We start from the raw sequence: 53,031 nt of genomic DNA, 5'->3' as shown, positions 1-53,031 counted from the left end.
AGGACCCCGAAGCCCCCATCTTCGAACTCGTCGACTACGGCGTCGTCGGCGACCTCTTCACCGTCCTCCCCCAACTCACCGACGAGGTCAAGGCCCGCAAGGCCTGAGCCGTCCGGTGAGCGGGTGAAGGGCGCGTCCCCCGCGGGGGGCGCGCCCTTCGTCGTTCCGGTGCGGGGCACTGCTGCGCCCGGCGCGCCGAACTCGTAGAGTCGGGCGGCATGGGACTGCTGACAGCACTCGACGGCGGGTACGGGGACCGGGCGGACGCGGTGACGGTGGCCGGTACCGCGTTGTCCTGGGAGCAACTGCTGGGCGCCGCCGGAGCGGTGGCCGAACGCGCGGCCGGCGCGCCCGCGCTCGCCGTGCTGGCCCGGCCGACCGCCGAGACGGTCGCCGCCGTGGTCGGCGGCCTGCTCGCGGGCGTGCCCGTGGTGCCGCTGCCGCCCGACTCCGGGCCGGTCGAACGCGCGCACATCCTGCGCGACAGCGGCGCCACGCTGCTGGCGGGCACCGGGCTGCCGGAGGACGCCGAAGGGCTGACCGCCCTCCCGGTCGACCTGGCCGACCGGCCGGGCGGCGGCTGGCGGCCGGCCGCCGAGGACGGTGACCGGACGGCGTTCGTGCTGTACACCTCCGGCACCACCGGCGCCCCCAAGGGCGCGCTGATCCCGCACCGGGCGGTCGCCGCCGGACTCGACGGACTCGCCGACGCCTGGCGGTGGGACGCCGGGGACACCCTCGTCCACGGCCTGCCGCTGTTCCACGTGCACGGCCTGCTGCTCGGCGTGCTCGGCGCGCTGCGCACCGGCAGCCGGCTCGTCCACACCGGGAAGCCCACTCCCGCCGGGTACGCCGCCGCCCGGGGCAGCCTGTACTTCGGCGTCCCCACCGTGTGGTCGCGGATCGCCGCCGAACCGGACGCCGCCCGCGCACTGGCCGGCGCCCGGCTGCTCGTCTCCGGCAGCGCGCCGCTGCCCGTCCCGGTCTTCGAGCGGCTGCGCGCCCTCACCGGGCAGGCCCCCGCCGAGCGGTACGGCATGACCGAGACGCTGATCACCGTCGCCACCCGGGCCGACGGCGAACGCCGACCCGGCGCGGTCGGCGTGCCGCTGCCCGGCACCCGCACCCGGCTGGTCGGCGAGGACGGGCGGCCGGTGCCCGCCGACGGCGAGAGCGTCGGCGAACTCCAGGTCCAGGGGCCGACGCTGTTCGACGGCTACCTCGGCCGGGCCGAGGCCACCGCCGCCGCCCGGACCGCCGACGGCTGGTTCCGCACCGGCGACGTCGCCGTGATCGGACCCGACGGCTTCCACCGGATCGTCGGCCGCGCCTCCGTCGACCTGATCAAGAGCGGCGGCTACCGGATCGGCGCCGGCGAGGTCGAGGCCGCCCTGCGCGACCACCCCGGCGTCGCCGACGCGGCGGTGGTCGGCGCGCCCGATCCCGACCTCGGGCAGGCCGTGGTGGCGTACGTGGTGGCGAACGGCGAACGCACGTTCGGGGAGCGGGAGTTGATCGACTTCGTGGCGGGACGGCTGTCCGTGCACAAGCGGCCCCGGCGGGTCGTGCTGGTCGACGACCTGCCGCGCAACGCGATGGGCAAGGTGCTCAAGAAGCAGCTGCTGGAGGACGTCCGGTAGGCGTCGCGGGGACGCCCTTTCAGGAGGGCGGGGAGTGGGTACCACTGGGGTGGCGCGGGGCCGGTGCCCCGGGCTGCCCGGCGAGCGGCCGGGCCGGTACCAGGAGGGGCAGGGGATGCTGTGATCGTCTGGGTCAACGGGGCGTTCGGGGCGGGCAAGACGAGTGCCTGCCGTGAACTGGTCCGACTGCTGCCGGGAAGCCTGCTGTTCGACCCGGACACCCTCGGGCCGGTCCTGCGGGCCGCCCGGCCGGACGCCGAACCGGCCGACTTCCCCGAATCGCCCGCCTGGCGGCGGCTCGCCGCCGAGAGCGCCGCCGTGCTCGCCGCCGAAGCCGACGGACCCGTCCTCGTCCCCGCGACCCTGCTGCGGCAGGAGCACCGCGACGAGATCTTCGGCTCGCTCGCCGGACGCGGCATCCCCGTCCACCACGTCGTCCTCGACCCCGTCGAAACGATCCTGCGCGCCCGGATCGCCACCCGCGAGGACGTCCCCGGCGACCCCGAGGCCACCGCGCGGCTGCGCCGGCGCGCCCGCGAGGCCCTGCCCGCGTACTTCACCGCCCGGGGCTGGCTGGCCGGCGACGCCCGGATGGTCGACAACGGCGTCCTCACCCCCCGGCAGAGCGCCGAACGGATCGCCGACCTCGTCCGCAGCGGCGCCGCCCGCTGCCCCATCGTGCGCAGCGAGGGCGGCGACGGCGACACCGTCGCGGCCGCCGTCCTGCTCTTCGACGACCACGACCGGGTGCTGCTGGTCGACCCCGCGTACAAACCCGACTGGGAGTTCCCCGGCGGCGTCGTCGAACGCGGCGAGGCCCCCACCGCCGCCGGCATCCGGGAGGTCGCGGAGGAACTGGGCCTGCGGCTGCGCCCCGAGGAGCTGCGCCTGCTCGCCGTCGACTGGGAACCCCGCGCCGGCGGCCGCGGCGGCCTGCGACTCGTCTACGACGGCGGACGGCTCGGGCCCTCCCAGGTGCTGCGGCTGCGGCTGCCCGCCGGCGAACTGCGCGACTGGCACTTCGCGACGCTCCGCGAAGCCGCGGAGATGCTGCCGCCCGCCCGGATGCGACGGCTGCTCGCCGCGCTGGAGGCCCGGGCGGACGGCGGACTCCGCTACCTGGAGGCCGGCCGGCCGGCGGCGCGCGGGGCGGCGTCGGCGCGGTAGCCCTCCGGACGGGACGGGACGGCCCGCGGCGCGGGGGCGGGGGGTGGGCGGGCAGGATGGGGGGATGCCGTTCACGTTGAGTCATGCCGCCGCCGTGCTGCCCGGGTTGCGGGCCGCGCGGCGGAAGGGTGCGTTGGTCGCGGCCGGTCTGGTCGCCGGGTCGTTGGCGCCGGACGTGCCGTTCTTCGCGGAGTCGCTCGTCCGGGGGGTGTACCGGCACGGCGGGTTGACCCACCGCTGGTGGGCGGCGCCGAGCGTCGACGTGGTGGTCGGGGCCGGGCTGGTGGCGGGCTGGTACGGGCTGTGGCGGGAGCCGTTGCGGGCGGCCGTGCCCGGGCGGTGGAACGCGGTGGTGCCCGGCGGGCGGCCAAGCGGCGGTGAACTCGCCTTCACGGCGGGCGCGTTGGCGGCCGGTGCGGCCACCCACCTGGTCTGGGACTCCTTCACCCACCACGGTCGGGCCGGCGTCCGCGCGCTGCCCGTCCTGGACCGGCGGGTCGGCGGCGTCCCGCTGCACACCGTCCTGCAGTACGGGACGTCGCTGGCCGGGCTGGCCGTCCTGGCGCGGTACGCCGGGCCCTGGCGGGAGAGCCGGAGGGGCACGGCGGCGCTGCTGGCGGCGGCCGCCGCGCTCGGGGCGGGCGAGCGGGTGCTGCGCGGCGAGCGGGGCGTCGTCGACGAGGCGTGCTTCGGCGCGGGCGCCGGGCTGGCGGTGGGGGCGGCGGTGCTCGGGCTGGTGGGCGGGGAGCGTCCCGGAACGGGCTGAACCCCCGTCCGGCGGGGCGTGGTCGGCCACCGGTGCGGTTCGTGCCGGGAGGTGCGCTAGGGTCTGCCGCGCCGCGTCCGGGTGGACGCGGCGGGGAGGGAGAACCCATGGCGGCGTTGCAGGCGGCGGACCGGAAGCTGGCACTGGCCTCGGAGGCGAGGAGGGCCGTGCTGCGGGTCGACCAGGCCGAGCGGCCCCGGCTGGTCGTGATCGGCATCGGCGAGGTGTCCCCGTTCCTGGACGCCTACCTGGGGCCCGCCCGGGAGCTGTTCACGTACACCTACTACCTGGCGGTGACCGACCGGACGGTGTTCGTGCTGCGCGGCTCGCGGTCGACCGGCGAGGTCAAGGAGGTCGTGGGGGCGGTGCCGCTGGAGCGGATCGGCGAGCTGGTGGCCAAGGTCGAGCACGGCCGGAGCTGGAGCGCGGTGTGGCTGGACCTGCCGCAGCGGAAGCGGCCGGTGCGGATGAGCGTGTCGTTCCACTCGCGGCCGGAGCTGGACCGGTTCCTGGCGAAGCTCTGAGGCGGCGGGCCGGGGAACGGCGCGGGCCCGCGCCGTTCCCCGGGCCGTCAGAGGTAGCCGTTGGCGGCGAGGTGGGCGCCGATGGCGCGGTAGGCGGCGGGGTCGTCGGGGGTGACGGCGGCGAGGCCGTCGACGTAGCGGTTGTACATGCAGAAGGCGGCGGCGACCAGCACGGTGTCGTGGATGGTCTCGTCGTCGGCGCCGGCGGCCCTCGCGGCGGCGACGTCCTCGGGGGTGACGGCGAGTCCGCTCTCGGCGACCTTGCCGGCGAGCCGGAGCAGGGCGCGCTGGAGGTCGGTGACGGGGGCGGTGGCGAGGTCGGTCTGGACGGCTTCGACGAGGGCGAAGTCGCCGTCGAGGCGGTGGGCGGCGGTGGCGCCGTGGGCGCCGGCGCAGTAGCGGGTGCGGTTGAGGGAGGAGACGTAGGCGGCGATCAGTTCGCGTTCGCCGGGGCTCAGCGGGGAGTCGCCGCGCAGGAGTTGCTCGGCGAGTTCGCTCAGGCGCAGGCCGGAGGCGGGCTTGGCGGCGAGCAGTCCCCGGATGCCGGGCGCGTCGGTGGGGAGCGTGATGTGGGGCATGGGGGTCACTGAAGCGCCTGGGGGCGGGCTTGGCAAGCGCCTGACCTGGGGGAGGCGGACGCGGTGGGTGCGCGGCGCGGTGGCGGGCGGGCAGATTAGGATGGGCGACCGTGACTGACACCGGTAGCACCCAGGACCTGGACCCCGTCGAGCCGGTCGCGGCCTCCGCCGACGACGCCGGTGACGAGGCGTCGGAGGAGTTCGCCCGCCCGGAGCCGCAGGACGCCGAGACGGCGGCGCTGCTGGACGGCGTGTGGGACGTGGTGGTGGTCGGCGCGGGCCCGGCGGGGTCCTCGGCGGCGTACGCGGCGGCCCGGAGGGGACGGCGGGTGCTGCTGCTCGACAAGGCCGAGCACCCCCGGTACAAGACCTGCGGCGGCGGCATCATCGGCCCGTCCCGGGACTCGCTGCCGGAGGACTTCAAGCTGCCGCTGCAGGACCGGATCTCGGCGGTGACGTTCGCGCTGAACGGGAAGTGGACCCGGACCCGGCGCTCGAAGCGGATGCTGTTCGGCCTGGTCAACCGGGACGAGTTCGACCTGCGCCTGGTGCAGGCCGCCGAGCAGGCGGGCGCGGTGCTGGTGACCGGCGTGACCGCGACCGGCGTGGAGCAGCAGGGCGGCGACAGCCGCACGGTGTTCGTGACGCTGGCGGGCGGCCGGAAGGTGGAGGCGCGAGCGGTGGTCGGCGCGGACGGCTCGGCGAGCCGGATCGGCCGGCACGTGGGCGTCAGCTTCGACCAGATCGACCTGGGCCTGGAGGCGGAGATCCCCGTCCCCGAGTCGGTGTCGCGGTACTGGGCGGGCCGGATCCACCTGGACTGGGGCCCGCTGCCGGGCAGTTACGGCTGGGTGTTCCCGAAGACCGACTCCGGGACGCTGACGGTCGGGGTGATCTCGGCGCGCGGCGAGGGCGAGCGGACCAAGGAGTACCTGGCGGACTACGTCCGCCGGCTGGGCCTGTCCGGGTTCGAACCGCTGGTGGAGTCCGGGCACCTGACGCGCTGCCGGGCCGAGGACTCGCCGCTGTCGCGCGGACGGGTGCTGGTCGCGGGCGACGCGGCCGGGCTGCTGGAGCCGTGGACCCGGGAGGGCATCTCGTACGCGCTGCGCTCGGGCCGGCTGGCCGGCGAGTGGGCGGTGCAGGTCGCGGAGGCGTCCGGCGCGGCGGACGTGCGGCGGCAGGCGCTGAACTACGCGTTCGCGATCAAGGCCGGGCTGGGGGTGGAGATGCGGGCCGGCAAGGTCATGCTGGCCTCGTTCGAGAAGCGCCCGTACCTGTTCCACCTGGCGGTCTCGCTGATCAACCCGGCGTGGCGGGCGTTCGCCCGGACCACCCAGGGGCACACCACGTTCGCGCAGCTGATGCGGGACCACCGGGCGGCGCGGAAGCTGGCGTCGACCGCCGGGCGGTAGCCGGTACGGGCGGGGAACGGGTGGAGCCGCCCGGCGGGGGAGGAGAGTCCTCGCCGGGCGGCTCCGTTCGCCCGGCGCCGGGGCGGCCGGGCTGGGCGCGGGGGTTGGGAGTCGGGGGGCTGCCCCGCGCCCCGATCGGGGCCGGCCCCGGGGGTTACTTGAGGCCGGCGTCCAGGGCGTTCATCAGGGTGCCGGACGGGGTGTCGCCGGACATCTCCCAGACCATCACGCCGAGCAGGTTCTTGGACTTCACCCAGGCGGTCTTCTGGCCGATCGACCAGGTGTCGTCGAAGGACCACCACTGGCCGCCGTTGCCGGTGTAGCCGTAGGTGGAGACCGACACCGGGTCGTGGTAGACGGTCAGGTTGGGCACCGAGGTGATCAGGTTGTTGTAGCCGCGGGTGCCGGCCTCCTCGGCGAACTGGCCGGGCGCGGCGCCGCCCGCGGCCTGCCAGGCGCCGTGCGCGCCGCCGTCGGTGACGTTCTGCCAGCCGCGGCCGTAGAACGGGAAGCCGATGGTGAGCTTGCGCGGGTTGACGCCGGCGTCCAGGTAGGCCTTGACGGCGTTCTCGATCGAGAAGTGGAACGGGTACGGGTCGGCCGGGTCGGTGTACAGGTTGCCCTGCTGGCCGGTGCGGTTCGGCTCCCACGAGTTGTCGCTGCCGGAGCCGTGGAAGTCGTAGCCCTGCACGTTGGCGATGTCCAGGTACTGGAAGATCTGCGAGAGGTCCCAGCCCTGGCCGATCTTGGCCGGGTCGGCGGGGGTGAACGCGGTGAGCAGCTTGTGCGAGCCGCCGAGGGCGTCGAGCTGGCGGCGGAACTCGGCCAGCAGCAGGGTCAGGTTCTGCTTGTCGTTCGCCGAGTAGTGGTTGCCGGCGTGGCCGTCGGGCGAGCCGGGCCACTCCCAGTCGAGGTCGATGCCGTCGAAGATCCCGGCGCCGGTGCCCGGGCCGCCCGCGCCGTTGTAGGCGGGCAGGTTGCCCTTGATCCAGATGTCGATGCAGGACGAGACCAGCTTCTTGCGGGAGGCGTCGGTGGCGGCCGCGTCGGAGAAGTACTTGGAGTAGGTCCAGCCGCCGAGCGAGACCACGACCTTCAGGTTCGGGTGCTTCGCCTTGAGCTTCTTCAGCTGGTTGAGGTTGCCGCGCAGCGGCGACCAGCCGTCGTCGGCGACGCCGTCCACGGACTGGGCGGCGCTCATCGGGCGGGCGTAGTCGGCGTCGGCGTCACCGGCGCCGGTGCCCTGGTCGGGGTCCTGCGGGTTGGCGGTGGTGCCCTTGGTGACGCCCGCCAGGCAGGTCAGGTTGACCGGGTCGATGTTCTCGAAGGCGTAGTTGATGACGTCGAGCTTGGCGGCGCTGCCGGAGGTGTCGAGGTTCTTGACGAAGTACTGGCGGCCGTAGATGCCCCACTGCACGAAGTAGCCGACCCGGGAGTACTTGCCGGGCCCGGCCAGGTCGCCGGTGGTGACGTTCAGCGTGTTGGAGGCGGGCGAGTTGTTGTCCGCCGCGTCCCGGGCCTTCACCGTGAAGGCGTACGCGGTGGCGGGGGAGAGCTGGCCGACCGTGGCGCTGGTGGTGGTGCCGCCGACGGTCTGCACCAGGTTGGCGCCCTGGTAGACGTCGTAGGCGGCGACCCGCTTGTTGTCGGTGGCGGGGTTCCAGGCCAGCGTGACGCTGGTGCTGGTCACCCCGGTGGAGCGCAGGCCGCCGGGCGCGGTCGGCGGCACGGTGTCACTGGCCGGGTCGACGGTGGCGGCGCTCAGCGCGGCGCTGACCGGGCCGGTGTTGCCGCGGGTGTCCTTGGCCCGGACGGTCAGGGCGTACGTGGTGGCCGGGGTCAGGCCGGTCAGCGTGGTGGAGGTGCCGGTCGCCGACCCGAGCACCACCGAGCCGTTCAGCACGTCGTACGAGGCGACCGGGAAGTCGCCCTTGGACGCGGCCGTCCAGCTCAGCGAGAGGCTGTGCGCGGTCGCGTCGACCAGCGTCGGCGCGCCCGGCGCGGTCGGCGGGACGTCCGGGGTGCCGTCGCACTTGTCGCCGTTGACGCGGCAGTTGAGCGGGGCGGTGATCGGGCCGTTGCCGATGAACCAGAAGCTGTACGGCTCGGTCGAACCGTTCGCCGGCACCGTCGCGTTGTAGTACGCGTTGGTGGCGACCACGTGGCTGCCGGTGGTGGTCGAGGTGCCGTTGTAGGTGCCGGTCATCGTGACGCCGGACGGCAGGTCGAACTCCAGCGTCCAGCCGGTGACGGCGGTGGCGTTGGGGTTCTTGACGATGAACGTGCCCTTCCACCAGGACCCGTAGTTGTCGCTGGTGAAGGTGGCGGTCAGTTTGGCCGCGGCGTGCGCGGGGGTGGCGGCGAGCAGGGCGAGCGGCAGTGCGAGCGCGGCGAGCAGGGCCAGGAGGCGGGCCCTGAGCCAATGCCTGGTGCGGACGTGCATCGGTACTCCCTGTCTGGTGTGGGGGATTCCGTACAGGGGTGCCGGGAGCGGCACTCAGGAGGGTAAGTGGACTGGACCAACTCGTCAACAGGTCTATACCGGAAGGGAGTTGACGATCATCGGCGGCGGTGGCGGGCGGGGTTGTCCGGGGTCGGTGGCAGGATCGCCGGCATGGGACTCGACGTGATGGTGGGCGCGCTGGTCGGCGCCGACGAGGAGACGGCCGCGTGGTTCCGTGCCGAGTGCGCGGAGATGCGGGAGCTGATGGCCGCGGAGGGCGTACCGCCCTGGGAGGAGCCGACCGGCGGCGGGCAGTACGGCGAACGCGTCTGGGGCTACTCCGGCCTGCACGCGCTGCGCCGCCTCGCCGCGCACCTGCGGGAGCACGGGCGGCTGCCCGAACCGCTCGGCGAGGACGAACGGGCCGCCGACGACCCGGTGCTCGCGGACGTGTACGCGTGCTGGCCGGAGGGCGACCCGGAGCCGTACGACCACCTGATCCACCACTCCGACTGCGAGGGCTACTACGTCCCCGTGGACTTCCCGCGGGTCCTGGTCGAGGAGACCCTCACCGGCCTCTACCTCGGCTCCGCGCACCGGCTGCTGGCCGAACTGCGGCTGCTCGCCGCGGAACTGGGGCTGCCGGAGGACCTCGACCCGGACTCCGCGGAGGTCGAGGACGCGATGGGGGCGGCCGAGCCGGCGCGGGCGCGGGGGTGGCGGCGCTACCCGGGGGAGTCGTTCGTCTGCCTGCGGATGCTCCAGGCGGCGCGGGCGTCGGTGGAGCGGGGGGCGGTGCTGGTGTTCTGTTGAGGGCGCCCGGGCCCCGGGGGAGTGTCCGTCGTCCGCGGGGCCCCCGCCGGGGCCCTTCACGGGGTGCCCAGGAGCCGGTCGGCGAGGGGGCTGCGGGCGTAGAGGACCAGGCGGCCGTGGCGGGCCCGGGTGACCAGGCGGGTGGCGTGCAGGACGGCCAGGTGCTGGCTGACGGCGCCGGGGGTCACGCCGAGGCGGCGGGCGAGCTCGGTGGTGGCGGTGGGTTCCTGGAGGAGGGCGAGGAGACGGGCCTTGGGGGCGCCGAGGAGCTGTTCCAGGGCGTGCGGAGCGGGCGGGGGGTCGGGCGGGCCGGCCAGGGTGGCCTGACCGCGGGCCAGGTAGGTGACGGACGGGGTGAGGTCCGGGCCGATCGCGGTGAGCGCACCGCGGGCGAAGCAGGTCGGCAGCAGGGTCAGGCCGCGCCGGTCGACCGTGACGTCGTGGTCGCCGTCGCCCCAGTCCCGGTCGATCGTCAGCACCCCGTCCGACCAGCTCAGCCGCTGGTCGAGGTCGGCGAACAGCCCGGCCGCGCCGCGTTCGGCCAGCGTCCGGGCGCGGTGCACGATGTCCGCGTGCAGCACCGAGCGGGCCCGGGGCCACCAGGCGGGCTCCAGGACGTGCGCCCAGTAGGCCTGGAGGGCGTCGGCGATCTCGGCGACCAGGGCGGCGGGCCGGTCGGCGCGGGCGGCGAGCGGCGGGGGCAGGACCCGGTCGTGCGGGAGGAAGGCGGCGGCGAGTTCGGCGGCCAGCAGGGCCGGGTCGAAGGCGCGGACCACGGCGAGTTCGGCCCGGAACTCGGGGAACGGGACGGTCGGACGGGGCGTCAGGAAGTCCGGCACGTACTTGTTGCCCGCGACCAGGGCGCGCAGCAGCGGGGCCTGCGGGAGGGCCTCGAAGGCGGGGCGCATCGCCTCGAACGCGGCGCCGTGCGGGTAGTGGCCGGGGTGGGTCCACATCCGCAGGCTGAGCACCGCCTCCTGGAGCGGCGAGCAGGCGAAGGAGGTGGCGGCCAGGTCGGCCAGGTCGAGCCGGAACCGCAGCACCACGACCGTCCCCCCGGTCCGTCCCGGCCCGCGGATTCAGGTCGGGGCTAAATCAATACCACGGGCGCTCCGGACCCGGTCTGATCGGGGCATGACCTCCACCGCTCCCGCGGCCGACCAGGCCGTGTCGCCGCCCCCTGCCCGCCACCGTGTCCGGGGCCGGTTCGCCCGGCTGCTGCCCGAGGACCGGGTGCTGCGCCGGCTGACCGTGATCACGCTGGTCAACACCGTCGGCAACGGCCTCGGGATGACGCTCGGGGTGGTGTACTTCACCCGGATCACCGGCTTCGGCGTCGGCACGGTCGGCCTGGTGCTGACGCTCGCGGGGGCGTGCGGGGTGGCGGCGGGCGTCCCGGCGGGGCGGCTGTCCGACCGGTACGGGCCGAAGCCGGTGCTGGTGGCGCTGCTGGCCGGGCAGGCGGTGTGCGCGGCGGCGTACGTGCTGGTGGACCGGCTGGCGGTGTTCGCGGTGCTGGCCTGCCTGGTGGCGGTCGCGGACCGGGGCGGCGCGGCGGTGCGCGGGGCGCTGTTCGCCGAGGTGCTGCCGGCCGACGGGCGGGTGACCGGCCGAGCGTACCTGCGCTCGGTCACCAACATCGGCCTGGCGGTGGGCACGCTGGCCGCGGCGGCCGTCCTGCAACTGGACACCCGGGGCGCGTACCTGGCGGCGATGCTGGTGGACGCGGCCTCGTACGCGGTGATCGCGGTGCTGTACGCGGTGCTGGTGCCGGTCGCGGCGCGGACCGCCGAGCAGGCCGGGCGGGCGGCGGGCGGGCCGAACCCGGCGCTGCGCGACCGGGTGTTCCTGCTGGTGACCGGCCTGAACGGGGTGATCACCCTGCAGTTCGTGATGATCGAGGTCGCGGTGCCGCTGTGGGTGGTGCGCGACACCGACGCGCCGCGCTGGATGGTGGCCGGCGGGCTGCTGGTGAACACCGCGCTGGTGATCGGGCTGCAGGTGCGGGCGACCCGGGGCACCGAGCGGCCGGCGGCGGCGGCCCGGGTCTTCCGGCGCGGGGCGCTGCTGGTGGCGGCGTCCTGCCTGGTGCTGGCCCTGGCCGCCGGGGTCCCGGGCTGGGCGGCGGCGCTGCTGGTCGCGGGCGGGGTGGCCTGCCAGGCGTTGGGCGAGGTGTACAGCCAGGCGGGCGCGTGGGCGCTCAGCTACGACCTGGCGAAGGACGACGCGCACGGCGCGTACCAGGGCGTGTTCAACACCGGCATGTCGGGCGCGCTGATGCTCGGTCCGGCGCTGATGACCTCGGTGGTGATCGCGCACGGCGGGTACGGCTGGGCGCTGCTGGCGGCGCTGTTCGCCTCGGCGGGCTGGGGGATGACGGCGCTGGTGCGGCGCTGAACGCGGGTGGCCCCCGACCGACGGGGCGTCGGTCGGGGGCCGTGCGTCAGGGCCTCAGGGCGTCGACCGGCCCGTCAGCAGCTGAGGTTGCTGCCGGTGGGCACGCCCAGGATCGAGGTGAAGCTGGTGTACGCGTTGATCCGGCTCTGCACCTGGGCGGGGTTGCCGCCGTTGCACTCCAGCGAGCCGTTGATGGAGCGGATGGTCTCGCCGAAGCCGGCACCGTTGACCATGGCGTTGTGCGGGGTCATGGTGCCGGGGCCGTTCTGGGTCATCCAGTACCAGATGCCGGTCTTCCAGGCGACGGCCGCGTCGGTCTGCACCAGGTTCGGGTTGTGCAGCAGGTCGATGCCCAGCGCGTCGCCGGCCGCCTTGTAGTTGAAGTTCCAGCTGAGCTGGATCGGCCCGCGACCGTAGTACGCGGCCTGCCCGGCCGGGCAGCCGTACGGCTGGGTGGTGTCGCAGTAGTGCGGGTAGTTCGCGGTGTTCTGCTCGACCACGTACACCAGGCCACCGGTCTCGTGGTTGATGTTGGCGAGGAAGGCCGCGGCCTCCTGCTTCTTCACGGTGTCCGAGCCGGTGCCCGCGAACGCCGGGTAGGCGCTCAGCGCGTTGACCAGGCCGGAGTACGTGTAGAACGGGTTCCGGTTCGGGAACATCTGGTTGAACTGGGCCTCGGAGACCACGAAGCCGCCCGGGTTGGGGGTGGTGATCGACGGGCTCGGGCTGGTGGTGCCGCCACCGCCGGTGCAGGTGTACGGGCTCCAGTACCAGGTGGAGACCGTCGGGTCGTAGCCCGGGTTGTCGTGGGTGGCGACGTAGTACTGGCCGTTGGGCGCGTACTTCACCACGGTGCCGGTGGTGTACTGCGTGCCGGCCACCCAGACGGGGTGGTTGCAGGTGGCCGTGGAGTTGCTCGGGCTCGGGCTGGTGGTGCCGCCACCGCCGCCGCAGACGCCCTGGTCGGCCCAGACGCCGGAGCCCCCGGTGCTGGGGGTCTCGCCCTGGGTCCACCACTTGGCGTTCCAGTTGTGCCCGTTGTACGAGGCGGACATGCCGCCGGTGTACACCTGGGACGCCGAGTAGGGGGTGGTGCAGGCGGCCGCCGCGGTCGAGGTGGTGGGCACCATGACGGCCAGGCCGGTCGCGGCCAGCGCGCCGGTCAGCAGCGCGGCGACCTTGCCGCGGCGGGAGCCGGCGCGGTGCGCCGGACGGGAGGTGGTACGGGTGTGGGTCATGCGGCCACTCCTTGTGGGGGAACGAGCGGTGTACCCAGCACTCAAGCGACCTTGTCCGTTAACTGTCAATAGGTCTAGACCTTAAGGAAGTTGAGGACGTGTACGGAACTCCGTCCGGCGCGGCGGCGGGCCGGCCCCCCGGAAGATCGGGTACTGGTCAGTAGGGCCGGGGTGTGCCAGGGTGCACACGACGCCCCTCCGACCCACCCTCAGCCGGAAAGGCCAGGCCACCGATGACCAGCGAAGCGCCACTCGTCCGCACCACCACCGCCGACGCCGTCACCACCCTCGTGCTCGACTCCCCGCACAACCGCAACGCCCTCTCCACCCGCCTGATGGCCGAACTCACCGCCGGCCTCGCCGCGGCCGCCGCCGACCCCGGGGTCCGCGCCGTCGTCCTCGGCCACACCGGCCGGGTCTTCTGCGCCGGCGCCGACCTCTCCGAGGCCACCGGCGACGACCCCACCGTCGGCCCGCGCGGCCTGGTCGCCCTGCAACGCGCCATCGTCGACTGCCCCAAGCCCGTCATCGCCCTGGTCGACGGCCACGTCCGGGCCGGCGGCCTCGGCCTGGTCGGCTCCTGCGACCTCGCCGTGTCCGGACCCGACTCCACCTTCGCCTTCACCGAGTCCCGGCTCGGCCTCGCCCCCGCCGTCATCTCGCTGCCGCTGCGCCCCAAGCTCGACCCGCGCGCCGCCGCCCGCTACTACCTCACCGGCGAGACCTTCGACTCCGCCGAGGCCGCCCGGATCGGCCTGGTCACCGAGGCTGCCGACGACGCCGCCGCCGCGCTGCGCACCGTCCTGGACGCGATCCGGCTCTGCTCGCCGCAGGGCCTCGCCGAGTCCAAGCTGCTCGCCACCGCGGCCGTCCGGGAGTCCTTCGAGCGGCACACCGAGGAGCTGGTCGCGCTCTCGGCGAAGCTGTTCGGCTCCGAGGAGGCCCAGGAGGGCATGCGGGCCTTCCTGGAGAAGCGGCCCGCCCGCTGGGTGCGCTGACCCCGCGCCCCCGACGGCGTCGGGGCGCCGGGGCAACCAGGGCGGCCGGGGCGGTCAGGGCCGTCGGGGCCTAAGTTACCGGCCGGTGTGAGTTTGGTCCCGTTGCGGGCCGACCGGGCGCACCGGCCGCTACGGTGAGCGCATGTCGATCGTCCGCAGGCTGCTCGGACCCGTCCGCGAGAGGTCGCGCCGGGCGGCCGGGCGCGCCGTGCACCTCGGCTGGCGGTGGGTGCGGGACGCGGGCGCGGTCAGCAACCGCAACCCCGGCCCGTACCGGTTCGGGGAGCTCGGCGACGGCACCACGCTGTCCTTCCCGCTCGGCACCGTCTTCAACGAACGCTGGATCACCATCGGCCCGTTCTCCATCATCGGCGAACGGGTCACCCTCTCCGCCGGGTTCCTGCCCGGGCTCGACCTCGGCCCCGAGCCGATCGTCCGGATCGGCGGCGGCTGCGTGATCGGCCGCGGCAGCCACATCGTCGGCCACCAGCGGATCGAACTCGGCGACGACGTGTGGACCGGGCCCGACGTCTACATCACCGACCAGGCCCACGAGTACCGCGACACCGACCTGCCGATCGGCAAGCAGTGGCCCCGCAACGAGCCGGTCTCGATCGGCGCCGGCTCCTGGATCGGCACCGGCGCGGTGATCCTCCCCGGCGCCCGGATCGGCCGCAACGTCGTGGTCGCCGCCAACTCCGTGGTCGCCGGCGAGGTCCCCGACTACGCCGTGGTGGCCGGCGCCCCCGCCCGCCAGGTCCGCACCTGGAGCCCCGAGGACGGCTGGCAGCCCCCCATCCGCCACGACCCGCCGCGTCCCGTCCCCGACGGCGTCACCGCCGAGCAGCTCCGCGCCCTGGTCGGCTGGGACCTCCGCCTCCCCGGCGAGCAGCCGCCCGCGCCGTAGGGCGTGTCGGCGCCGCCTGCGATCATCCGCCGTACGCGGACGGCGGAGGGAACGTGACGGTGGAGCGGCTGGAGCAGGACGTGCGGGAGTTCGTCGCCGGGCTGGCGGCGTGGGCGCCCGAGGGGTGGACGGGGTTCGAGCTGACCGTCGCGCTGGAACCGTCCGGGTGGGAGTGCGACGGATGGTGGCTCCTGCCCGGCCGGGTGCCCCGACCGATGGGGGCGGTGCCGGGGGCGGCCGTCCTCGCCACGGCGGCCGCCGCCGGGCACGGCTGGCGCGGCGCCCGCCTGGCGCTGCGCGGACGGCGCGGCGGGGCGTTCGAGTTCACCGCGCGGCCCGCGGCCGCGCTGGACGGGAACCTGCTCCTCCTCGACCCCGGGTACGTCCACCCCGCCCCCGGGGCCACCCGGCCCGGCTCCGCGCTGCCGCCCGCCGGGGACGCCGGACGGGCCGTCGCGCTGCTGGCCGAGTACCGGCGGCGGGTCGCCGAACTCACCGGCCACGAGCGGCCGCTGGGCCCGCCCCTGACGCCCGGGCGGATCGCCGAGGCCGAGCGCCGCCTCGGCCACCGGCTGCCCGACGACCTGCGGGCGCTCTACCTGGTCGCGAACGGCAGCGACGTCGCGGCGGAGGGGCTGTGGCTCGGCCACCTGCGCTGGCTGCCGCTCGACGAGGTGGTCCGGGTCCACGCCGACTGGGCGCGCTACCCGCACCGGCCCGGCCTGGACCGGCCGACCGAGGTCCGCGCCACGGACGAACCCGGGCCGCTCGACACCGTCCGCCGCTGCCTGAACCACCCCGGCTGGCTCCCCTTCGCCACCGCCGACGACGGCAACCACCACGCGGTCGACCTCGCCCCGGCCGAGCGCGGCCGCCCCGGCCAGGTCATCGAGGCCGGCCGGGACTTCCACGACGGCCCGCTGTACGTCACCGACTCCGTCACCTCGCTGCTCGCCGCCTGGGTCGAGCAACTCGACCGGGGCGACTACGAGATCGAGGACGCCCCCGGGGACGGCGAGGAGGTCGACCCGGACCACCCGCCGTTCCTGGAGACCACCGGATCCGTCCGCCCGCCGAGGATCGAGCGCTCCGCCCTCGGCCCCGGCCTGCCCGCCACCGTCGCACCCACCCTGCTGGAGGTGACGGCCAACGGCGGGGCCGAGGAGGGACCGCTCGACCTCGCGCCGCTCGCCGCCGCGCCCGGCCTGCGGGTGCTCCGGGTCCGCTCCCGCACCGTCACCGGCCTCGGCACGCTGCGCCCGCTGCCGGTGGAGTTCCTGCGGGCGGGCCTGGACGGCGAAGGGCTGGCCCCGCTGGCCGGACACCCGTGGCTCGGCGCGCTCGACCTGGCCGGTGAGGGCCTGCTCGACCTCGCGCCGCTGCGCACCCTGCCCGCGCTCTGGTGGCTGGACCTGTCGCGCTGTGCGGTGCGGGACCCGGGCGTGCTCCGGGAGTTGGGCGGGCTGCGCTACCTCGCGCTGACCGGCGCGCAGTGGGCGGAGCTGCTGGAGCGCGACGCGCTGCCGCCCGCCCTCGCCGTCGCCCGGCTCGCGGACGGTCCGGGCACCCCGGCGGAACTTGACGCGTGGGCCCGCCGGTTCACCCCCGCGGCGGGCGAGCCGTACCGGGTGGACGGGACGCCGGCGGCGGGCGGCTGACGGACGGTCGGGCGCGGCACCGGGTGCAACGACCGTCACAGCTGCGCAACAGGGGAAACCGGGCGGGGCGGGGGCGGCGTGGTGAGGGCTGTCGGAGCGGGCCGGACGCCCGTCCGACGGATCCCGGAAGTGGTGGGTCGGGCCGCGGGGGCCTCGACCGGAACACGGCCGGATTCGCTCTACCCACCCGCACTGGTTCCTGGGGGGACTCGCACGATGCGTCTCAACCGTCTCAACCGCCTCACCGTGGCCGCCATCCTGGCCGCCTCCGCCCTCGCGCTCACCGCCTGCGACTCGGACGACGCCGCCGCCGGCGCGGCCGGCTCCGCCCCGGCGGCCGCGCCGTCCGCCACCGCCACCGCCGCGCCCACCGCCGCGCCGACCGCCACCGCCGGGTCGAAGCCGGCCGCGAGCAGTACGGGAAAGTCCACCGGCGGGGCCGCCGCCACTGCCACCGCAAAGGCCTCGAAGCCGGCTGCTGACTGCACGGCGGGCGCGGCCGGGCGGACGGTGGTCGAGGCCACCGAGAACGCGTACGCGGTGCACGTCTGGATGCGCGCCAGGTCGACCGCGTTCGTCTGCGGCCCCGACGTGCCGAACGACGGCTACTGGGAGCCCAAGGGCGACGCCCGGGTCTACGAGTTCGACAACGACGTGCGGACCACCCTGCTGGACGGCGACCTGAAGGCCAGGAGCGTCGACCTGACCACCTTCATGAAGGTGCAGGAGGCCTGCCTGAAGAACGCCCAGCCGGCCGCGCCCTACCGCTGCTTCGGCAACCAGTACGAGATCAAGGTCGGCGGCGCCCAGAACAAGGTCGTCAGCATCGCCCAGCTGTACCGGCCCTGACGGCGCGACGGCGGCGGCCCGGACGCCTCGCGGGTCCGGGCCGCCGCCGTCGTGGCGCGGGCGGGTCAGGCCGCGCGGTGGCGGCGGACGGCGAGGGCGAGCAGGCCGGCCAGGGCGGAGCTGGCGGCGACCGTGAGCAGGGCGGCGGGCAGCGAGAGGGCGTCGGCGAGGAACCCGATCACCGGGGGGCCGACCAGCATGCCCGCGTAGCCCAGGGTGGAGGCGGTGGCGACACCCTGCGGCCCGGCGGCCGCGCCGGCCTGGGCGATCGCCAGCGGAAAGACGTTGGCCAGACCGACGCCGACCAGGACGAAGCCCGCCAGCGCCACCGGGACGGACGGCGCCAGCGCGGCGGTCGTCATGCCCACGCAGGCGGCCAGGCCGCCCAGCAGCATCACCCGGGTCTGGCCCAGCCGCTCGGTCAGCCAGGTGCCGGAGAGCCGTCCGGCCGTCATCGCGAAGGCGAAGGACGCGTAGCCGGCGGCGGCCAGCGCGGCGCTCGCGTGCACGTCGTCGGTCAGGTGCAGGGTCGCCCAGTCCGCGAGCGCGCCCTCGCCGTACGCGGTGCACAGGGCGACCAGGCCGAGCAGGACGACCAGCAGCCGGGCGTGCCGGGCCGGACGGGCGGTGCCGACGGTGCCGGCCGGGGCGGGGGCGCCGGTGCCGACGGGGCGGGGGAGGGCGGCCGGGGTGCGCAGCAGGACGGCGCCCGCCAGCGCGGTCACCGCGAGGCCGAGGGCGGCGGCCGCGGCCAGCGCCCAGGCGGCGCTGATCCGGCCCGCGAGCAGGCCGCCGACCGCGGCGCCGAGCAGGCCGCCGAGGCTGTAGCCCGCGTGGAAGCTCGGCATGACGGGCCGTCGGAGTTCGGCGACCAGGTCGACCGCGGCGCTGTTCATCGCCACGTTGGCGGCGCCGTAGCCCGCGCCGAACAGCAGCAGCACCGCGCCGAGCGAGAGCACCGAGTGGGTGTGCGCGGGCAGGGCCACGGCGAGCGAGAAGACGACCAGCGAGGCGGCGGTGACCCGGCGCGAGCCGTAGCGCAGGCACAGCCGTCCGATCAGGGCCATGGTGGCGACCGCGCCGACCGAGACGCACAGCAGGGCCAGGCCCAGTGCGCTGTGCGAGGCGGCGACCTGGGCGCGGACGTCCGGGATCCGGACCACCCAGGAGGCGAACAGGAAGCCGTCGACGGTGAAGAAGGCGGTGAGGGCGAGGCGTGCCGCCGACCAGGAGGAGCGGTGGCCGGACGGGGTGTCGGTAGCGGCGGCGGAGGGGCGGGAGGACCGGGCTTCTGTTTTGTTCAGTAGCGGCACAAAGTCAGAATAGGGGAGTGCCGCACACACCTTCAAGCCCGAAGACGAGCCGGAACCGGAACGAGGGGCCGGAGCCGGCGCCGAACCCGGCTCCGAGTCTGGACCGGAACCCCGCCCCGCCGACAGGGCCGTTCAAGCCGTCGCCCCGACGGGCCGCGCCCGACCGCGGCCGGAGCCTGCTCGGACCGGCCCTGCGCCTGATCCACACCGGCCGGGCCCCCACCCGCTCCGCGCTCACCGGCGCCCTCGACGTCACCCGCGCCACCGCCGGCGCCGTCACCGGCGAACTGGAGGCGCTCGGCCTGATCACCGTCGACTCCCGCCCCGCCGGCGGCGGCCGCGGCCGCCCCTCCCACCGCCTCGCCCTCACCGACCCCGGCCCCGCCGTGATCGCCGCCCAACTGCACGCCGACGGCGTCTCGGTCGCCCTGGCCGGCCTCGGCGGCCGCCTGCACGACCCCGTCCACCTGCCGCTGCCCGCCGACACCGCGCCCGCCGCGCTGCTGCGCACCGCCGCCGAGGCCGGCGCCCGCCTCGCCCGGGCCGGCCGCCGCCGCGTCCTCGGCGCCGCGCTCGCCCTGCCCAACCCCGTCACCGAACCCGACGGCACCGTGCCCTCGTCCCTGCACTTCGCCTGGCCGCCCGGCACCCCGGTCGACGAGGTGTACGCCGCCGAGACCGCCCGCACCGACCCCGGGCCCCGGGCCCGCACCCCGCTGCCCACCGCCGTCGCCAACGACGCCAACCTCGCCGCGCTCGCCGAGCACCGGCACGGCGCCGGCCGCGGCGCCCGCCACCTGCTGCTCGTCACCTCCGGCCACCGCGGCGTCGGCGGCGCCCTGGTCGTCGACGGGCGCCTGCACACCGGCAGCTCCGGCCTCGCCCTGGAGGTCGGCCACCTCACCGTCGACCCGCTCGGCCGCCCGTGCGCCTGCGGCAACCGGGGCTGCCTCAACGCCGAGACCGACACCGACGCGCTGTTCGCCGCCGCCGGGCGCCGCCCCGACCCCGACCGCCCGCTGCTCCCGCAGGCCCGCGCGCTGGCCCGCGACCCGCACGCCGCGGACGCCGTCGCGCACGTCGTCGACCGGCTCGGACTCGGCCTCGCCGGGCTGGTCAACATCCTCAACCCGGACCGGATCGTGCTCAGCGGCCTGCACCTCGACCTGCTCGCCGCCGCCCCCGACCGCCTCGCCGCCGTCGTCGCCGACCGGTGCCTGTGGGGCCGCAGCGGCCGCATCCCGATCGTCCCCGCGCAGGTGGCGCACGCCGGCCTGGTCGGCGCGGCGGAACTCGCCTGGGAGCCCTACCTGGACGATCCGCAGGCCGTCGCGGCGAACTGACGGCCGGTCAGGGGAGGGGGCGGGTGGCGAGGGGGACCACCCGCGCCGTCACCCCTGCTTGCCGAACCGGAGCTTCCACGGCGCCACCGCGGACTCCAACTGCACGTCCAGGCTCATCTTCGACATGCCCTCGACCCGCTCCTCGAACCGGATCGGCACCTCGCTGATCCGCAGGCCCTGCCGGACCACCCGGTAGTTCATCTCCACCTGGAACGAGTAGCCGTTCGAGTGCACCGACTCCAGGTCGACGCCGCGCAGCGCCGCCGCCTCCCACGCCTTGAAGCCCGCCGTCGCGTCCTTCACGCCCAGCTCCAGGATCGCGTTCACGTAGAAGTTCGCCCACGCCGAGAGCGCCTTGCGGTGCCACGGCCACTCCGAGGCGGTCGACCCGCCCGGCACGTACCGCGACCCCAGCACCACCGAGGCGTCCGTGGTCAGCAGCCGCTCGACCATCACCGGCACGGCCGTGTGCGGGTGCGACAGGTCGGCGTCCATCTGCACCACCACGTCCGCGCCCTCGTCCAGCGCCCGCGTCATGCCCGCCACGTACGCCCGGCCCAGGCCGTCCTTCTCGGTGCGGTGCAGCACCGAGACCCGGCCGTCCGACTCCGCCGCCAGCTTGTCCGCGACCTCGCCGGTGCCGTCCGGGGAGTTGTCGTCCACGACCAGCACGTGCAGGTTCGCCATGCCCAGCTCGGCCAGCCGGCCGACCAGGACCGGCAGGTTCTCCCGTTCGTTGTACGTCGGCACTACCACGACGACCTTCGGATGGGCCTCGACCATGTTTCCTTACCCTCGGACTCAGAGAACAGCGTCACCAATCGGATGCGGCAGTCTAGAAGTTCGCCGCGTCCCCGGAGCCGCTGGCCCCCGGAGCCGCTGGCCCCCGGGGCGCCCTCCGGGGGATGATCGCCGGTATGACGCAGCCCCCCACGGACGAACCCCTCGAGTACGCGGCGTTCACCGCCGACCCGGCCGGCGGCAACCCCGCCGGACTGGTCCTGGACGCCACCGGGCTCGACGACGAGCGGCAACTCGCGGTCGCGGCCCGCCTCGGCCACTCCGAGACCGCCTTCCTCACCGCCGAACCCGGCCGCGACCGCGGCTACGCCGTCCGGTACTTCAGCCCGCTCGCCGAGGTGTCGTTCTGCGGCCACGCCACCATCGCCGCCGCGGTCGCCCTCGGCGAACGGCACGGCCCCGGCGAGTACCACTTCACCACCCAGGCCGGACCCGTCCCGGTCAGCGTCGCCGCCGACCCCGACGGCGGCTACCGGGCCACCCTGACCAGCGTGCCCGCGAGCACCGCCGACGCCGCCCCCGAGGACGTCGCCGCCGCCCTCGACGCGCTGCGCTGGCGGCCCGAGGAGCTCGACCGCCGCCTCCCGCCCCGGATCGCCTACGCCGGGGCCCGCCACCTCGTCCTCGCGGCGGGCAGCCGGGCCCGGCTCGCCGACCTCGACTACGACTTCGACGCGCTCGCCGCGCTGATGCGCCGGCTCGACCTCACCACCGTCCACCTGGTCTGGGAGCAGGACGCCACCACCTACCACGTCCGCGACCCCTTCCCGGTCGGCGGCGTCGTTGAGGACCCCGCCACCGGGGCGGCCGCCGCCGCCTTCGGCGCCTACCTGCGGGAACTGCGCGGCCTCGGCACCACCCGGCTCACCCTGCACCAGGGCGAGGACCTCGGCCGGCCCGGCGTGCTCACAGTCGACCTCACGGCGGGCGACGAGCGCGTCCGCGTCACCGGACGGGCGGTCCGGATGCCCTAGGCGGGGGCGCCGGGGGTCGCCGTGGGGCGCGGTGGCGCAGGCGGTCGGCGGCTGACGGCCGACGGCGCCCGGAGGCCCCACGCGCCCCCCGCACCCCCCGCACCCGCCGCGTCCCATAAGGGGAAGCTGGGGCCTCCGTAATCGTCACTTATCGTAGTCGACTGTTACACTGGGTGGAGCGCCCGGGGGAACCGGACGGCGGCGAGGAGAGCGTGCGATGAGCGACCACACCCAGGACGTGGACCGGACCGACCCCGAGTACCGGGCCTGGCTGAAGGAGGCCGTCCGCCGCGTCCAGGCCGACGCCAACCGCTCCGCCGACACCCACCTGCTGCGCTTCCCGCTGCCCGCCGGGTGGGGCATCGACCTGTACCTCAAGGACGAGTCCACCCACCCCACCGGCAGCCTGAAGCACCGGCTGGCCCGCTCGCTGTTCCTGTACGGCCTGTGCAACGGCTGGATCCGGCCCGGCGCCCCCGTCATCGAGGCGTCCAGCGGCTCCACCGCCGTCTCCGAGGCGTACTTCGCGCAGCTGATCGGCGTCCCGTTCGTCGCCGTGATGGCCCGCACCACCAGCCGCGCCAAGATCGAGCTGATCGAGTTCCACGGCGGCCGGTGCCACCTCGTCGACAACGCGGGCGAGGTCTACGCCGCCGCCGCCGAACTCGCCGCCGAGACCGGCGGCCACTACATGGACCAGTTCACCTACGCCGAGCGGGCCACCGACTGGCGCGGCAACAACAACATCGCCGAGTCGGTGTTCGCCCAGCTGAAGCTGGAGCCCCACCCCGAACCCGCCTGGATCGTCGCCACCGCCGGCACCGGCGGCACCTCCGCGACCATCGCCCGGTACGTCCACTACATGCAGTACGACACCCGGATCTGCGTCGCCGACCCCGAGAACTCCTGCTTCTTCGACGGCTGGGTGCACCACGACCCCGACGCCCACTGTCCCACCGGCTCCCGGATCGAGGGCATCGGCCGCCCCCGGATGGAACCCTCCTTCGTGCCCGGCGCGATCGACCGGATGATGAAGGTCCCCGACGCGGCCTCGATCGCCGCCGCCCACCTGCTCGCCGACGTCCTCGGCAAGAGGGCCGGCGCCTCCACCGGCACCGGCCTGTGGAGCGCGCTGCGGATCGTCGCCGAGATGCGCCGCGAGGGCCGCAGCGGCAGCGTCGTCACGCTGATCTGCGACCCCGGCGACCGGTACCTCGACAAGTACTACGCGGACGAGTGGCTCGCCGCCGAACGGATCGACCCCCGACCGCACCGCGCCGCCCTGGAGGAGTTCCTCGCGGGCGGCGACTGGCCGGAGGGCTGAGTCAGCCCTCGCTCTTCCCCGCCTCCCCGGCCCGGCGCTCGGTGAGCAGCAGGACGGCGGTGACCACTACGAAGACGGCGGTGGCGACGTGCACGCCGAAGGCCGTCGCCGTGCTGCCGTGGTGCACCAGGATGGTGGTGGCGTCGCCGAACGGGGTCACCGACTCCGCGAGCAGCGCCCAGCCGAGCGCCCGGCGGTGGCCGGTCAGCAGCAGGGCCAGCGGGACGAGGCCGGAGACGATGTCCCGGATCCCCTTCACGGTCAGGAAGTCGGCGGCCTCGCCCCGGGGCCAGACCGGCATGCCGAAACCGGAGGCGGTGTGCTCCGGGGCGAACAGGTAGCTGACGCCGACGTAGCCGATGCCCAGCGCGACCAGGACCGTGAACACGGTGGCCAGGTTCACGCGCAGGCGGCTGTCGGGCTTGCGGGCGGCGGTGGTGGTGGCGGTGGCGGCGGTGAGCGCGGACATGGTGGTTCCCCCTGAAGCGGTGTGAAGTGCGGTGCGCCGCCCTGGTGTTAGCGGCGCTAGCGACGAGAATGATGCTAGACCGGCGGTCCGTCGAATGTCTAGCGGTGCTAGGATTCCGTTCATGGCTATCAAGGAACGCCGGGCGCGCGAACGCGCCGAACGGGAACAGCTGATCGTCCGCACCGCCCGCGAACTCGCCGAGGCCGAGGGCTGGGACGCCGTCACCACCCGCCGCCTCGCCGAACGCATCGAGTACAGCCAGCCCGTCCTCTACAGCCACTTCGCCGGCAAGGACGCGATCGTCGCCGCCGTCGCGGTCGAGGGCTGCGCCGAACTCGCCACCCTGCTCCGGGCCGCCGCCGCCGGCGTCACCGACCCGCGCGCCGCCTTCGCCGCCGTCGCCCGCGCCTACCTGGACTTCGCCGAGGCCAACCCCGCCCTCTACGACGCGATCTTCACCCTTCCCAGCACCCTCCCCTTCGGCACCCCCGAAGCCCCCGCCCCCCTGCACGACGCCTTCGCCGCCATCGCCGAACCCGCCACCCGCAGCGCCACCGCCACCGGCCACGACCCCGGCGGCTACACCGAACTCGCCTGGTCCGCCCTCCACGGCATGGTCACCCTCGCCCGCACCGGCCGCCTCCGCCCCGACCTCGACCGGCCCCGCATGGACGCCTTCACCGCGGTCTTCTGACCGGCCGCCCGGTGCCCCGGGTGCGTCCTTCCGTGCCAGCGCCGTGCCAGCCGGGTGCCAGCGGCGCCCGGGAGGGTGGGGGCGTTGACCGGTACGGGAGTCGTGGAGGCGGTGCGGTGGTGGAGACGGTGCGTTCGGCCCGGCGGTGGTGGGCGCTGGGGGCGTTGGTGGTGAGCGTGCTGGTGGTCGGCCTGGACGGGACGATCACCAATGTGGCGGTGCCCACTCTGGCGCGTGAACTGGGGGCGGGGAACAGCGAGTTGCTGTGGATCGGCGGGGGCTACCTGCTGACCTTCAGCGTGGCGATGCTGCCGGTCGGCCGGATCGGCGACCGGGTCGGGCACCGGCGGGTGCTGACCGCCGGAGTCGCGCTGTTCGGGGCGGCCTCGCTCGCCGGGGCCTTCACCGGCTCCGTGGCCGGGGTGATCGCGGTGCGGGCGGCGATGGGCCTCGGCGCGGCGATGATCATGCCGGTCTCGATGGCGCTGCTGTCGCGGATCTTCCCGAAGGAGGAGGTGCCCCGGGCCCTCGCCGTCTGGACGACCGCCTCGGCGCTGGGCATGCCCGCCGGGCCGGTGATCGGCGGCTGGCTGCTCACCCACTACTGGTGGGGCTCGGTGTTCCTGTTCAACGTGCCGGTGGTCGCGGTCGCGCTCCTCGCGGGCGTCCTGCTGCTGCCGGCCGACGGACCCCGGCGGGGCACGGCGAAGGGGTTCGACGTCCGGGGGACGGTGCTCGGGACGGTCGGGATCACCGCGCTGGTCTACGGCACCGTCCTGGTCCCGGAGGACGGCTGGGCCGCCCCGCCGGTGCTCGGCCCGCTGCTGGCGGGCGCCGCGCTGCTGGCGGTCTTCGTCCGGCAGCAGCGCCGGGCCGCCGAACCGCTGGTCGACCTGGGGCTGTTCGCCGACCGCCGGTTCGCCTGGGGCACGCTGACCGCCGTGTTCGGCAACTTCACGGTGATGGGCATCCTGTTCGTGGTGCCGCAGTACCTGGCCGTCGTCCAGGGCTACGACGCCCTCGGCACCGGCCTGCGGATCCTGCCGCTGATCGGCGGGCTGATGCTGTCCGCCGCGCTCGGCGAGGCCCTGGTGGCGCGGGTCGGCGCCCGGGTGGCGGTGCCGGCCGGACTGCTGGTGCTGGCCGTCGGCGTGCTGCTCGGGACGGCCGCCGGGCCCGACACCGGGTACGGCTTCACCGCGCTGTGGCTGGCCGTCGTCGGGACCGGCTTCGGCCTGGCGATCGTGCCGGCCACCGGCATCGTGATGGCCTCGCTGCCGGAGACGAGGACCGGTGTCGGCACCAGCGTGCTGGAGACCCTGCAGCAGGTCGGCGGCGTCCTCGGGGTGGCCGGCCTGGGCAGCCTGCTGAGCGCCGGCTACCTCGCCCGGCTCGACACCGGCGCGCTGCCCGGGCCCGCCGCGACGGCGGCCCGCGAGTCGGTGGCGGGCGCGGAGGGCGTCGCCGACCGGTTGCACGACGGCGCGCTGCTGGCCTCCGCGCACGGGGCCTTCGTGCACGGCATGGCGGCGGTGCTGACGGTCTCAGGAGCGGTCGCGCTGCTGGCGGCGGTCCTCGCGGCGGTGTTCCTACCCCCGCGCGAGCCCGCGACGGCGCCGGCCGCCGGGCACGCGTAGGAGTAGGCGGGCCGTCCGGCACCGGGGCCCGTCGCACGGAGGGCGAGGGCAAGGGCGAAGACGGCGGGCAGCACGAGGGGGTGGGCGCCGGTGTCCGCCAGGACGGGGCCGGTGGTAGGACGGCGCGGGGGGGGGTGAAGGTCGCGGTGCACAGCGCCAGGAGCGCGGTGACCAGGCGGGAAGCAGGGCGAAGGCAGCGGACGCGCACGGGGCGCCCCCTCGGACGGGGGCCGCAGCGGTGGCGGCGGGGAGCGCACTGGGGCCGGGCAGGTTTGCCCGGCCTGTTCGGCAGGCTCAGCGGACGAAGTCACAGACCTTGGCGGGCGGGCAGGGCCTGCCATCGCCGGGCTCCGTGGTGAGCGCGATCAGGAAGAACACCGCCACCATCAGCAGGAAGCCGCCCATGACGACCCACAGCGCATTGCGGCCCCACCAGGCCGTCATCCTCTCGCGCCGGGTGCGGTGAACCGGGCCGGCCGCGTCGTGACGCTCACCCGTCATGCTTCCCCCAGGACTGCTCACTCCGTGGACACGAGTACCCGGGCTATTCCCGCCCCCGCCCCACGGCATGCCGATCGCCCGGGACGATTCGCCCCGACGCTCCGACGTCGGTGCGTACCGGAGAACCGGGCGCCCGGCGGAGTCCTAACGGGCCGCTTCCAGGGCGTCGAGGCGCGCGCGGACCCGGGTCAACGCCCTTCGCAGGTCGGCGCGTTCGGCGCGCTCGGCGCGGGGCCCGAGCAACGCCAGGGCGCGCAGCAGGGGTTCGCGGGCGGCGGCCGGGCCGGCGGAGCGCGGGGAGAGCTCGCTGAGGGCGAGCAGGCCGGTGACGGCGTTCGCGGTCTCGCCGAGGCGTTCGGCGGTGCGGACGGCCTGCTCGATGTCACGCCGGCCGCGGTCGGTCTCGCCCACCAGGGCGCGGGCCCGGCCTAGTTGGAGCAGGACCAGGGCGCACTGGTCGGGTCCGGCCTCCGCGCTGGTGCGGTACGCCTCCTCGCCGAGCCGGACGGCCAGCGGGCCGTCGCCCCGGCGCAGGGCCAGTTCGAGCAGGCCGCCGATCGCCGCGTTGCGCCCCCAGCGGTCGCCGACCCGCTCGAACCCGCTCACGGCGCCCTCGAGCCGCTCCCGGGCCCGGTCCGACCGCCCCTCGTCCAGGGCGAGGTGGCCCAGTCCGAGGCGGGCGGCGGCCGCCGTCCACGGGTCGGGGTGGTCGAGCAGGTCGAGCAGGCCGCGCCGGCCGGCCGGGCGGTCGCCGAGCAGCAGGGCGCAGCCGGGCCCGAGCAGCGGCAGCACCGGATGGGCCGGCCGGGCCGGGAGCTGCGCCAGGACGGCGGCCACGGCCTCGCGGACGGCCGGCGGCGCGGGCTCGGCCGGGCCGGCCAGGGTGCCGAGCAGGACGGCGGCGGCGGTGCACAGCGCGTGGGCGTCGGCCAGGCCCGCCGGGGCCCGCTCGCCGACCAGTTCGCGGACGGCCAGCGCCCGGCCGGCCGCCTCCCCGGCGTGGTCGCGGATGATCCAGAACCAGACCAGCGCGCCCGCCAGCCGCAGCGCGCCCACCGCGTCCCGGGCCGCGACCAGGTGGTCGAGCGCGGCGTGCAGGTTGTCCCGTTCCGCGTCCAGCCGTCCCGCCCAGGCCGGTTGTTCCGGGCCGCGCAGCTCCGGTTCGGCCCGCTCGGCCAGGGCCAGGAAGCACGCCGCGTGCGCGTCCCGGACCCGGTCGGCCGCGCCCGACCGCGCCAACTTCTCGGCGGCGTAGGCCCGGACGGTCTCCAGCAGGTGGTAGCGCGGCTCCCCGTCCGGGCCGCCGTCCACCGCCCGCACCAGTGACTTGTCGACCAGTGCGGCGACCACCTCGACCACGTCGAGGTCCGGGTCGTCCGTCCCGCAGACCCGTTCGGCGTGCTCCGGCGCCGCGCCGCCCGCGAACACCGACAGGCCCGCCAGCACGGCCCGTTCGGCGTCGTCCAGCAGCTCCCAGCTCCAGTCGACCACCGCCCGCAGCGTCCGGTGCCGGGGCAGCGCCGAGCGGTCGCCGCCCGCCAGCAGCCGGAACCGGTCGTCCAACCGGTCCGCGACCTGGCGCAGGGTCAGCGAGCGGGTCCGGGCCGCCGCCAGTTCGATCGCCAGCGGGATCCCGTCCAGCGCCCGGCAGACCGCCACCACCAGCGGCGCCGACTCGGCGTCGACCCGGAAACCCGGACGGACCGCCGCCGCCCGGTCCGCGAACAGCCGGACCGCCGGGGAGGCCAGGGCCGCCGGCCCCGCGTCGGCGGCCGGCAGCGGCAGCGAGGGCACCGGGTGGAGCGACTCGCCGGTCACCCCCAGCGGCTCCCGGCTGGTCGCCAGCACCCGGACGTGCGGGGCCCGGGCCAGCAGCCCCGCCGCCACGCCGGCCGCCGCGTCCAGCAGGTGCTCGCAGTTGTCCAGCACCAGCAGCAACCGGCGCTGCCCGAGCGCCCCGGCCAGCCGCTCGACCGGCGACCGGAAGCCGCGGCGCGGCTCGCCCACCCGCAGCGCGTCCGGGACGCCCACCGCCGCCAGCACCGCCGCCGCCACCTCGTCGGCCGTCGCCGGCCCGCCGACCGGGGCCAGCGGCACCAGCCACACCCCGTCCGGGTACTCCGGCGCCAGCCCGGACGCGACCTCCACCGCCAGCCGGGTCTTGCCCGCGCCGCCCGGCCCGGTCAGCGTCACCAGCCTTCCCGCCGACAGCAGGGCGCGGACCGCCGCGCACTCGTCCGCCCGGCCGACGAAACTGGTCAGCGCGAGCGGCAGGTTGGAGCGGCGGGCCGGGACGGGCGGCAACTCGTCGCGGAGCAGGGCGAGGTGAAGCGCCGAGAGTTCCGGGGACGGGTCGACGCCGAGCTCGTCGGCCAGCCGGTGGCGGACCGCCGCGTAGTGCTCCAGCGCCGCCGTCCGACGGCCCGTCGCCGCCAGGGTGCGCAGCACCTGGCCGTGCAGGCGCTCGCGGAGCGGGTGCGCGGCGGTCAGCTCCGCCAACTCGGCGGCCAGGCCGTCGTGCTGACCGAGCGTCAACTGCGCCTCGATCCGGTCCTCGACCGCCGCCAGCCGCAACTCCTCCCAGCGCCGGGCGGCGGCGTCCGCGAACTCCGCGCCGGCGAACTCCGCGAGCGCCGGGCCGCGCCACAGGGCCAACGCCCGGCGCAGCGCCGCGAGCCGCTGCGCGGGGTCGGCCAGCGTGCGGGCCGCCGCCGACAGCCGCTCGAACGCCACCGCGTCGACCTCGTCCGGCCCGACCCCCAGCCGGTAGCCACCGGTCCCCGCGAGCACCACGTCCCGCCCGCCGAGCGCCCGCAGCCGCGACACCAGGGTCTGCAGCGCGTTCCCCGGCACGGCCGGCGGCTCGTCCCCCCACAGGTCCGCCACCAGCCGTTCGGCCGTCACCGCCCGTCCCGCGTCCACCACCAGGCGCACCAGCAGCCCCCGCAGCCGGGCCCCCGCGACCTCCCCGCCCCCGACCTCCAGCGCCCCCAGCACCCGGACCCGCACGCGTGACCACCCCCGCTGGCCAGTCTGCCAGACCCGTTCCCGGCGCCCGGACTGTCGGCCCCCGGGAGCACAATGCGGGGCATGACCGCCACCGAGACCGCCGCCCCCACCCCGTCGGACCCGGCCGCCCCGCCGGACCCGGCCGCCGTGCTGACCGGCACCGACTGGGCCGCCCTCGACCACGCCTACGGCTCGGCCGAGGGCACCGACGGCGACCTGCTCGGGCTGCTGGACGAGGACCCCGAGGTGCAGGCGCAGTCGCTGGGCGCGCTGGAGATGTCGGTGCTCCACCAGGGGTCGCTGTACTCCGCCACCGCGCCGGCCGCGCTGTTCGTCGCGGGCGCCCTCGCCCACCCGCGCACGCTGGCCGTGCACGAGGGCCTCTTCCCGTGGGACGACCGGGCCCGGCCGCTGCGGGCGGCCCTGCTGGAGTGGCTGGCCGAGTTCGCCGCCTCGGCGGCGATCGACCGCGGGGAGTGGATCGACCCCGACCACCCGGACCCGGAGGACGCCGCCGTCCTGGCCGCGGTGACGGCCTGCCAGGCCGTCCGGCCGCAGGTGCTGGCGGCCGTGCTGCCGTTCCTGGACGACCCGGACCCGGTCGTCCGGGAGGCGGCGCTCGGCGCCGTCACCCACCTGCTCCGGGCCGAGGAGCTCGCCGACCGGCGCCCGGCCGCGGCCGCCCGGCTGGAGCGGGTCGCCCACGGCCCGGGCGAGCGCCGCGAGCGGGCGGCCGCCCTGCTCGCGCTGGCCCACTGGGGCCGGGACACCGCCGCGCTGCTCGCCGACCCGGACCCGGCCGTCCGGGCCTGCGCCGCCCTCGGGACGGCCGACCCGGCGGCGGTGGACGTCCTGCTGGCCGCGCTCGCCGACCCGGCGGCGGTGGACGGCTGGTTCGACGAGCCGCTGCCGCAGGCCGACGGCCGCTTCCGGTTCACCGTCCTGCGCGGCCTGCTGGAGCGCGCCGACTCCTTCGAGCGGGTGCTCCCGGCCGCCCTCGCCCTCGCCCCGCACGGCAGCCAGCACACCGTGGACAGCGACTGGGGCCCGCTGCTGGCCGCCGCCTTCGCCGTCCCCCACGCGCCGGGAGCCGCGCTCACCCCGGCCCAGCACGCCTTCCTGGCCGCCCTGGTGGACCACGACCCGTGCTGGGGGCAGATCGCCAACCGCGTGCTCTGGCTGCGCCGGGCCGGCCTGCCGACCGGCCGCGAGGAGCTGCGGGCGCTGCTCGCCGGGGTCCCGGCGCGCTGAGCCTCAGCTCGCCGGGACCCCGGCGAGCAGGTCGGCGAACGCGGTGGTGAGCAGCTCGGTGAAGGCGGTGGTCAGCCGGTCGGGGCGGGTGCGGGTGTAGGCGGCGAGGACGCGGCGGACCGGCGGGTCGGGACGCAGCACGGCGGCGTCCAGCGCGGCCGGGAGGATGGTGGCGGGCGCCAGGGTGGGGCCGAGGCCGGCGGCGGCCAGCGCGGGCGCGGCCGAGGTCTGCTCGGTGCGGACGGCCGCGCGCGGGGTGAAGCCGGCCCGGGCGCAGGCGGCGTCCAGGACCTCGGCCAGGCCGTGCCCGGGGGCGTAGTGCACCCAGTCGCGGTCGGCGAGGGCGGCGAGCGGGAGGGCGCTGCCGGGCGTCGCGGCCAGCGGGTCGTCCGGCGGCAGCACGAGGGCGAACTCCTCGACGCCCAACTCCCGCACGGGACCGTCCCAGCCGTCCGGGAGCGGCCCGACCGCGAGGTCGGCCCGGCCGGCCGCCGTCGCGGCGCGCAGCAGCTCCGCGTGCGGGTACTCGCGCAGCCGGATCCGGACGCCCGGCTGCCGGGCCCGCCAGGCCCGCAGCACCGGCGGGAGGAGGCCGAGCGCCACCGAGTGGACGGTGGCGACCTCCAGTTCGGCCTCCGCCAGGCCGCTCGCCCGGCGGGCCGCCGCGTGCAGCCGCTCGGCGTCGGCGAGCACCGCCCGGGCGTGCGGGAGGACGGCCCGGCCGAGCGGGGTGAGCCGGACGGCGCGCGGCAGCCGCTCCAGCAGCGGGCCGCCCAACGAGACCTCCAGCGCCCGGACCTGGTGCGAGAGCGCGGGCTGGGTGACGTGCAGCCGCTCGGCGGCCCGGGTGAACGAGCCGGTGTCGACCACGGCGGTCAGGTACTCCAGCTGGCGAAGCGTTGCCATGAGCAGAGTCTATGGGACTGGTCGAGAACAAGCCTTGGACCTATCGCGGCGGCGCGCGGCAGGCTGGTCGACGAGCCGGGGGGAACACCCCGGCCGCCCGTCCGCACCGAGGAGGACCACCATGTCCACAGCCCTGTCCACCGACCTGTCCGGTCGCCGCCTGGTCGTCGTCGGCGCCGGCTCCCGCACCGGCCGGCACCTGGCCCGGGCCGCCTCCGCCGCCGGCGCGGAGCTGGTGCTGGCCGGCCCCGACCCGCGCAAGCTGGAGTGGACGGCCGGCGAACTGGCCGGCCCGTCCACCGTGCTGCCCGTCGACCTCACCGAGGAGGCGTCGATCGCGGCGCTGGCCGCTCGGCTCGGCCGCTTCGACCACCTGGTGTCCACCGCCGGACTGCCCGCCAACGGACCGCTCGCCGACCTCGAACTCGCCGACGTGCGGCGGGCGTTCGACGCCAAGGTGATCGGCCCGCTGCTGCTCGCCAAGCACCTCGCCGGGCAGATCGCCCAGGACGGCTCGCTGACCTTCTTCTCCGGCGTCGCGGCCTGGCGCCCCGCCCCCGGCCGCACCGTGATGGCCACCACCAACGGCGCGCTGGCCTTCCTGGTGCGGGCCCTCGCCGTCGAACTCGCCCCCGTCCGGGTCAACGCGGTCTCCCCCGGCGTCGTCGACACCGGCTCCTGGGACGGACTCGGCGCCGACAAGGCGGCCTTCCTCGCCTCGGTCGCCGCCCGCAACCCGGCCCGCCGCGTCGGCACCCCCGACGACCTGGTCAAGGCCGTCCTGCACGCCGTCGACAACCCGTACGTCACCGGCACCGTCCTGCACGTCGACGGCGGCGCCCGGCTGGTCTGACCCGGCCCCGGCTCACCGCCGGGCCCGGGACCAGTCCCACGCGTCCGCCCGGTGCACCTCGTCCAGCAGCACCCGTTGCAGCCGGTCCCAGACGCCCGACTCCTGCCAGTCCCGCAGCCGGCGCCAGCAGGTCATGCCGGAACCGAAGCCCAACTCCTGCGGCAGCCACTCCCACTGGATGCCGGTGAGCAGGACGAACAGGATGCCCTGCAGGCAGCGGCGGTCGTTCAGCGACGGACGGCCCGTCCCCTGCCGCCGGGAGGGCAGCAGCGGTTCGATCCGCTCCCAGGACTCGTCCGAGACCAGCCACGGCGCTCTCTTCCCCACGCCGGGTTCAACGAGCGGGACGGTGAACGGACATGGGCGACGCGGGAGCGGAGGAGGGCGGTCAGGCCGGGAGGTCGGCCGGGACGAGGAGCTGGAGGTCCTCGGTGGTGGGGGAGGTGAGGTGGGCGACCCGGGAGGCGTGGCGTTCGACCATCGTCTCGAAGACCTGGCGGGCGGTGCGCCCGTTGCCGAAGCCGGCCGAGCGGTCGATGGCGGTGAAGTGGCCGAGCAGGGCGGTCTCGGTGTCCGCGGCGAGGCGGTACTCGTGTTCGGCGGCCTGGGCGCGGGCGATGTCGAGGAGCTCGGAGGCGGTGTAGTCGGGGAAGGTGACGGTGCGCGAGAAGCGGGAGGACAGGCCGGGGTTGGCGGCCAGGAAGCGCTCCATCTCGGCGGTGTAGCCGGCCACGATGACCACCACCTCGTCGCGGTGGTCCTCCATCAGCTTGACCAGGGTGTCGATCGCCTCCCGGCCGAAGTCCCGGCCGCCGTCCTCGGGGGCGAGCGCGTACGCCTCGTCGATGAACAGCACGCCGCCCCGGGCCCGGTCGAAGGCGGCGGCGGTGCGGATCGCGGTGGAGCCGACGTGCTCGCCGACCAGGTCGAGCCGGGCCACCTCGACCAGGTGGCCGCGCTGCAGCACGCCCAGCGAGGCGAGGATCTCGCCGTAGAGCCGGGCCACCGTGGTCTTGCCGGTGCCGGGGGCGCCGGTGAAGACCAGGTGGCGGCGCGGCGAGGGCGCCTTCAGCCCGGCCCGCTGGCGGGCCCGGCCGACCGAGATCAGGTCGATCAGGGTGCGGACCTCCTGCTTGACCGTCGCCAGCCCGACCAGCGAGTCGAGTTCGGCCAGCGCCACCTCGGCGGGCCGGCAGTCCGGGATCGGGGCGATCGCGGCGCTGCCGACGGACGCGGGGGCGGTGGTCCGGACGAGGGTGGCCAGCGGGGGAGCGGCGGGGGACGGCAGGACGGGGGCCGCCGCGGCCGGCGGGGCCGGCGCGGCGTCGTCCGAGGTGCAGCCCTCGGTGACCGGGCCCGGCTCGGAGAACTCGAACCCGGCGCGGGCGTTGCGCTCGGCCCGGCAGCGGATCAGCCTGGTCCGGCAGCCGTCGATCACGTGGAAGCCGAAGCCGCCGCTCTGCGAGACCCGTACGGCGTCGAACTCGCCGCGGCCCTGCGCCGACACGTACACCCCGGCCTCGCTCGCGCCGCGCACCGTGCACTCGCGCAGCACCGGGTCGGCGCCCTTGGTGACGATCACGCCGGTCGCGACGTCCGCGATCTCGCAGTCGGTCAGCAGACCGCCCGAGCCGTGGTCGCGGAACCACAGGCCGGTGCCCGCGCCCTGGATCCGGCAGCCCGCCAGGTCGGCGCTCGCGCCGCCGCTGACCGAGACGGCGGAGGAGCGGATCGCGCTGAACGAGCAGTCCCGGGCGGTGGCCGTCGAGCCCTGGTCGAGGACGAACAGCGCGTCCGGCAGGTCGTCCAGCGCGCAGTCGGCCAGTTCCACGGCCGCGCCGTCGCTCACCCACAGCGCCGGGTAGTCGCCCTGCGCGGAGTGGAAGCGGCAGCCCTCGGCCAGGACCCTCGTGCCGCCGTCCCAGACCGAGAGCGCGCCCCGGCCGAAGCCGTGCACGGTGGACTGGCGCAGCGTCAGCTTCGCCCCGCCGCGCAGGTCGGCCGCGTTCTCCGGGACGTCGTGCACCCGGCAGGAGGTCAGCTCCAGCTCGGCGCCGGTGTCCAGGCTCAGGCCGTTGCCGGACACCCGGTGCACCGCGCAGTCGGACAGCCGGCCCACCGCCTGCGCCTCCGCCTGCACCCCCGAGCCGCGCACCTCGCTGACCTCGCAGCCGACCAGTTCCGCCTCCGTCCCCGGATCGGCCAGCAGCACGCCCGCGCCGCCCGCCCGGCGGACCTTCACCCGCTCCGCGCGCAGCCGCGAACCGCCCAGCACCGCCAGGCCGCTCTGCCCGGCCGCCGCCAGCTCGCAGTCCAGCAGCTCGGCCCGGGACCGGGCGCGCAGCCGCACCCCGAGGCCGGCCGGGTTCTCCACCACGCAGCCGACCAGCTGCCCGCGGGCGCCGTCGGCCAGCTCCACGCCCACCGAGGACGCGGCCTCCACCCGGCAGTCGGCCAGCACCGCGCCGTCCGCGCCGTCCGCCAGCAGCACCGCCGGGGCGGAGCGGTCGGAGCCCTCCAGCACCAGGCCGCGGACGGTCGCCGCCGCCGTCACGGTCAGCGCCGGGCCGCCGCGCACCGCGCTGGCCGGCGGCGAGATCCGCACGCTGCCCGCGCCCTGCTCGGCGACCAGCGTCACCGGCTTGTCGACCAGCACCGCCTCGTGGAAGGTGCCCGCGCGCAGGGTCAGGGTGTCGCCGGGCTCGGCGACCTCCAGGGCCTCGCGGAGCGTCGCGTACTCGCCACCGCGCCGGCGCCAGCGCGAGGCGCTGTCCTGCGTGACCCGGACCCTGAGCTCACCCATGGCGATCTGTCATCCCCGCCTTCGTCTGTTGCGTCGGTTGCGGCAGTTGCGGCAGTCGCGCCGGGGCGCGGTGCGGTCGGCCCCACCGTAGCGCGCGGGGCGGGCCCGGCGGACCGCCGCCCGGGCCCGGCGCCCGGTTCAACGAACGAGGCCGGGGGTGGTTCCGGTGGCGCGAAGCTGACGGCGCGGCCCGGCGGCGGGACCCGGCGCGGCCCGGGCTCAGTGCCGGTCGAGCTGCGGCGCCGGGCCGCTCTCCAGCACCTCCACCTCGTCGCCGACGCTCAGCGTCCCGAGGACCTCGGCGGCGGAGGCGCCGCGCACCGGCACCAGGTTCTGGCCGAACACCAGCTTCTGGCCGATGCGGTGGTGGCGTCCCAGCGCGCGCAGCGGTTCGGGGCCGCGCCGTTCGCCGGTCTCCTGGTCGGTGGTGGTGACCAGGCAGCGGCCGCACGGCTTGGCGATCCGGAACTCCAGGGCGCCGACCCGGATCCGCCGCCAGCCGTCCTCGGCCCAGGGGTCGGTGCCGTCCACCACCAGGTTGGGCCGGAACCGCTCCATCGGCAGCGCGGCGGCCTTGCGCGGGTCGTCGGGGTGGTCGTCGGCGATCCTGGCGTTCAGCTCGGCCAGCGAGGCGGTGGTGGTGACCAGCAGCGGGAAGCCGTCGGCCATCGAGACGGTCTCGTCCGGGCCCGCGTAGTCGGGGTCGATCGGGCGGCTGGTGGCGGGGCGGTCCAGGTGCACCAGGCGGACCTCGCCGAGGTCGGCGGGCAGTCGCTCGGTCAGCCAGGCGGAGGTCTCCTTGGGGGCCTCCGCGGCGGAGAAGCGCGTCCCGAAGACGGCGACCTCGGTCTCCGGGGCACCGGCGGCCAGGGTCGGGGCGGCCAGCGCGTGGACGGCGCCGTCCGGGCCGGTCAGGGTGAGCGAGCTGCCGTCGGCGGACGGGACGGGCCGGAACCGCCCGATCGAGGGTTCGTCGCGCTGGGTGAGCGCGGTGCCGGTGGCGTCCACCAGCATCCAGCGGCGGTCGCCCGCCAGGCCCCAGGGCTGCACCGTCGCGGACGGCGGGCTGAGGCGGTACATCGACTTGACCGGGTACAGGTGCAGGGAGGCGAGGCGCGGCATGCCGCCTATCCTGCCAGGCGCCCGCACCCCCGTACGAACGGTTCCCCGCACCCCGGGGGAGGGGTGCGGGGAACCGGTGGGGTCCTTCGGACAGGGCCCGGGGGCCGGCCCGGGCGGCCGGCGGGTGTGGGGGATGAAACGCGTCGTCGCGTGGTGACCTTGCCCCCCGAGGGGTTCTCAGCCGGCCTGCGGGTACTGCCGGTACTGCGGGTACTGCTGCGGGGCCGCGGCGGGGCGCAGCCCGTTGCCGCCGAAGGAGTTGCCGCCGAACGACTGGTCGCCGAACTGCTGCTGCTGCGGGGCCGGCTGGGCGCCGAACTGCTGCGAGTTGAAGGTCGGCGTGAAGCTCTGCGGGGCGTTGGCGAAGCCGCTGCCGGGCGCCTGCGGGGCCGGGTAGGCCTGCGCGGGCTGCGGCTGGAACGGCGCGGCCGGGCGCTGGTTCGGGAAGCCCTGCGGGGCGCTCGCGTAGCCGCCCTGCTGCGGCATCGGCGCGTGCGCGTAGCCGCCCGGCTGGGTCGGGATGTACGGCGTCGGGGCCGGGGTGCTGCTCGGGCCGGGGCCGAGCGCGAGGCGGGCCGGGGGCAGCGCGGGCAGGTTCGACTGGGGGGCGTCGAAGCCGGGGCCGAAGCCGCTGCCGTAGGCGGAGGACCAGGAGGAGGCCGGGAGGGCCGGGGGCACGTTGATGGGTGCGATCTGCGGGATGCCGCGCTCTGCGACCAGGCTGTCGTAGATGGGCGTGCCGGAGGAGAAGGACGGAGAGGGGTAGCCGACTCCGTCGTAGGAGCGGGGCGAGGTCATGGGGCATACCGTAAGCCCACAACACGCCTGCTGAGGAGAGCGGAACGGCCTGGAGTTCAACTGTTTACAGACTCTTCGCTCGCTTAAATCGGGCATTTGCGGGCAGGTTCGGGCGAAACGACGTCTCGTTTCGGTCATCCGGGATCCATCGTCCGTGCACCACCCGCTCATTCGGAGCGGGACAAAAGCCCCCGATCGGGCCGACGTAAGGTTCCGTTAAGACCGCAGTGGTCCAGACCGGAGATCCACTTCGGGCGGAGCCCGCCGGAACGGGCCCGGCCCGGCGGCGGGAGCCGTCCGGGCCGGGGTGGTGCGGCGGGTGCGTCAGCGGGCGACCGCGGCGGCCTGGGCCGGGAAGCCGGGACGGCCGGCGAGCTCGCTGGTGCAGTGCGCGCAGCGGGTCGCGGCGGCCGGCACGGTGCTGAGGCACTCGGGGCAGTCGGCCTTGGCCACCGGGGTGTCCTTGACCGGGTTGAAACGGTTCTGCAGCTTGCCGACCGGCATCACCACGGCGAAGTAGATCACCGCGGCGACCAGCACGAAGCTGATCAGGGCCTGGAGGAACGCGCCGTACGGGAAGGTCACCCCGGTGACGCTGAACGCCTCCTTGCTGAAGTCGCCGACCGCGCCGGTGGCGATGCCGATCAGCGGGGTCAGGAAGGCCGCGACGAAACCGGTGACGACGGCCGTGAAGGCCGCGCCGATGACGATGCCGACCGCGAGGTCGACGACGTTGCCGCGCAGCAGGAAGCTGCGGAATCCCTTGAACATGACGGCCATCCTGGCCCTCCAACCTCCCTGCGGTCCAACCGAGTTCACCTGATCCGACTAACGGCCGAACCGTCTTGCGAGGCTCGCTCAGACGCCCCCGAGCGCACCGCGCACCTCGGCCGCGAAGGGCTGGATACGCACCACCGCGTCGGCGACCCGGCGCACCGTCGCCGCGTCCATGTGCGACCACAGCGGAACGGTCAGCACCGAGGCCGCCAGCCGGTCGGTGCGCGGCAGCTCCTCCGCCTGCCCGAGGTGGGCGTACGACTTCTGCCGGTTGACGGGCGGGTGGAAGTACCGGCGGGTGTCGATCCCCTCGGCCTTCAGCGCGTCGGCGAGCTGCCGGTTGTCCAGGCCGAACGCCCCGGCGTCCAGGACCAGCGTCAGGTCCTTGAAGGTGGACGTGTCGCCCTCCTCCGGCCGGGCCAGCCGCAGGCCGGGCAGGCCGGCCGTGGTGCGGGCGAACTCGGCCACCAGCGCGCCGCGGTGGGCGACCCGCTCGGGCAGGCCGGTCAGCCAGGTCAGGCCGACGGCCGCGTGCAGCTCGCTCATCCGGGCGTTCAGGCCGGGGAACAGCGTGTCGTAGTCGCCCGGGTTGCCGTAGTCGCGGGCGGTGCGCAGGGTCCGGGCGAGCGCGGCGTCCCGGGTGGCGACCAGGCCGCCCTCGCCCGCCACCGCGACCTTGGTCGGGCTCATCGAGAACACCTCGGCCAGGCCGAAGTTGCCGACCGGCACGCCGCGCCGCTTCGAGCCCAGGCCGTGCGCCGCGTCGTACACCAGCGGCACCCCGGCCGCGTCGGCGATCCGCTGCAGCTCCTCGGTCTGGCAGGGCGTGCCGTACACGTGGGTGGCCATGACCGCGGCGGGGGAGTCGGCGGCCTTCAGCCGGGCCTCGGCGTCCACCGGGTCGAGCGTGATGTCCTGCTCCCGGGCCTCCGCGAACAGCGGGGTGCCGCCCGCCCAGTGCGCGGCGTGCGCGGTCGCCGAGAAGGTGAAGCCCGGCATCAGCACCGGCCGGCCCCCGCCGACCCCGGCCGCCTGCAGCACCAGCATCAGGCCCGCCGTGCAGTTGGACACCGCCACCACGTGCGGCACCTCCAGCAACTCGGCGGCCCGCTCCTCCAGTTCGCGCACGGTCGGCCCGTTGGTGAGCATCCCGGAGTCCAGCACCCCGGCCAGCCGCTCCAGCAGCCCCTCCCGGTCGGGCACCCGCACCCGGGTCAGCGGCAGGCCCTCGGGGAAGGCGGGCGCCCCGCCGAGGACGGCCGGGCGGTCGTGGCCGTGGGCGGTGCCGGCGTGGGCGGTGCGGGCGTGGGCGGTGCGGTCGGTCGTCATGCGGTCGAGCCCCCCTGGGTTCGAGACGGACCCGGCGCGCCGACGGCGGCCGGGAGTTCGGGTCGGGGCCGGGCGGCGCCCCACTGGCCGGGCTGGGCGAGCCAGCGCGGCGGGCGCCGACGGCGCCGCAGCGGCCGGTCCGCGGCCGGTCTCGGGATCGCCAGCAGCACCAGCACCAGCGGCAGCACCTGCACCCGTTCGCGGGAGAGGATGCCCATGTTGTTGATGGTCGAGAACGCCCAGCAGAACAGCAGCGTGTACACCACCGTGAAGGCCACGTACGAGCGCTGGACGAACAGCTTCGGGATCCGCGCCAGCTGCGGCCAGGCCCGGACGAACATCACCAGCAGCGCGAAGCACTCCACCGACTGGATCAGGTTCTGGACGTTCGACGCCTCGAACGGGAACGGCCGGAACAGCACGCTCACCACCGACATCGGCAGCTTCAGCGGGTTCAGGCTGAACGCGGGCGCCGGCTCGTCCGCGGTCGCCGCGTTGATCACCGAGTCGCCCTGCGAGGTGCGCCGCGAGGTCTCCGACAGCACCTGGTTGACCGCGTCCCCGCCGGTGCCCGCGGTGCCGAAGAAGGTCGACACCTGCTGCAGCATCAGCATCACGCCCACGCCCAGCACCGCCGCCGTCAGCACCGTCCGCAGCGGCCCCAGCGCCGACACCTGCCGGGGCCGCTTGCGCAGCAGGTACGCCACGCTCAGGCCCGCGCCCGCCAGCACCGTCACGTGCGGCCGCACCATCGCGGTGCCCAGCGACCCCAGCGCGATGCACGCGAACGCGCCGAACCGCCGGTCCAGCAGCCGGGCCACCCCGTACGTGGTCAGGCCCAGGCAGAACATCATCCAGGCGTCCTTGCCGATGCTGGACGGCCAGAACAGCAGCGAGGGCAGGAAGAACACCAGCTTCGCGTAGCGCCGCGAGTCCGCCTCCGGGAAGGCGATCTGCAGCGCCCGCCAGAAGAACAGCAGCCCCCAGAAGCCCATCCAGGAGAACACCAGGAACCCGCCGACCAGGGTCGGCCCGGTCACCGCGTAGACCACGCCGGTGACGATGATGACGAAACCGGTGCCCGCGACCTTCATCCCCAGGTCGTAGTGCAGCCCGGCCGAGAGGTCCGCGGTGGTCAGGTAGCGGGCCAGGTCGGAGCCCTTCTGGTGGTACATCTTGGCGTCCGCCGCGCCGCCGTACAGCACGAACGCCATCAGGTACCGGGGGAACGCGCAGGCCAGCTTCGCCGCCATCGCCACCATCAGCAGCCGGAACACCCGGGGCTCCGGGTTCGCCCCCGCCACCCGCGCCAGGACCGGCGTGCCGATCGCCATCAGCGCGGGCGCCACCAGCAGCGCCCCCCAGGTGTCGTACGTGGTGTGCACCATCGCCAGCACGAACACCGTCACGTAGCCCAGCACCGCCGCCCAGGCCAGCAGCGTCAGCCGGCTCCGGCGCAGCGTGCCGCGCAGCCCGGCCGTGGCGGACCGGGTCGCGAGCAGCACCGCCATCAGAAGACCTCCAGGTCGCCGAGGCTGAACCGCCAGTCGGCCAGTCCCCGTTCGGCCGGCAGCGGGCCGGTGGGGGTGCGGGCCGCCAGCACCATGCCGGTGCGCGGCGCCCGCAGGCAGCCCGCCCGCAGGGCCGCCGAGGCCGCCTCGGTGCCCGGCGCCAGGTGGGTCGCCGCGTGGTCGCAGCCGGCCGCCGCCGCCGCGCGCAGCAGCCGGGCCGCCGCGTCCCGGTCGCCCGGGCGGACGACCAGCTCGGCCAGCGTGAACTCGGCCAGCGGGCCGCGCCGCCGGGGCCGTCCGAACGCCACCCCGACCAGCTCGCCGCCCCGCTCGACCGTCGCCACCCGGTAGTCCAGGCCCGGCGCCGACCCGTACCGCCAGGCCAGGTACTCGGCGGTGCGGACGGTGTGCAGCCGGGGATCGGCCGCGTCCGCCCGTTCGCGCTCGGCCAGCAGCTCGGCCAGCCGCCCGCCCGGTCGGGCCCCGGCGGAGGCCAGCCAGTCGGCGGCGGAGGGCAGTTCGCAGCGCGGCGGCCCCGAGGGGCCGGGCCGCCGGGTCAGCGCCGCCCGGGCGCCCCGGGCGAACGACACCGGCCGGGCCACCCGCAGCGCCACCGGCACCCGGCCCAGCTCCCGCCAGCCCATCCGCAGGTAGCCCGGCAGGCTGTTCCCGTTCGGCGTGTTGAACACCAGCTCCGCCTCGCCGGACACCTGTTCGAGCAGTCGGGTGGTCAGCCGGCGGAAGATCCCGCGGCCCTGGAAGTCCGGGTGCGTCGCGGTGTCCACCGGGCGCACCGCCCGCACCGTCCGCCCCGCGCCGTCCCGCCACTCCCAGCGCAGGAACAGCCGCACCCCCGCCACCCGGCCGTCGTCCGCCACCGCGACCAGGCCCGGGCTCGACCCGAACGGGTTCGCCCGGTGCTTCCAGTCGAAGAACTCCGCGCTGCGCCGCCCGGTCGGGCCGCCCGCCAGCGAGGCCGTCAACAGCTCCAGCACCGCCGGCACGTCCGCCGGCTCCAGCCCGCGGTACGTCAGTCCGTCACCCACGTCGTGCTCCCGCCCCACCCGTCAGTCCGCCAGGACCCGCGCGTACACCCGCTCGATCGCCCGCTGCGCGCCCGCCACGTCGAAGGACTCCGACCGCGCCCGGGCCGCCGCGCCCATCCGCTCCCGCAGGACCGGATCGGCCAGCTCGCCCAGCGCCGAGGCCAGCGCCGCCGGATCGCCCGGCGGCACCAGCCGGCCCTGCACGCCGTCGTCCAGCACCTCCGGCATGCCGCCGACCCGGGTCACCACCGACGGCAGGCCCGAGGTCATCGCCTCCATCAGCGCCACCGGCAGGCCCTCCTGGCGCGAGCTCAGGCAGAACACGTCCCAGCCCGGCAGCAGCTCCGGCACGTCCGCCCGCATGCCCGCGAACAGCACCCCCTCGCCCGCCCTCGCCCTCAACTCGGCCTCCAGCGGCCCGGACCCGACCAGCACCAGCCGGGCGGACGGCTCCCGCTCGCGCAGCCGCGCGAACGCCGCCAGCAGCGTCGCCTGGTCCTTCTTCGCGGTCAGGTTGCCGACCGAGCCGACCACCAGCGCGTCCTCGGGCAGTCCCAGCGCGGCCCGGGCCGCCCGCCGCGCCGCCGGTCCCGACGGCGCGCCGCCCAGGTCCGGCCCGTGGTGCACCACGCTCAGCCACTCGCCCGCCCGCCGCCGGGTGACCCCCGCCGCCACCGCGTGCGACACCGCGATCACCGCGTCGTTGCGCCGGTACGTCAGCGCGTTCGCCCAGCGGGTCGGCCGCCGGTAGCGCTCCCACAGGTTGTGCTCGGTGTGCACCAGCCGCGGCCCGCCCCGGCCGAGCGCCAGCAGCCGGGCCGCGACCGCCGGCACCGGCATGTGCGTGTGCACCAGGTCGTAGCGGCGCTCCGCCAGCAGCGCCCGCAGCCGCAGCGGCCAGCGCCACCCCGGCGCCCCGCCCAGGCAGTGCGCCGGGACGCCCGCCGCCGCCAGCGCCGGCACCAGCGCGTCCTTGTGCGGCAGCACGTACGCCACCTCGATGTCGTAGCGCGAACGGTCCGCGTGCCGCACGCAGTTCAGCAGCAACTGCTCCGCCCCGCCCCGGCCCAGGCCCTTCGCCAGCCAGAGCACCCGCACCCGGCCGCCGCTCACCGCTCCTCGCCCAGCCGCAGCTGCAGGGTGGTCTCCACCGGCTCCTCCGGCGGCAGCTCCGCCGGGCGGCGGCCCCAACTCGTGGTGCCGTCCCGCCGCACCGGGCCCTCGCCCGGCACCCCGTACACCGGCTCGCCCCGGCGGGAGTCCGCCGCCCGCTGGTGCTCCGGGCGCCGCGGCTCCGGCCGCCGCTGCTCCGGGCGGTGCGACTCCGGGCGGTGGGACTCCGGCCGCTGCGGCTCGGGGCGGTGCTGCTCGACCCCCCGCTCCGCCGCCGCGCCCTCCGCCGCCCGCGGCAGCGTCGGCCGGCCCGGCTCCGCGCCCGGCTCGCCGCGCCCGCCCAGGCGGCCCGGCAGCCGCAGCGAGCGGTGGCGCCGCCCGGTGGCGACCTCCGCGCCCAGCAGCGCCACGCCCGCCACCGGCACCCCGGTGCGGGCCAGCAGCTCGGAGACCCGGTCGGCCTCCTCCGGGCGGACGTTGCCCGCCATCAGCGTCACCAGCACCGCGTCCGCGTGCTGCACCAGGTCGTACGCGTCGTTCGCGTTCAGCAGCGGCGAGGAGTCGATCAGCACCACGTCCGCGTGCCGCCGGGCCAGCGCCAGCACCTCGCCGGCGCGCAGCACCAGCGCCGCCGGGTACGCCGTCGCGTGGCCGCCCGAGATCATCGCCACGTTCGGCACCCGGGTCGGCCGGATCAGTTCCACCAGGTCGGTCCGCTGCTCACCGGAGAGCAGCTCCGCCATGCCGGGGCCCTCGTCCATCCCGAACTGCAGGTTCAGCTCCGGCTGCCGGAAGTCGCAGTCCAGCACCAGCACCTGGCGGCCGGTCTCGCCCAGCGCCGCCGCCAGGTTCGCCACCGTGCTGGTCCGGCCGTCCCCCGAGCGGCCCGACATCACCAGCACCACCGGCGCCGGCTCCACCGCCCGCCGCACCCGCCGGTCGTCCTGGTCCAGGCCGCCCTGGCCGAGCTGCCCCGACAGCGCCTCCGGGCCGGTCAGCAGCAGCGTGGAGCGGAGCGAACGGTACGCCTCGGTCGCCGGGTCCGCCGGGCGGGCCGTCACCAGCGGCTCGCGCAGCCGCCGCAGCCGCCGCGACAGGCTCGGGATCTCGCCGATCACCGGCAGGTTGAACGCCTCCTCGGTGCCGTCCCGGGTCCGCAGCCGGGTGTCCATCCGGGACAGCATCAGCGCCGCCACCACACCCAGCGCCAGCCCCAGCACCACCGCCAGCGTCAGCCGCACCCCGCGCGAGGGCGAGGACAGCAGGCTGCCGCCCAGCTCCTTGGCGTCGATCGAACCCCACTGCTGGATCGCGTCGGTCTGGCTGTAGTTCTGCAGGTCGGCGATGGCCCCGAGGGTCTTGGTCAGCGCCGCCGTCGCCGTCGACATCTGCGGCTGCAGCTTGGCCTGATCGGTCGCGTTCGCCTTGCTGAACGACTTCTGCAGCTCGTCCAACTGCTTCTGCTGCGCGTCCGCCTGCGCCTGCAGCCGCTTGATCGACTCGTCCGCGCTCTTCTTCGACTCCTGCGCGTAGCCGATGATCGTCGCCTCCGACAGCGCCGCCGCCAGCTCCAGGCAGGACGGCTGGGTCGGACCCGTCGTGGTGAACAGCAGCATCTGCGGCGACTCCGCCACCACCGTCCGGCGCGCGGTCAGCGCCGCCACGTCCGTGAGGTGCAACTTCTGCGCCGCCGCCGTGGTCACCGCCGAACCCTGCGCGTACGACAGCACCTGGTCCGCGCGCACGGTGTCCGCCGCGCCCGCCACCGGCGTTATCGCCACCTTGCACTGCCACTTGCCGTTGTCGACGGCGTCCCCGGCCGGCGTCAGCAGGAAACCCACGACCAGCGCGGCGGCCGTGCAGGCCGCCAGCAGCCGCCAGTACCGCCGCAGAACGGTGAACAGATTTGCCGGTTCCACCGGTTGGTTCCCCTCGCCTCGTCACGGTGCACACGCGCCCACGGCCGCCCCCGCCCCCGCGGGCGGCGCGCATCGGTACGGCCGGCCCGGACGCGCCGGACCACGGATCCCCCCGGGAGCAGCACCGGGCCCGCGCCCCGCGCGCCCCGGCTGCGGCCGGAGAGAAAACGAAACGCCAGGGGCCGCCCCCGCACGGCCCTCCCCCGCGCCCGATGCTTCCCGCCCCGGACCTGCGGCGCAAGCGCTTTGGCCATACTGACACCTGGGTTCGGCCGGATTCCGGACGCACGCAGACGAACTGACGTGACGTCATCAAAAACGTCCGCCCGGTGTCCGGCCCGGTGTCCGGCCCGGCGGGGCGGCCCGGTAGGTGGCCCGGTAGGTGGCAGAACCGCCCCGCCGCCGTCAGGCCAGTGCGCGCCCGTAGAACTCCACCATCCGCGCCGACACCTGCTCCAGCGTGTACCCCGCCAGGAAACGCGCCCGTGCCGCCTTCGCCCGCACCAGCGCCTCCCCGCGCTCCTCCAACGCCCGCACCAGCGCCCCCGCCAGCGCCTCCGGCCGCTCCGGCGGCACCAGCAGCGCGCACTCCTCCGAACCGCCCACCGTCTCCCGCAGCGCCGCCACGTCCGCGCACACCAGCGGCACCCCCACCCCCATCGCCTCCATCGCCGCGCTGCCCAACCCCTCCCAGCGCGACGGCACCGCGAACACCTCCACCGCCGCCATCAGGTCGAACACGTCGTCGCGCGGCCCGAGGAACCGCACCCCCTCCGTCCGGGCCGCCAACTCCTCCAGCCGAGGCGTCTCCGCCCCCCGGCTCCCCGCCAGCAGCAGCACCGCGTCCGGCCGCCCCTCCCGCACCCGCGGCCACGCCGACACCAGCACGTCCAGGCCCTTCTGGTACTGCTGCCGGGCCGCTGCCAGCACCACCGGCACCTCCCCGTCCAACCCCAGCCCCGCCCGCACCGCCGCCCGCCGCTCCGGCGTCACCCGCCCCAGCAGCAGCGGGTCCCGCCCCCGGGGCACCACGTCGATCCGCCGCCGCGCCACCCGCAACCGCCGCGCCATCACGTCCGCGACGTGCTCCGTCAGCGCGTGGAACCGCCGCACCCCCTGCGCCGTCACCGCGTCCACCGCCTGCGCCGCCCGCACCTTCCACGGGCTCAGCCCCCGCGCGTGCAGGTGCTCCGGACCGTACGCCGAATTCACCAGGCTCGACACCACCGGCACCCGCGCCGCGAACGCCGCCGCCCGACCCAGCACGTCCGACTCGTACAGCGTCGTGTGCACCAGGTCCGGCCGCAGCCGCGCGAACTCCTCCCGCAACGCCGCCACCCGCGCCCGCCGCGACCCCCGCAGCACCGGCAGCACCCCCGCCCCCGCCGCCCGCAGCTCCTCCTGGAACCCGCCCGGCGACTCCTTCAGGAACGCGACGTGCAGCTCCACCCCCGCCCGCACCAGCAGCGGGGCCATCGCCACCAGCCCCTGCTCCGCCCCGCCCACCCGACTCACGCTGTCGATCACGTACACCACGCGCACCGTGCCAACCCCCTCGCCCAGGCCACCCCCTGACCGCCGCTCAGCATCCCAGCCCGACCCGCCCCGCGTCCGCCGAAGCCCGGAACTGCCCTGCTGCCGCCCCGGGCCCGGCCGTGCCGCCCGCCGTTCCGCGCCGAACCCCCGCCCCGCCCCGGCCCGCTCGGTTAGGGTCGGCGCCATGGCCGAGCCGCGGGTACTCCACGTCATCACCGACCCCAGGGCCCGCGGCGCGCAGCGCCTCGCCCGCGACCTGCACGGGGAACTGGCGCGGCGCGGCCAGCACTCCGCCCTGGTCGCGCTGCACCCGCACCCCGACGCCGGCCCCGCCGCGACCGGTGTCCCCGTGCTCGGCCCGTCCCGGCACCACCCCGCGACGCTGCGGGCGCTGCGCCGGGCCGCCGCCCGGGCGGACGTGGTGGTCGCGCACGGCTCGTCGACCCTGCAGGCGTGCGCACTCGGCCTGTTCGCGTCCCGCACCCCCTTCGTGTACGTCAACATCGGCGACCCCCGGCACTGGACGGCCGACCCGCTGCGCCGCCTGCGGGTCGGCGCGTTCCTGCACCGGGCGGCCGCCGTCGCCGCGATCTCCCCGCAGGCCGTCGAGGTGCTGCGGACCCGCTTCCGCCTCCCGGCCCGCCGCCTGCGGGCCATCCCGAACGCCCGCCCGGCCGACCGCTTCCCGCCCGCCGCCACCCCCGCCGACCGCGCGGACGCCCGGGCCGCGCTCGGCCTGCCCGCCCGGGGCCTGCCCGCCGACGCCCCGCTGATCGCCTGGATCGGCGCGCTCAGCCCCGAGAAGCGGCCCGACCTCGCCCTCGCCGCGCACGCCCTGCTCCCCGCCGACGTCCACCTCGCGCTGGCCGGCGCGGGCCCGCTGCGCGCCACCCTCGCCCCGGGCCCGCGCACCCACCTGCTCGGCCCGCTCGACGACCCGGCCGCGCTCTACCGGGCCGCCGACCTGCTGCTGCTCACCAGCGACTCCGAGGGCGTCCCCGGCGTGCTGATCGAGGCCGCGCTGGCGGGCGTCCCGGCGGTGGCCACCGACGTCGGCTGGGTCTCCGACGTGGTCCGCCCCGGCGTCAGCGGCCTGCTCGTCCCGCCCGGCGACCCCGCCGCCCTCGCCGAGGCCCTGCGCACCCTGCTCGCCGCCGACCGCGCCCCCTACGCCGCCGCCGCCCGCAGCCACGCCCTCGCCCGCTTCGACCTCGCCCCGGTCGCCACCGCCTGGCAGCGGCTGCTGCGCGAGACCGCCCGCTGACCCCGCGCCGAACCCGCGGGGTTCCGCTCCGCCGTGTCACGGCGAGAACCCGTCAGGTGTACGAACCGACCGCGTACGGGGCGTCGTTGACGTCCCGTCCGCCGTCCTCGTGTCACAGCGTCTGTCACAGCGCTGTACCGGACACTCCGCGCCGCAACCGCCCGATAGCCGGACACCGTGATGACGCATGCCGCCGACCGGCGGCCCACCGCACCGCGCCACCACACCGGAGTACGAGATGAACGTCCGCAAGCCCGCCGCCCTCGCCGCCCTCGCCGCCTGCGCCGTGCTGGCCCTGACCGCCTGCGACCCGGCGCAGGACGACTCGCGCACCTCCGCCGCGTCCTCCGCCGCCGGCACCCCGGCCGCCGCGCCCGCCAAGACCACCGGCAGCGCCGCCCCGGCCGCGTCCACCGGCGGCACGGCGTCCACCGCCGGCACCGGCGGCGGCACCGGCGCGGTCGCCGCCGACGTGCCGGTCTGCGGCAACTCCGAGAAGGAGAGCGACGTCAAGGCCGAACTGACCCTCGACAAGAGCGCCGACCCGCGGATCAACGGCGTGATCAAGCTGACCAACACCAGCGGCCACGACTGCGTCGTCTACGGCGCCGCCGACCTGCGCACCAACCACGTGCCCACCGAGTTCACGAAGCTCAGGAGCGGCGTCCTGGGCACCGGCGGCTTCGCCACCGACAAGGCGCACGGCACCGTGCTGCACTCCGGCGTCCCCGTCTACCAGGCCGTCAGCTGGCTGGCCTCGCCGCCGGTCGCCGCCAACGCCACCTGCACCACCGGCGACGTGCTGCGGCTGGTCCGCAACGGGGAGGCGCTCGCGCTGGACCTCCAGGTCAAGGACGGCCGCTACTGCCCGGTCGCCGCCGAGGGCACCGACCAGATCCGGATCGGCGTCCCGAAGGCCGCCGAGTCCGAGGCCCGCGCCCAGTGGAAGCACGACGCCAAGTAGCCCCGCCCCACCCCGACGCCAGGTGGGCGCGGCAGCGGGGGCGCGCCCGCCCACCGGAGGCGCCGGGGAGCAGACGGAGCCTCGAACGCCCGACGGACGTTCGAGCCGCGCCGCCGCCGCGCCGCCGTCGCGCTGCTCCGATCCGGCGAATTCCGCCGCCCGGGCCCCGCCCGCCTGGAACGCCGCCCGCCCGGCCTGCCACGCTGCCCGGGTGAAGTCGCTGCTCAGAACCACTGTCCTGCTCGCCGTCGCCGGAGGCCTGCTGACCGCCCCGGCCGCCGCCGGGTCCGCGTCCGCCGCCCCGCAGCCGCTGCTCGGCCCGAACGGCCCGTCCGGTCCGAACGGCCTGCACGCCGCGCAACTCCCCGCCGCGCTCCAGCAGTCCGGCCCCACCCAGCAGCACGCGCCGGTGCCGGTCACCCGCCCGCTGCAGCCGGCCGCGCCCGCCGTCACCGCGCCGAAGGCCGAACACGCCCACGAGGCGGTCGAGTTCTTCTGGTACGACTGCTCGCACTCCGCACTGCTCGAACAGCCGCTGACCCGCTGGGCCGCCCGGCACCAGCAGGACGTCACGCTGCGCCGCGTCCCGGCGGTCTGGACGGGCAGCCCCGACGAGGCCGCGCAGCGCGCCCACGCCCGGCTGTTCTACGCACTGGACCGGCTCGGCGAGGTCGACCGGCTGCAGGCCTCGGTGTTCCGCGCGGTCCGCGAGCAGCGCACCGACCTGACCACCGAGGCCGCCGCCGCCGACTGGGCCGCCCGGCAGGGCGTGGACGCCGCGGCGTTCCGGGCCGCGTACCGCTCCGCGGAGGTCGACCGGCTGGTCGAGGACGCCCCGAAGCTGTTCGCGCGCAACCGGGTCACCGAGCTGCCCACCGTGGTGGTGGATGGCGCCGGCCGCACCTCGCCGACCCAGGCCGGCGGCGTCGACGGGATGCCCGACGCCCTCGACCAGCTGGTCGCCGAACAGACCCCCACCGCCTGAACCCGCCGCCCGCCCGACTGCCCCTCCGCCCGAACTCCCCGGCCGGAAAGGGCGGTTCGGTCCGGAACCGTCCCGTACCGGGCTGAGCTGCCGCAATCTTCACCGAACCCGCCCCCGGCCCGCACACTCTGTGTCATTGTGGTCCGCGGGTCGGCGGGCCCGGCCGGGGGGATCGGCCGGACCGGACCGGAGACGGCAGCGGGACGGCGTAGGCACGCCGTGCGGCACAGGCACCAGGGGCGAGCACAGCCTCCGGGGAGGGCGGGAGTCCGTGGGGGGACAGCGCGCGCAGGTCATCGACGAGCGGCCGGAGCGGGCCGCCCCGCCGGGTGCCCCGCTCCCGGCCGGACCGCCGCCCGAACTGGTCTTCAAACGCCGGCTGCGCCCCGTCCGGGTCGCCCACGAGCTGTGGGCGGCACGGGAGTTGGTGCGCGCACTGGCCGAGCGCGACCTGCGTGCCCGGTACAAGCAGGCGGTGCTCGGCTTCGCCTGGGCGGTGCTCACCCCGCTGGCGCTGTGCGCGATCTTCACCCTGGTGTTCCACCGGGCGGTCAAGATCGAGACCGGCGCCGTCCCGTACACCCTGTTCGCGTACCTGGGCCTGATCGTCTGGCAGTTCTTCTCGAACACGATGAACCAGGGCGCGCTCAGCCTGGCGAACAACCTGAGCCTGCTGAACAAGGTGTACTGCCCGCGCGAGGTGTTCCCGCTCGCCACCATGCTGGTCGCCACCGTCGACATGGTGATCGGCGTCGGCGTGCTGGGCCTGATGTTCCTGGTCTTCTGGACGGCCCCCGCCGCGACCTTCCTCTGGGTGCTGCCGCTGCTGGCGATCCAGTTCGCCTTCACCTACGGCGTCGCGCTGGTCCTGTCGGTCGCCGTGGTCTACCTGCGCGACGTGCGCCACCTGCTGCCGATCATCACCCAGATGGGCGTCTTCGCCACCCCGGTCGCCTACCCGCTGGCCAAGATCCCGCAGCGGCTCCAGGAGATCTACGTCGGCGTCAACCCGCTCGGCGCGGTCATCGAGGGCTACCGCAAGGCGCTGCTGTACGGCGAGGCGCCCGACGCCCGGATGACGCTGATCGCCGCGGCCAGTTCGGTGGTCTTCCTGGTCGGCGGGTACCTGGTCTTCAAGAAGCTGGAAACGGGGATCGCCGATGTCGCGTGACTACCCTCTGGGCACCATCCGCACCGAGCAGGTCTGGAAGCGGTTCCGCGCCGACCAGCAGCGGATGCTGCTGCGCGACCGGGTCGACCAGGTCGCCCGCCGGCTGCGCGGCGACCGGGGCGAGGACTGGCGCTGGGCGCTGCGCGACATCAACCTGCACATCGAGCCCGGCGAGTCGGTCGGCCTGATCGGCTCCAACGGCTCCGGCAAGTCGACGCTGCTGAAGATGCTCACCCGGGTGATGTACCCGTACGCGGGCGTGATCGACGTGCGCGGCCGGATCGGCGCGCTGATCGAGATCCGGGCCGGCATCCACCCCGACCTGACCGGCCGGGAGAACATCTACCTGTTCGGCGCGCTGCTCGGCCTCAAGCGCCGCGAGGTCGCCGGGCGCTTCGACGACATCGTCGAGTTCGCCCGCCTCGGCGGCGCGATCGACCGGCAGGTGAAGTTCTACTCCTCCGGCATGCAGATGCGGCTGGGCTTCGCGGTCGCCGCCTACCTGGAGCCGCACGTCCTGCTGGTCGACGAGGTGCTCGCGGTCGGCGACGCGGTCTTCCAGCAGCGCTGCCTGGACCGGATGCGCGAGGTCGCCGAACAGGGCACCACCATCGTCTTCGTCTCGCACGACCTGCCCGCCGTGCAGTCGATCTGCCGCCGGGGCGTCTGGCTGGAACAGGGCACCGTCCGGGTCGACGCGGGCATCAAGGACGCGCTGGCCGGCTACCGGAACTCCATCGAGGCCCAGTCCGAGGCGTCCGCCCGCACCGGCGAGCCGCTCCAGCTGCTCACGTACGAGGTGCGCGGCGAGGACGGCGACGCCGCCACGCTGCACACCGACGAGCCCGTCACCGTCGAGCTCACCCTGGCCGGCGACTACCGGGGCGACGCCACCCTGCACCTGGGCGTCAGCGAGGGCACCTCCAGCCCGATCTTCCAGATCAGCCACGAGATCCGGATGACCGGCGGCGACCACCGCGTCGCCTGCGTCATCCCCCGGCTGCCCCTTCCCCGCGGCCGCTACACGCTGTGGACGGGCGTCTACTCGATCGGCAAGACCGACGGCGGCACCCTGATGAGCTGGCACTCGGCCGGGCAGTTCGACGTCTTCGGCCCGATGCTGGACACCCCGCCGCGCGCCGTCGTGATGGCCGCGCCGGTCTTCGTCCCGCACCAGTGGGAGGACTGACCGTGCGCTCCGTCCGGGTCCTGGTCCACCTCAACAACCTCGCCCTCGGCGGCGCCCAGCTCAACGCCGTCGACATCGCCCGCACCCTGCGCGACCGGGGCCACCGACCGGTGCTGTTCGCCCAGGGCGTCGACGGCCCCGCCCCGCTGGTCGAACTCGCCGCCGGCCACGACCTCGACCTGGTGGTGGCCGGCGACCCGGACACCCCGCACGCCGTGATCCGGGCCCGGCTGACCAAGCTCGCCGAGGAGCACGGCTCCCAGCTGGTCCACGCCTGGGAGGTCCGGGCCGCCCGCAACGCCTACTTCGGCCCCGGCCGCCAGGGCCGGCTGCCGGTCGTCACCACCTTCTACGGCATCCGGATGCTCCGCGGCATGCCCCGCCACCAGCCGCTGGTCCTCGGCCTCGGCGCCCTGCTGCCGGACGGCCGCGCCTTCGGCCACCGCGACCTGCGGCTGATCGAACCGCCCGTCGACACCGACTCCGACGCGCCGGGCGCCGTCTCCGGCGACGCCTTCCGCGCCGAGGTCGGCGCCGCCCCCGACCAGCTCCTGCTCTGCATCGTCACCCGCCTGGTCTCCGGCCTGGAGAAGGACGCCGGCGTCTCCCGGACGATGGCGGCCGTCCGGCTCCTCGACGACCCGGGCCTGGTCCTCGCCGTCGTCGGCGGCGGCCCCAGCGAGGGGCGCCTGCGCGCCGAGGCCGCCCGCCTCAACGAGGAACTGGGCCGCGAGGCGATCGTCCTCACCGGCCAGCGCCCCGACCCCCGCCCCGCCTACCAGGCCGCCGACGTCGTCCTCGGCATGGGCGGCTCCGCCCTGCGCGGCCTCGCCTTCGGCAAGCCCGTCATCGTCCACGGCGCGAGCGGCTACACCGCCGTCCACGAACCCGGCCCGCTGGTCGAACCGCACGCCTCCCGCTGCATGTACGGCCACGGCGACCACCCCGCCGACGCCAAGGCCCTCGCCGCCCAGATCCGCTCCCTCGCCGACGCCCCCGACCGCCGCGCCGAACTCGGCGCCTGGGGCCGCGACTG

At 75.9% G+C, this 53,031-nt stretch carries 44 protein-coding genes and 2 pseudogenes (1 of these 46 only partly in view); 25 read left to right on the top strand and 21 right to left on the bottom strand.

Annotation, left to right across the window (positions count from 1 at the left end; all coding sequences use genetic code 11):
• From ACZ3J7_RS32815 to ACZ3J7_RS32795, 5 genes and pseudogenes are all read left to right on the top strand, one after another.
• Positions 1 to 107 (top strand): annotated as a pseudogene (locus ACZ3J7_RS32815) (electron transfer flavoprotein subunit alpha/FixB family protein); the annotation flags it as partial.
• 111 nt (positions 108 to 218) lie between these two features.
• Positions 219 to 1,640: an AMP-binding protein gene (locus tag ACZ3J7_RS32810; protein ID WP_465627041.1), complete on the top strand. Its 1,422-nt coding sequence runs from the start codon at positions 219 to 221 to the stop codon at positions 1,638 to 1,640.
• Positions 1,641 to 1,760: 120 nt separating this feature from the next.
• Complete coding sequence (locus tag ACZ3J7_RS32805) at positions 1,761 to 2,807, top strand: NUDIX hydrolase (protein WP_465627040.1); 1,047 nt, start codon at positions 1,761 to 1,763, stop codon at positions 2,805 to 2,807.
• A 64-nt stretch (positions 2,808 to 2,871) separates the two neighbouring features.
• Complete coding sequence (locus ACZ3J7_RS32800; protein WP_465627039.1) at positions 2,872 to 3,573, top strand: DUF4184 family protein; 702 nt, start codon at positions 2,872 to 2,874, stop codon at positions 3,571 to 3,573.
• Between the two features lie 107 nt (positions 3,574 to 3,680).
• The gene (locus ACZ3J7_RS32795) at positions 3,681 to 4,097 is read left to right on the top strand and encodes a hypothetical protein (protein WP_465627038.1); all 417 of its coding nucleotides are present in this window, start codon (positions 3,681 to 3,683) and stop codon (positions 4,095 to 4,097) included.
• A gap of 47 nt (positions 4,098 to 4,144) precedes the next feature.
• Here the strand turns inward: ACZ3J7_RS32795 and ACZ3J7_RS32790 are convergent, their stop codons facing one another.
• Positions 4,145 to 4,675, bottom strand: a complete 531-nt coding sequence (locus tag ACZ3J7_RS32790; RefSeq protein WP_465627037.1) for a carboxymuconolactone decarboxylase family protein — start codon at positions 4,673 to 4,675, stop codon at positions 4,145 to 4,147.
• 110 nt (positions 4,676 to 4,785) lie between these two features.
• Here ACZ3J7_RS32790 and ACZ3J7_RS32785 point away from each other — a divergent pair, with 110 nt between their 5' ends.
• Positions 4,786 to 6,090, top strand: coding sequence for a geranylgeranyl reductase family protein (locus ACZ3J7_RS32785; RefSeq protein WP_465627036.1), 1,305 nt, complete (start codon positions 4,786 to 4,788; stop codon positions 6,088 to 6,090).
• A 154-nt stretch (positions 6,091 to 6,244) separates the two neighbouring features.
• Here the strand turns inward: ACZ3J7_RS32785 and ACZ3J7_RS32780 are convergent, their stop codons facing one another.
• Positions 6,245 to 8,533: a glycosyl hydrolase family 18 protein gene (locus ACZ3J7_RS32780; RefSeq protein ID WP_465627035.1), complete on the bottom strand. Its 2,289-nt coding sequence runs from the start codon at positions 8,531 to 8,533 to the stop codon at positions 6,245 to 6,247.
• 171 nt (positions 8,534 to 8,704) lie between these two features.
• On the opposite strand from ACZ3J7_RS32780, the gene ACZ3J7_RS32775 reads away from it, so the two are divergent.
• Positions 8,705 to 9,346, top strand: coding sequence for a hypothetical protein (locus ACZ3J7_RS32775; protein WP_465627034.1), 642 nt, complete (start codon positions 8,705 to 8,707; stop codon positions 9,344 to 9,346).
• Positions 9,347 to 9,402: 56 nt separating this feature from the next.
• On the opposite strand, the gene ACZ3J7_RS32770 is transcribed toward ACZ3J7_RS32775, so the two are convergent.
• Entirely contained in the window at positions 9,403 to 10,392 is a 990-nt protein-coding gene (locus ACZ3J7_RS32770; protein ID WP_465627033.1) for an ArsR/SmtB family transcription factor, read from the bottom strand.
• 88 nt (positions 10,393 to 10,480) lie between these two features.
• Between ACZ3J7_RS32770 and ACZ3J7_RS32765 the strand changes: the two genes are divergently transcribed.
• Positions 10,481 to 11,743, top strand: coding sequence for an MFS transporter (locus ACZ3J7_RS32765; RefSeq protein ID WP_465627032.1), 1,263 nt, complete (start codon positions 10,481 to 10,483; stop codon positions 11,741 to 11,743).
• A 74-nt stretch (positions 11,744 to 11,817) separates the two neighbouring features.
• On the opposite strand, the gene ACZ3J7_RS32760 is transcribed toward ACZ3J7_RS32765, so the two are convergent.
• Positions 11,818 to 12,981 carry a glycoside hydrolase family 19 protein gene (locus ACZ3J7_RS32760; protein WP_465627031.1) on the bottom strand — a complete coding sequence of 388 codons (1,164 nt, stop codon included), beginning with the start codon at positions 12,979 to 12,981 and terminating at the stop codon, positions 11,818 to 11,820.
• A gap of 233 nt (positions 12,982 to 13,214) precedes the next feature.
• On the opposite strand from ACZ3J7_RS32760, the gene ACZ3J7_RS32755 reads away from it, so the two are divergent.
• The 4 genes from ACZ3J7_RS32755 to ACZ3J7_RS32740 all read left to right on the top strand — a co-directional run bounded on the left by ACZ3J7_RS32755 (position 13,215) and on the right by ACZ3J7_RS32740 (position 17,393).
• Positions 13,215 to 13,979, top strand: coding sequence for an enoyl-CoA hydratase family protein (locus tag ACZ3J7_RS32755; RefSeq protein ID WP_465627030.1), 765 nt, complete (start codon positions 13,215 to 13,217; stop codon positions 13,977 to 13,979).
• A 142-nt stretch (positions 13,980 to 14,121) separates the two neighbouring features.
• A complete protein-coding gene (locus tag ACZ3J7_RS32750; protein ID WP_465627029.1) occupies positions 14,122 to 14,886 on the top strand; it encodes an acyltransferase in 765 nt (254 codons plus the stop codon).
• 53 nt (positions 14,887 to 14,939) lie between these two features.
• Positions 14,940 to 16,544: an SMI1/KNR4 family protein gene (locus tag ACZ3J7_RS32745; protein WP_465627028.1), complete on the top strand. Its 1,605-nt coding sequence runs from the start codon at positions 14,940 to 14,942 to the stop codon at positions 16,542 to 16,544.
• 216 nt (positions 16,545 to 16,760) lie between these two features.
• Positions 16,761 to 17,393: a hypothetical protein gene (locus tag ACZ3J7_RS32740; protein WP_465627027.1), complete on the top strand. Its 633-nt coding sequence runs from the start codon at positions 16,761 to 16,763 to the stop codon at positions 17,391 to 17,393.
• A gap of 65 nt (positions 17,394 to 17,458) precedes the next feature.
• Here ACZ3J7_RS32740 and ACZ3J7_RS32735 read toward each other — a convergent pair whose 3' ends face one another.
• Positions 17,459 to 18,706, bottom strand: coding sequence for an MFS transporter (locus ACZ3J7_RS32735; protein WP_465627026.1), 1,248 nt, complete (start codon positions 18,704 to 18,706; stop codon positions 17,459 to 17,461).
• Positions 18,707 to 18,804: 98 nt separating this feature from the next.
• On the opposite strand from ACZ3J7_RS32735, the gene ACZ3J7_RS32730 reads away from it, so the two are divergent.
• Complete coding sequence (locus tag ACZ3J7_RS32730) at positions 18,805 to 20,049, top strand: ROK family protein (protein WP_465627044.1); 1,245 nt, start codon at positions 18,805 to 18,807, stop codon at positions 20,047 to 20,049.
• 48 nt (positions 20,050 to 20,097) lie between these two features.
• On the opposite strand, the gene ACZ3J7_RS32725 is transcribed toward ACZ3J7_RS32730, so the two are convergent.
• A complete protein-coding gene (locus ACZ3J7_RS32725) occupies positions 20,098 to 20,832 on the bottom strand; it encodes a polyprenol monophosphomannose synthase (RefSeq protein WP_465627025.1) in 735 nt (244 codons plus the stop codon).
• Positions 20,833 to 20,966: 134 nt separating this feature from the next.
• Between ACZ3J7_RS32725 and ACZ3J7_RS32720 the strand changes: the two genes are divergently transcribed.
• Together ACZ3J7_RS32720 and ACZ3J7_RS32715 are read left to right on the top strand one after the other, a co-directional pair.
• Positions 20,967 to 21,824: a PhzF family phenazine biosynthesis protein gene (locus ACZ3J7_RS32720; protein WP_465627024.1), complete on the top strand. Its 858-nt coding sequence runs from the start codon at positions 20,967 to 20,969 to the stop codon at positions 21,822 to 21,824.
• 217 nt (positions 21,825 to 22,041) lie between these two features.
• Entirely contained in the window at positions 22,042 to 23,148 is a 1,107-nt protein-coding gene (locus ACZ3J7_RS32715) for a PLP-dependent cysteine synthase family protein (RefSeq protein ID WP_465627023.1), read from the top strand.
• A 1-nt stretch (position 23,149) separates the two neighbouring features.
• Here the strand turns inward: ACZ3J7_RS32715 and ACZ3J7_RS32710 are convergent, their stop codons facing one another.
• A complete protein-coding gene (locus ACZ3J7_RS32710) occupies positions 23,150 to 23,617 on the bottom strand; it encodes a DUF4267 domain-containing protein (RefSeq protein WP_465627022.1) in 468 nt (155 codons plus the stop codon).
• Between the two features lie 121 nt (positions 23,618 to 23,738).
• Between ACZ3J7_RS32710 and ACZ3J7_RS32705 the strand changes: the two genes are divergently transcribed.
• Positions 23,739 to 24,311 carry a TetR/AcrR family transcriptional regulator gene (locus ACZ3J7_RS32705; protein ID WP_465627021.1) on the top strand — a complete coding sequence of 191 codons (573 nt, stop codon included), beginning with the start codon at positions 23,739 to 23,741 and terminating at the stop codon, positions 24,309 to 24,311.
• Between the two features lie 116 nt (positions 24,312 to 24,427).
• Positions 24,428 to 25,948, top strand: a complete 1,521-nt coding sequence (locus ACZ3J7_RS32700; RefSeq protein WP_465627020.1) for an MFS transporter — start codon at positions 24,428 to 24,430, stop codon at positions 25,946 to 25,948.
• A gap of 294 nt (positions 25,949 to 26,242) precedes the next feature.
• Here ACZ3J7_RS32700 and ACZ3J7_RS32695 read toward each other — a convergent pair whose 3' ends face one another.
• Positions 26,243 to 26,449, bottom strand: coding sequence for a hypothetical protein (locus ACZ3J7_RS32695; RefSeq protein ID WP_465627019.1), 207 nt, complete (start codon positions 26,447 to 26,449; stop codon positions 26,243 to 26,245).
• A gap of 144 nt (positions 26,450 to 26,593) precedes the next feature.
• The gene (locus tag ACZ3J7_RS32690) at positions 26,594 to 29,458 is read right to left on the bottom strand and encodes a BTAD domain-containing putative transcriptional regulator (protein ID WP_465627018.1); all 2,865 of its coding nucleotides are present in this window, start codon (positions 29,456 to 29,458) and stop codon (positions 26,594 to 26,596) included.
• A gap of 81 nt (positions 29,459 to 29,539) precedes the next feature.
• Between ACZ3J7_RS32690 and ACZ3J7_RS32685 the strand changes: the two genes are divergently transcribed.
• A complete protein-coding gene (locus tag ACZ3J7_RS32685) occupies positions 29,540 to 30,709 on the top strand; it encodes a HEAT repeat domain-containing protein (protein WP_465627017.1) in 1,170 nt (389 codons plus the stop codon).
• 3 nt (positions 30,710 to 30,712) lie between these two features.
• On the opposite strand, the gene ACZ3J7_RS32680 is transcribed toward ACZ3J7_RS32685, so the two are convergent.
• Entirely contained in the window at positions 30,713 to 31,615 is a 903-nt protein-coding gene (locus ACZ3J7_RS32680) for a LysR family transcriptional regulator (protein ID WP_465627016.1), read from the bottom strand.
• A 121-nt stretch (positions 31,616 to 31,736) separates the two neighbouring features.
• On the opposite strand from ACZ3J7_RS32680, the gene ACZ3J7_RS32675 reads away from it, so the two are divergent.
• Positions 31,737 to 32,468: an SDR family oxidoreductase gene (locus ACZ3J7_RS32675; protein WP_465627015.1), complete on the top strand. Its 732-nt coding sequence runs from the start codon at positions 31,737 to 31,739 to the stop codon at positions 32,466 to 32,468.
• 21 nt (positions 32,469 to 32,489) lie between these two features.
• Here the strand turns inward: ACZ3J7_RS32675 and ACZ3J7_RS32670 are convergent.
• From ACZ3J7_RS32670 to ACZ3J7_RS32620, 11 genes and pseudogenes are all read right to left on the bottom strand, one after another.
• A pseudogene (locus tag ACZ3J7_RS32670) lies at positions 32,490 to 32,795 on the bottom strand (transposase); the annotation flags it as partial.
• Positions 32,796 to 32,856: 61 nt separating this feature from the next.
• Positions 32,857 to 35,271, bottom strand: a complete 2,415-nt coding sequence (locus ACZ3J7_RS32665) for a right-handed parallel beta-helix repeat-containing protein (RefSeq protein ID WP_465627014.1) — start codon at positions 35,269 to 35,271, stop codon at positions 32,857 to 32,859.
• A 219-nt stretch (positions 35,272 to 35,490) separates the two neighbouring features.
• Positions 35,491 to 36,393 (bottom strand): MOSC domain-containing protein, encoded by a 903-nt coding sequence (locus tag ACZ3J7_RS32660; protein ID WP_465627013.1) that lies wholly within the window; start codon positions 36,391 to 36,393, stop codon positions 35,491 to 35,493.
• Between the two features lie 177 nt (positions 36,394 to 36,570).
• Complete coding sequence (locus ACZ3J7_RS32655) at positions 36,571 to 37,191, bottom strand: DUF6643 family protein (RefSeq protein WP_465627012.1); 621 nt, start codon at positions 37,189 to 37,191, stop codon at positions 36,571 to 36,573.
• A 324-nt stretch (positions 37,192 to 37,515) separates the two neighbouring features.
• On the bottom strand, positions 37,516 to 37,962 hold the full coding sequence (mscL, locus tag ACZ3J7_RS32650; protein ID WP_465627011.1) for a large conductance mechanosensitive channel protein MscL: 447 nt from the start codon (positions 37,960 to 37,962) through the stop codon (positions 37,516 to 37,518).
• An 87-nt stretch (positions 37,963 to 38,049) separates the two neighbouring features.
• The gene (locus ACZ3J7_RS32645; protein ID WP_465627010.1) at positions 38,050 to 39,297 is read right to left on the bottom strand and encodes a DegT/DnrJ/EryC1/StrS family aminotransferase; all 1,248 of its coding nucleotides are present in this window, start codon (positions 39,295 to 39,297) and stop codon (positions 38,050 to 38,052) included.
• Positions 39,294 to 40,808, bottom strand: a complete 1,515-nt coding sequence (locus ACZ3J7_RS32640; RefSeq protein WP_465627009.1) for a hypothetical protein — start codon at positions 40,806 to 40,808, stop codon at positions 39,294 to 39,296. The genes ACZ3J7_RS32645 and ACZ3J7_RS32640 overlap by 4 nt, the downstream gene beginning before the upstream one ends.
• Positions 40,808 to 41,854 (bottom strand): GNAT family N-acetyltransferase, encoded by a 1,047-nt coding sequence (locus tag ACZ3J7_RS32635; RefSeq protein ID WP_465627008.1) that lies wholly within the window; start codon positions 41,852 to 41,854, stop codon positions 40,808 to 40,810. The genes ACZ3J7_RS32640 and ACZ3J7_RS32635 overlap by 1 nt, the downstream gene beginning before the upstream one ends.
• A 21-nt stretch (positions 41,855 to 41,875) precedes the next feature.
• Entirely contained in the window at positions 41,876 to 42,967 is a 1,092-nt protein-coding gene (locus tag ACZ3J7_RS32630; protein ID WP_465627007.1) for a glycosyltransferase, read from the bottom strand.
• Positions 42,964 to 44,886, bottom strand: a complete 1,923-nt coding sequence (locus ACZ3J7_RS32625) for a tyrosine-protein kinase family protein (RefSeq protein ID WP_465627006.1) — start codon at positions 44,884 to 44,886, stop codon at positions 42,964 to 42,966. The genes ACZ3J7_RS32630 and ACZ3J7_RS32625 overlap by 4 nt, the downstream gene beginning before the upstream one ends.
• Positions 44,887 to 45,291: 405 nt before the next feature.
• A complete protein-coding gene (locus tag ACZ3J7_RS32620) occupies positions 45,292 to 46,428 on the bottom strand; it encodes a glycosyltransferase family 4 protein (protein ID WP_465627005.1) in 1,137 nt (378 codons plus the stop codon).
• A gap of 178 nt (positions 46,429 to 46,606) precedes the next feature.
• On the opposite strand from ACZ3J7_RS32620, the gene ACZ3J7_RS32615 reads away from it, so the two are divergent.
• The 6 genes from ACZ3J7_RS32615 to ACZ3J7_RS32590 all read left to right on the top strand — a co-directional run.
• Complete coding sequence (locus ACZ3J7_RS32615) at positions 46,607 to 47,686, top strand: glycosyltransferase (protein WP_465627004.1); 1,080 nt, start codon at positions 46,607 to 46,609, stop codon at positions 47,684 to 47,686.
• A 187-nt stretch (positions 47,687 to 47,873) separates the two neighbouring features.
• A complete protein-coding gene (locus ACZ3J7_RS32610) occupies positions 47,874 to 48,650 on the top strand; it encodes a hypothetical protein (protein ID WP_465627003.1) in 777 nt (258 codons plus the stop codon).
• Between the two features lie 211 nt (positions 48,651 to 48,861).
• Positions 48,862 to 49,635 carry a thiol:disulfide interchange protein DsbA/DsbL gene (locus ACZ3J7_RS32605; protein WP_465627002.1) on the top strand — a complete coding sequence of 258 codons (774 nt, stop codon included), beginning with the start codon at positions 48,862 to 48,864 and terminating at the stop codon, positions 49,633 to 49,635.
• Between the two features lie 271 nt (positions 49,636 to 49,906).
• Positions 49,907 to 50,806 (top strand): ABC transporter permease, encoded by a 900-nt coding sequence (locus tag ACZ3J7_RS32600; protein ID WP_465627001.1) that lies wholly within the window; start codon positions 49,907 to 49,909, stop codon positions 50,804 to 50,806.
• Entirely contained in the window at positions 50,796 to 51,995 is a 1,200-nt protein-coding gene (locus ACZ3J7_RS32595; protein WP_465627000.1) for an ABC transporter ATP-binding protein, read from the top strand. Before ACZ3J7_RS32600 ends, ACZ3J7_RS32595 begins: the two co-directional genes overlap by 11 nt.
• A gap of 2 nt (positions 51,996 to 51,997) precedes the next feature.
• Positions 51,998 to 53,031 carry the 5' portion of a glycosyltransferase family 4 protein gene (locus tag ACZ3J7_RS32590; RefSeq protein ID WP_465626999.1) on the top strand. 166 nt of this gene lie beyond the right edge of the window, so 1,034 of the gene's 1,200 nt are visible here — the first part of the coding sequence; it begins with the start codon at positions 51,998 to 52,000; the stop codon falls past the right edge of the window.

The sequence above is a fragment of the Kitasatospora sp. NPDC015121 genome (genome assembly GCF_055562955.1).
The sequence above is the reverse complement of the archived record's forward strand: the minus strand, read 5'-3'. Positions and strand labels throughout refer to the sequence as shown.

Coding starts and splice junctions, on each gene's coding strand:
- ACZ3J7_RS32810 (WP_465627041.1), top strand. CDS start 219: ATGGGACTGCTGACAGCACTCGACGGCGGGTACGGGGACCGGGCGGAC.
- ACZ3J7_RS32800 (WP_465627039.1), top strand. CDS start 2,872: ATGCCGTTCACGTTGAGTCATGCCGCCGCCGTGCTGCCCGGGTTGCGG.
- ACZ3J7_RS32795 (WP_465627038.1), top strand. CDS start 3,681: ATGGCGGCGTTGCAGGCGGCGGACCGGAAGCTGGCACTGGCCTCGGAG.
- ACZ3J7_RS32790 (WP_465627037.1), bottom strand. CDS start 4,675: ATGCCCCACATCACGCTCCCCACCGACGCGCCCGGCATCCGGGGACTG.
- ACZ3J7_RS32780 (WP_465627035.1), bottom strand. CDS start 8,533: ATGCACGTCCGCACCAGGCATTGGCTCAGGGCCCGCCTCCTGGCCCTG.
- ACZ3J7_RS32775 (WP_465627034.1), top strand. CDS start 8,705: ATGGGACTCGACGTGATGGTGGGCGCGCTGGTCGGCGCCGACGAGGAG.
- ACZ3J7_RS32765 (WP_465627032.1), top strand. CDS start 10,481: ATGACCTCCACCGCTCCCGCGGCCGACCAGGCCGTGTCGCCGCCCCCT.
- ACZ3J7_RS32760 (WP_465627031.1), bottom strand. CDS start 12,981: ATGACCCACACCCGTACCACCTCCCGTCCGGCGCACCGCGCCGGCTCC.
- ACZ3J7_RS32755 (WP_465627030.1), top strand. CDS start 13,215: ATGACCAGCGAAGCGCCACTCGTCCGCACCACCACCGCCGACGCCGTC.
- ACZ3J7_RS32750 (WP_465627029.1), top strand. CDS start 14,122: ATGTCGATCGTCCGCAGGCTGCTCGGACCCGTCCGCGAGAGGTCGCGC.
- ACZ3J7_RS32740 (WP_465627027.1), top strand. CDS start 16,761: ATGCGTCTCAACCGTCTCAACCGCCTCACCGTGGCCGCCATCCTGGCC.
- ACZ3J7_RS32725 (WP_465627025.1), bottom strand. CDS start 20,832: ATGGTCGAGGCCCATCCGAAGGTCGTCGTGGTAGTGCCGACGTACAAC.
- ACZ3J7_RS32720 (WP_465627024.1), top strand. CDS start 20,967: ATGACGCAGCCCCCCACGGACGAACCCCTCGAGTACGCGGCGTTCACC.
- ACZ3J7_RS32715 (WP_465627023.1), top strand. CDS start 22,042: ATGAGCGACCACACCCAGGACGTGGACCGGACCGACCCCGAGTACCGG.
- ACZ3J7_RS32710 (WP_465627022.1), bottom strand. CDS start 23,617: ATGTCCGCGCTCACCGCCGCCACCGCCACCACCACCGCCGCCCGCAAG.
- ACZ3J7_RS32705 (WP_465627021.1), top strand. CDS start 23,739: ATGGCTATCAAGGAACGCCGGGCGCGCGAACGCGCCGAACGGGAACAG.
- ACZ3J7_RS32695 (WP_465627019.1), bottom strand. CDS start 26,449: ATGACGGGTGAGCGTCACGACGCGGCCGGCCCGGTTCACCGCACCCGG.
- ACZ3J7_RS32685 (WP_465627017.1), top strand. CDS start 29,540: ATGACCGCCACCGAGACCGCCGCCCCCACCCCGTCGGACCCGGCCGCC.
- ACZ3J7_RS32680 (WP_465627016.1), bottom strand. CDS start 31,615: ATGGCAACGCTTCGCCAGCTGGAGTACCTGACCGCCGTGGTCGACACC.
- ACZ3J7_RS32675 (WP_465627015.1), top strand. CDS start 31,737: ATGTCCACAGCCCTGTCCACCGACCTGTCCGGTCGCCGCCTGGTCGTC.
- ACZ3J7_RS32665 (WP_465627014.1), bottom strand. CDS start 35,271: ATGGGTGAGCTCAGGGTCCGGGTCACGCAGGACAGCGCCTCGCGCTGG.
- ACZ3J7_RS32660 (WP_465627013.1), bottom strand. CDS start 36,393: ATGCCGCGCCTCGCCTCCCTGCACCTGTACCCGGTCAAGTCGATGTAC.
- ACZ3J7_RS32655 (WP_465627012.1), bottom strand. CDS start 37,191: ATGACCTCGCCCCGCTCCTACGACGGAGTCGGCTACCCCTCTCCGTCC.
- mscL (WP_465627011.1), bottom strand. CDS start 37,962: ATGTTCAAGGGATTCCGCAGCTTCCTGCTGCGCGGCAACGTCGTCGAC.
- ACZ3J7_RS32645 (WP_465627010.1), bottom strand. CDS start 39,297: ATGACGACCGACCGCACCGCCCACGCCCGCACCGCCCACGCCGGCACC.
- ACZ3J7_RS32640 (WP_465627009.1), bottom strand. CDS start 40,808: ATGGCGGTGCTGCTCGCGACCCGGTCCGCCACGGCCGGGCTGCGCGGC.
- ACZ3J7_RS32615 (WP_465627004.1), top strand. CDS start 46,607: ATGGCCGAGCCGCGGGTACTCCACGTCATCACCGACCCCAGGGCCCGC.
- ACZ3J7_RS32610 (WP_465627003.1), top strand. CDS start 47,874: ATGCCGCCGACCGGCGGCCCACCGCACCGCGCCACCACACCGGAGTAC.
- ACZ3J7_RS32595 (WP_465627000.1), top strand. CDS start 50,796: ATGTCGCGTGACTACCCTCTGGGCACCATCCGCACCGAGCAGGTCTGG.